Origin of the sequence: Acinetobacter sp. ACIN00229 (genome assembly GCF_016106645.1) — a bacterium.
Taxonomy (GTDB): Bacteria; Pseudomonadota; Gammaproteobacteria; order Pseudomonadales; family Moraxellaceae; genus Acinetobacter; species Acinetobacter oleivorans.
The window spans coordinates 1-57671 of sequence record NZ_JADWOM010000012.1; the positions used below are offsets into that span (position 1 = coordinate 1).

Annotated in this window: 51 protein-coding genes, 2 tRNA genes and 1 riboswitch (1 of these 54 running past the window's edge); of the genes, 24 read left to right on the plus strand and 29 right to left on the minus strand. The window is 40.1% G+C overall.

Annotated elements, in window-relative coordinates; translation table 11 throughout:
- Nucleotides 1–122: 122 nt before the first annotated feature.
- Together hcaR and I7H67_RS12265 are read left to right on the plus strand one after the other, a co-directional pair.
- Nucleotides 123–1028: a DNA-binding transcriptional regulator HcaR gene (gene hcaR, locus I7H67_RS12260; RefSeq protein ID WP_004794873.1), complete on the plus strand. Its 906-nt coding sequence runs from the start codon at nt 123–125 to the stop codon at nt 1026–1028.
- 266 nt (nt 1029–1294) lie between these two features.
- Nucleotides 1295–1972: a DUF1345 domain-containing protein gene (locus I7H67_RS12265; protein ID WP_198307969.1), complete on the plus strand. Its 678-nt coding sequence runs from the start codon at nt 1295–1297 to the stop codon at nt 1970–1972.
- 57 nt (nt 1973–2029) lie between these two features.
- Here I7H67_RS12265 and I7H67_RS12270 read toward each other — a convergent pair whose 3' ends face one another.
- The 4 genes from I7H67_RS12270 to I7H67_RS12285 form a co-directional block, all read right to left on the minus strand.
- On the minus strand, nt 2030–2635 hold the full coding sequence (locus tag I7H67_RS12270) for a glutathione S-transferase family protein (RefSeq protein ID WP_107880675.1): 606 nt from the start codon (nt 2633–2635) through the stop codon (nt 2030–2032).
- A gap of 49 nt (nt 2636–2684) precedes the next feature.
- Nucleotides 2685–3377 (minus strand): helix-turn-helix transcriptional regulator, encoded by a 693-nt coding sequence (locus tag I7H67_RS12275; RefSeq protein ID WP_198307970.1) that lies wholly within the window; start codon nt 3375–3377, stop codon nt 2685–2687.
- A 70-nt stretch (nt 3378–3447) separates the two neighbouring features.
- Nucleotides 3448–4122: an HAD-IA family hydrolase gene (locus tag I7H67_RS12280; protein WP_198307971.1), complete on the minus strand. Its 675-nt coding sequence runs from the start codon at nt 4120–4122 to the stop codon at nt 3448–3450.
- The gene (locus I7H67_RS12285) at nt 4119–5051 is read right to left on the minus strand and encodes an RluA family pseudouridine synthase (protein ID WP_004794885.1); all 933 of its coding nucleotides are present in this window, start codon (nt 5049–5051) and stop codon (nt 4119–4121) included. The genes I7H67_RS12280 and I7H67_RS12285 overlap by 4 nt, the downstream gene beginning before the upstream one ends.
- Nucleotides 5052–5772: 721 nt before the next feature.
- Between I7H67_RS12285 and I7H67_RS12290 the strand changes: the two genes are divergently transcribed.
- The 4 genes from I7H67_RS12290 (at nt 5773) to I7H67_RS12305 (ending at nt 11450) form a co-directional block, all read left to right on the plus strand.
- Complete coding sequence (locus I7H67_RS12290; protein WP_198307972.1) at nt 5773–9123, plus strand: Rne/Rng family ribonuclease; 3351 nt, start codon at nt 5773–5775, stop codon at nt 9121–9123.
- 191 nt (nt 9124–9314) lie between these two features.
- On the plus strand, nt 9315–11156 hold the full coding sequence (locus tag I7H67_RS12295; protein WP_198307973.1) for a long-chain-acyl-CoA synthetase: 1842 nt from the start codon (nt 9315–9317) through the stop codon (nt 11154–11156).
- A 120-nt stretch (nt 11157–11276) separates the two neighbouring features.
- A tRNA-Lys gene (locus I7H67_RS12300) sits at nt 11277–11352 on the plus strand.
- Nucleotides 11353–11374: 22 nt separating this feature from the next.
- Nucleotides 11375–11450, plus strand: a tRNA-Lys gene (locus I7H67_RS12305).
- 63 nt (nt 11451–11513) lie between these two features.
- Here the strand turns inward: I7H67_RS12305 and I7H67_RS12310 are convergent.
- The gene (locus tag I7H67_RS12310) at nt 11514–12410 is read right to left on the minus strand and encodes a LysR family transcriptional regulator (protein ID WP_198307974.1); all 897 of its coding nucleotides are present in this window, start codon (nt 12408–12410) and stop codon (nt 11514–11516) included.
- A gap of 112 nt (nt 12411–12522) precedes the next feature.
- Here I7H67_RS12310 and I7H67_RS12315 point away from each other — a divergent pair, with 112 nt between their 5' ends.
- On the plus strand, nt 12523–13278 hold the full coding sequence (locus I7H67_RS12315; protein WP_198307975.1) for an SDR family oxidoreductase: 756 nt from the start codon (nt 12523–12525) through the stop codon (nt 13276–13278).
- 42 nt (nt 13279–13320) lie between these two features.
- Here I7H67_RS12315 and hemW read toward each other — a convergent pair whose 3' ends face one another.
- Nucleotides 13321–14475, minus strand: a complete 1155-nt coding sequence (gene hemW, locus I7H67_RS12320; RefSeq protein WP_198307976.1) for a radical SAM family heme chaperone HemW — start codon at nt 14473–14475, stop codon at nt 13321–13323.
- A gap of 116 nt (nt 14476–14591) precedes the next feature.
- Here hemW and I7H67_RS12325 point away from each other — a divergent pair, with 116 nt between their 5' ends.
- Both I7H67_RS12325 and abeM read left to right on the plus strand, forming a co-directional pair.
- Nucleotides 14592–15053, plus strand: a complete 462-nt coding sequence (locus I7H67_RS12325; RefSeq protein ID WP_198307977.1) for a DMT family transporter — start codon at nt 14592–14594, stop codon at nt 15051–15053.
- 33 nt (nt 15054–15086) lie between these two features.
- Nucleotides 15087–16433, plus strand: coding sequence for a multidrug efflux MATE transporter AbeM (gene abeM / locus I7H67_RS12330; protein WP_191900543.1), 1347 nt, complete (start codon nt 15087–15089; stop codon nt 16431–16433).
- Nucleotides 16434–16466: 33 nt separating this feature from the next.
- On the opposite strand, the gene I7H67_RS12335 is transcribed toward abeM, so the two are convergent.
- Nucleotides 16467–17717: an acyl-CoA dehydrogenase family protein gene (locus I7H67_RS12335; protein ID WP_005301987.1), complete on the minus strand. Its 1251-nt coding sequence runs from the start codon at nt 17715–17717 to the stop codon at nt 16467–16469.
- Between the two features lie 32 nt (nt 17718–17749).
- The gene (locus I7H67_RS12340; RefSeq protein WP_198307978.1) at nt 17750–18997 is read right to left on the minus strand and encodes an SfnB family sulfur acquisition oxidoreductase; all 1248 of its coding nucleotides are present in this window, start codon (nt 18995–18997) and stop codon (nt 17750–17752) included.
- Between the two features lie 256 nt (nt 18998–19253).
- Between I7H67_RS12340 and I7H67_RS12345 the strand changes: the two genes are divergently transcribed.
- From I7H67_RS12345 to I7H67_RS12355, 3 genes are all read left to right on the plus strand, one after another.
- A complete protein-coding gene (locus tag I7H67_RS12345) occupies nt 19254–20552 on the plus strand; it encodes an ABC1 kinase family protein (RefSeq protein ID WP_198307979.1) in 1299 nt (432 codons plus the stop codon).
- A gap of 101 nt (nt 20553–20653) precedes the next feature.
- The gene (locus tag I7H67_RS12350; protein ID WP_005301976.1) at nt 20654–20908 is read left to right on the plus strand and encodes a type B 50S ribosomal protein L31; all 255 of its coding nucleotides are present in this window, start codon (nt 20654–20656) and stop codon (nt 20906–20908) included.
- 250 nt (nt 20909–21158) lie between these two features.
- Entirely contained in the window at nt 21159–21494 is a 336-nt protein-coding gene (locus I7H67_RS12355) for a HopJ type III effector protein (protein WP_151766762.1), read from the plus strand.
- 418 nt (nt 21495–21912) lie between these two features.
- Here the strand turns inward: I7H67_RS12355 and crcB are convergent, their stop codons facing one another.
- The 4 genes from crcB to I7H67_RS12375 all read right to left on the minus strand — a co-directional run bounded on the left by crcB (nt 21913) and on the right by I7H67_RS12375 (nt 24853).
- The gene (gene crcB / locus I7H67_RS12360) at nt 21913–22293 is read right to left on the minus strand and encodes a fluoride efflux transporter CrcB (protein ID WP_151826412.1); all 381 of its coding nucleotides are present in this window, start codon (nt 22291–22293) and stop codon (nt 21913–21915) included.
- A 126-nt stretch (nt 22294–22419) separates the two neighbouring features.
- Nucleotides 22420–22486: riboswitch (Fluoride riboswitch) on the minus strand.
- Between the two features lie 45 nt (nt 22487–22531).
- Nucleotides 22532–22942 (minus strand): GFA family protein, encoded by a 411-nt coding sequence (locus tag I7H67_RS12365; RefSeq protein ID WP_005301972.1) that lies wholly within the window; start codon nt 22940–22942, stop codon nt 22532–22534.
- Between the two features lie 77 nt (nt 22943–23019).
- The gene (locus I7H67_RS12370) at nt 23020–24225 is read right to left on the minus strand and encodes a TIGR03862 family flavoprotein (protein ID WP_198307980.1); all 1206 of its coding nucleotides are present in this window, start codon (nt 24223–24225) and stop codon (nt 23020–23022) included.
- A complete protein-coding gene (locus tag I7H67_RS12375) occupies nt 24215–24853 on the minus strand; it encodes an SAM-dependent methyltransferase (protein WP_198307981.1) in 639 nt (212 codons plus the stop codon). The genes I7H67_RS12370 and I7H67_RS12375 overlap by 11 nt, the downstream gene beginning before the upstream one ends.
- Before the next feature lie 87 nt (nt 24854–24940).
- Here I7H67_RS12375 and I7H67_RS12380 point away from each other — a divergent pair, with 87 nt between their 5' ends.
- Complete coding sequence (locus tag I7H67_RS12380) at nt 24941–25135, plus strand: DNA gyrase inhibitor YacG (RefSeq protein WP_004794921.1); 195 nt, start codon at nt 24941–24943, stop codon at nt 25133–25135.
- Here I7H67_RS12380 and I7H67_RS12385 read toward each other — a convergent pair.
- From I7H67_RS12385 to I7H67_RS12405, 5 genes are all read right to left on the minus strand, one after another.
- The gene (locus I7H67_RS12385) at nt 25132–25776 is read right to left on the minus strand and encodes an MBL fold metallo-hydrolase (RefSeq protein WP_004794923.1); all 645 of its coding nucleotides are present in this window, start codon (nt 25774–25776) and stop codon (nt 25132–25134) included. The genes I7H67_RS12380 and I7H67_RS12385 overlap by 4 nt on opposite strands.
- A 23-nt stretch (nt 25777–25799) precedes the next feature.
- Nucleotides 25800–26816, minus strand: coding sequence for a ferrochelatase (hemH, locus tag I7H67_RS12390; RefSeq protein ID WP_198307982.1), 1017 nt, complete (start codon nt 26814–26816; stop codon nt 25800–25802).
- Between the two features lie 73 nt (nt 26817–26889).
- Nucleotides 26890–27894 (minus strand): DUF4062 domain-containing protein, encoded by a 1005-nt coding sequence (locus I7H67_RS12395; RefSeq protein WP_198307983.1) that lies wholly within the window; start codon nt 27892–27894, stop codon nt 26890–26892.
- Between the two features lie 116 nt (nt 27895–28010).
- The gene (gene murI / locus I7H67_RS12400; RefSeq protein WP_013199052.1) at nt 28011–28877 is read right to left on the minus strand and encodes a glutamate racemase; all 867 of its coding nucleotides are present in this window, start codon (nt 28875–28877) and stop codon (nt 28011–28013) included.
- A 46-nt stretch (nt 28878–28923) separates the two neighbouring features.
- The gene (locus I7H67_RS12405; RefSeq protein WP_004794931.1) at nt 28924–29535 is read right to left on the minus strand and encodes a DUF1285 domain-containing protein; all 612 of its coding nucleotides are present in this window, start codon (nt 29533–29535) and stop codon (nt 28924–28926) included.
- A 186-nt stretch (nt 29536–29721) separates the two neighbouring features.
- Between I7H67_RS12405 and I7H67_RS12410 the strand changes: the two genes are divergently transcribed.
- Nucleotides 29722–31434 (plus strand): electron transfer flavoprotein-ubiquinone oxidoreductase, encoded by a 1713-nt coding sequence (locus I7H67_RS12410; protein WP_192834270.1) that lies wholly within the window; start codon nt 29722–29724, stop codon nt 31432–31434.
- Between the two features lie 102 nt (nt 31435–31536).
- On the opposite strand, the gene I7H67_RS12415 is transcribed toward I7H67_RS12410, so the two are convergent.
- Together I7H67_RS12415 and tusA are read right to left on the minus strand one after the other, a co-directional pair.
- Nucleotides 31537–31926 carry a hypothetical protein gene (locus I7H67_RS12415; RefSeq protein WP_198307984.1) on the minus strand — a complete coding sequence of 130 codons (390 nt, stop codon included), beginning with the start codon at nt 31924–31926 and terminating at the stop codon, nt 31537–31539.
- Nucleotides 31927–32045: 119 nt separating this feature from the next.
- Nucleotides 32046–32303 carry a sulfurtransferase TusA gene (gene tusA, locus I7H67_RS12420; RefSeq protein ID WP_002053527.1) on the minus strand — a complete coding sequence of 86 codons (258 nt, stop codon included), beginning with the start codon at nt 32301–32303 and terminating at the stop codon, nt 32046–32048.
- 185 nt (nt 32304–32488) lie between these two features.
- Here tusA and I7H67_RS12425 point away from each other — a divergent pair, with 185 nt between their 5' ends.
- Together I7H67_RS12425 and lnt are read left to right on the plus strand one after the other, a co-directional pair.
- Complete coding sequence (locus tag I7H67_RS12425) at nt 32489–33328, plus strand: HlyC/CorC family transporter (protein WP_004794939.1); 840 nt, start codon at nt 32489–32491, stop codon at nt 33326–33328.
- Nucleotides 33325–34884: an apolipoprotein N-acyltransferase gene (gene lnt / locus I7H67_RS12430; protein WP_198307985.1), complete on the plus strand. Its 1560-nt coding sequence runs from the start codon at nt 33325–33327 to the stop codon at nt 34882–34884. The genes I7H67_RS12425 and lnt overlap by 4 nt, the downstream gene beginning before the upstream one ends.
- Nucleotide 34885: 1 nt before the next feature.
- Here the strand turns inward: lnt and I7H67_RS12435 are convergent, their stop codons facing one another.
- Entirely contained in the window at nt 34886–35224 is a 339-nt protein-coding gene (locus I7H67_RS12435; RefSeq protein WP_005301940.1) for a tRNA-binding protein, read from the minus strand.
- Nucleotides 35225–35466: 242 nt separating this feature from the next.
- On the opposite strand from I7H67_RS12435, the gene I7H67_RS12440 reads away from it, so the two are divergent.
- Entirely contained in the window at nt 35467–35727 is a 261-nt protein-coding gene (locus I7H67_RS12440; protein ID WP_151988891.1) for a DUF2798 domain-containing protein, read from the plus strand.
- A gap of 64 nt (nt 35728–35791) precedes the next feature.
- Here I7H67_RS12440 and I7H67_RS12445 read toward each other — a convergent pair whose 3' ends face one another.
- The 3 genes from I7H67_RS12445 to gspF all read right to left on the minus strand — a co-directional run bounded on the left by I7H67_RS12445 (nt 35792) and on the right by gspF (nt 38081).
- On the minus strand, nt 35792–36136 hold the full coding sequence (locus I7H67_RS12445) for a hypothetical protein (RefSeq protein ID WP_107880653.1): 345 nt from the start codon (nt 36134–36136) through the stop codon (nt 35792–35794).
- A 269-nt stretch (nt 36137–36405) separates the two neighbouring features.
- Nucleotides 36406–36855, minus strand: coding sequence for a type II secretion system major pseudopilin GspG (gene gspG / locus I7H67_RS12450; RefSeq protein WP_171067764.1), 450 nt, complete (start codon nt 36853–36855; stop codon nt 36406–36408).
- A gap of 20 nt (nt 36856–36875) precedes the next feature.
- The gene (gene gspF, locus I7H67_RS12455) at nt 36876–38081 is read right to left on the minus strand and encodes a type II secretion system inner membrane protein GspF (protein ID WP_198307986.1); all 1206 of its coding nucleotides are present in this window, start codon (nt 38079–38081) and stop codon (nt 36876–36878) included.
- Between the two features lie 148 nt (nt 38082–38229).
- Here gspF and I7H67_RS12460 point away from each other — a divergent pair, with 148 nt between their 5' ends.
- From I7H67_RS12460 to I7H67_RS12485, 6 genes are all read left to right on the plus strand, one after another.
- Entirely contained in the window at nt 38230–40458 is a 2229-nt protein-coding gene (locus I7H67_RS12460) for a primosomal protein N' (protein ID WP_198307987.1), read from the plus strand.
- A gap of 76 nt (nt 40459–40534) precedes the next feature.
- Entirely contained in the window at nt 40535–42379 is a 1845-nt protein-coding gene (locus tag I7H67_RS12465) for a monovalent cation:proton antiporter-2 (CPA2) family protein (protein WP_013199060.1), read from the plus strand.
- A gap of 163 nt (nt 42380–42542) precedes the next feature.
- Nucleotides 42543–43418 carry an Hsp33 family molecular chaperone HslO gene (gene hslO, locus I7H67_RS12470; protein ID WP_005301920.1) on the plus strand — a complete coding sequence of 292 codons (876 nt, stop codon included), beginning with the start codon at nt 42543–42545 and terminating at the stop codon, nt 43416–43418.
- Between the two features lie 135 nt (nt 43419–43553).
- On the plus strand, nt 43554–44165 hold the full coding sequence (locus I7H67_RS12475; protein ID WP_198307988.1) for a LysE family translocator: 612 nt from the start codon (nt 43554–43556) through the stop codon (nt 44163–44165).
- A 146-nt stretch (nt 44166–44311) separates the two neighbouring features.
- Complete coding sequence (locus I7H67_RS12480) at nt 44312–45268, plus strand: DnaJ C-terminal domain-containing protein (RefSeq protein ID WP_198307989.1); 957 nt, start codon at nt 44312–44314, stop codon at nt 45266–45268.
- An 11-nt stretch (nt 45269–45279) separates the two neighbouring features.
- Complete coding sequence (locus I7H67_RS12485; RefSeq protein ID WP_005301912.1) at nt 45280–45609, plus strand: chaperone modulator CbpM; 330 nt, start codon at nt 45280–45282, stop codon at nt 45607–45609.
- Between the two features lie 246 nt (nt 45610–45855).
- On the opposite strand, the gene I7H67_RS12490 is transcribed toward I7H67_RS12485, so the two are convergent.
- The 3 genes from I7H67_RS12490 to rpsO form a co-directional block, all read right to left on the minus strand.
- On the minus strand, nt 45856–47067 hold the full coding sequence (locus tag I7H67_RS12490; protein ID WP_198307990.1) for a magnesium transporter CorA family protein: 1212 nt from the start codon (nt 47065–47067) through the stop codon (nt 45856–45858).
- Nucleotides 47068–47152: 85 nt separating this feature from the next.
- A complete protein-coding gene (gene pnp, locus I7H67_RS12495; RefSeq protein ID WP_171056879.1) occupies nt 47153–49240 on the minus strand; it encodes a polyribonucleotide nucleotidyltransferase in 2088 nt (695 codons plus the stop codon).
- 258 nt (nt 49241–49498) lie between these two features.
- Nucleotides 49499–49768: a 30S ribosomal protein S15 gene (gene rpsO / locus I7H67_RS12500; protein WP_002114951.1), complete on the minus strand. Its 270-nt coding sequence runs from the start codon at nt 49766–49768 to the stop codon at nt 49499–49501.
- Nucleotides 49769–49978: 210 nt separating this feature from the next.
- Between rpsO and I7H67_RS12505 the strand changes: the two genes are divergently transcribed.
- A complete protein-coding gene (locus I7H67_RS12505) occupies nt 49979–51277 on the plus strand; it encodes a serine hydrolase domain-containing protein (RefSeq protein WP_198307991.1) in 1299 nt (432 codons plus the stop codon).
- Nucleotides 51278–51977: 700 nt separating this feature from the next.
- Here I7H67_RS12505 and recD read toward each other — a convergent pair.
- From recD to I7H67_RS12520, 3 genes are all read right to left on the minus strand, one after another.
- Entirely contained in the window at nt 51978–53729 is a 1752-nt protein-coding gene (gene recD / locus I7H67_RS12510; RefSeq protein WP_198307992.1) for an exodeoxyribonuclease V subunit alpha, read from the minus strand.
- Between the two features lie 108 nt (nt 53730–53837).
- Complete coding sequence (locus tag I7H67_RS12515; RefSeq protein WP_198307993.1) at nt 53838–57536, minus strand: UvrD-helicase domain-containing protein; 3699 nt, start codon at nt 57534–57536, stop codon at nt 53838–53840.
- A 3-nt stretch (nt 57537–57539) separates the two neighbouring features.
- Nucleotides 57540–57671, minus strand: the 3' end of a protein-coding gene (locus I7H67_RS12520; protein ID WP_198307994.1) for an exodeoxyribonuclease V subunit gamma. 3504 nt of this gene lie beyond the right edge of the window; the window shows 132 of its 3636 coding nt (coding positions 3505–3636); its start codon lies beyond the right edge, outside the window; it ends in the stop codon at nt 57540–57542.

Sequence of the window (57671 nt, forward strand, 5' to 3'; positions counted from 1 at the left end):
AAATGTTTAATGAAAATGAAAATTCCATTTATTTTATAAATACCTAAATCACCTTCACGCTATATCCCTTTATGCTTTATACTTCACATAAATCATAGTAAGACATTTTTTGGATTAGTCTTATGGAACTACGCCATCTCCGATATTTCATTACCGTTGCTGAAGAATTAAATTTTAGTAAAGCCGCCCTTAAACTTTTTACCGCACAACCCTCCCTTAGCCAACAGATTAAAGATTTAGAAGAAGATGTTGGTGTACGACTTTTAAATCGCACTAAACGTAAAGTTGAATTAACCGAAGAAGGTGAAGTCTTTTTAGAACATGCTCGTCTCACCCTTGCTCAAGCTGAAAAAGCAGTTGCTCTGGCACGACAGGTTTCTAAGGCTAAACAGCAGCTGCTCCGTATCGGTTTTGTTCCCATTGCAGAAATGAAAATTTTTCCTTACGTTCTTCCTAATCTGCGATTACAACACCCCGATCTCATCATTGAACTATCTAATCTAAACAATACTGAACAACTTAAATCCTTAAAAAAAGGTGAGTTAGACATTACCTTTACTCGAGAAAATACAGATAGTGATGAGATCCAAAGCCAATTTGTTTTGACTGAACCCTTGATTTTTTTACTTCCTAAAAATCATCCACTTACTCAATATGAACGGATTCCCGTCCATGCTTTACAGGGCGTTGACTTTATTATTCCTGCTGCTGAGCAGTCACAAACATTACATAACACGATTTTAGACTTTGCCAAAACTCACAATATTGACCTCAATATTGTTCAAAAAGCAGACAGCATGTTGTTTAATATTAACTCTCTTGGCTCTGGATTAGGTTGTACAATTTTACCTGCTTACGTTGCACCTTTAGGCATCAAAAATACAGTAGTCCGCCCTCTTGATGTCGAGTTACCGACATTGGATTTATTCGTAAATTACCGTAGAAACTCACAGTCTTTAGGCGTCCAAAAATTTATTGATCAACTCACTAAAGTATTTCATCTAGATAAGAACTTAACTCACACCTAATCAGAAAAGCTATATTTTATTTTAAGCCTATGATTAATAAGGACACCTTTATAAAAGGTATAAGTAAATAGTATTTTTTATTTATTTTATACTTTTTATAAACAGTTTAGCCCGCGCTTTTGTTCTATTTTACCTACTCGGTAAAAGTAAATATATCTTAAATAAAATTTAAAAACTTGGAATAAAATCCATATAAAACTAGATATTATTTTCACCATTTAATAAAAAATAATATATTTACCATTTGATAAAAGGAGATTAGGAAAATGGTTGCAGTATTTCAACATCTTGGACGTAGTGTACTAAACCGCCCTCATTTCTTTATTGCTTTAATTATAGGATTTATCACAGCAAGTATTCTGACATGGTTCACCTCATGGAAATGGTCAACTATTTTATTAGTCAGCTGGAATACTTCGATTAGTATATATTTACTACATGTTTGGCAGCTCATGAAAAGTGCTGATCATTCACAAATGCAGCAGCAAGCCAAAAAACAAGATGAAAGCAAATGGGTCATTATGCTGATTGTTCTATTGGCTTTAACCATGTGTCTAGTTGCTATTTTAATACAGCTCTCACAGCTTCCTTCTGATCATTCTGCAAAGTTAGGCCATGTGGCTTTAGCTTTACTCACTATTGTTTCTGCATGGCTTTTTATGCATACCGTTTTTGCTCTACATTATGCCCATGATTTTTATATGGCTTTATCTAGAAATGAAGAAAATGGTGGTCTAGATTTTCCGGGAACAAAACAGCCCACTTATCCTGATTTTTTATATTTTAGTTATATTATTGGTACTTCTGCCCAAACTGCCGATGTTTCGATTACCACCAAACACATGCGTCTTTTAAACTTATTTCACGCGGTGTTGTCTTTTGGATTTAATACCACCATTTTAGCGATCTGTATTAACGTTGCTGCTGGCTTTCTTACTAACTAAAACTTGTATTTAGGAAATAAAAAGTCACCCAAATGGGTGACTCTGAACAGCAGAGGTTTACAACAATGAGCCCATCGTGCTTTGTTTTAAGCCTTCACGTTGTTTGATGGTTTCAACATAACGCGTAATGGCAGGATGAGATTCAATCGCTCCCATTTTCAATTGCCATAACAGCATTGCTCCAACGCTTACATCTGCGGCGGTAAATTGTTCGCCACACACATACGGATTGGCTTCACTAAGCCCTTGTACTAAAGCTTGGTAGGCATCGTTGTAATCACCATAACCCACAAACATTTTTTGCTCAGGAGATACATCTATTCCGAGAGCTTTATCAACACCAGCAGCTTCCCATGGGCCTGCCATCAAAAATAACCAGCGATAGTACAAACCACGTTTAGGATCATCTAATGCAGGAGCTAAACCTTTATCGAAAAATTTATCAGCAAGATAAGCACAGATTGCACCTAGCTCATAAATCACGACATCACCATCTACCAATACTGGCACTTTTCCAAAAGGATTAATTTTTAGATATTCCGGTGTTTTCATTTCAGTCTTGTATTCGACTTCAATACGTTCACACTCAACACCTAATTCGACTAAAAGCCAGTCGACCACAACACCACGTGATTCTTTGTTAGTATAAAGTTTAAGGCTCATTTTTATGGCTCCTTGTTTATCGTGGAACCTAGTCTACAAAACCTCTTTGTCAGTTTTTGTCAGTAGTCTTCGACTCTTGTGCCCACCACTGCTCAAATAGTTTTTGCTTAAATGATGGATATAATTCTTGGCTTAAACTCAGCTGTTGAATACGATCGAGTCTAAAATGTCTAAAATCCTGCCTGAGTTCACACCATGCAGCCAATAAAATTTTGTCATTAAAATATCCCAAGGCAAAAGGCCACAAGGTTCGGACACTACTTCGTTGCTGCTCATCATGATAATGCAGCGAAATTTTAACTTGCTGCCGAATGGCTAAACGCACCTGTTCGACTCGATTTTCATCTACAGGCAGCCACGTATTAAATGCTCTTAAAGTCGTGTGCTGTAATAAATATTGCCGATGCTCAGGCAAAACAGAATTCAATTTAGCTAATACAGATGTAGATGCCGATTGTAACGATTGATCTGGCACACTCTTCAACCAATACAATGCCAAAAAAATAGCTTCGACTTCATTTTCATTGAGTGTCATTGGTGGTAGTACAATATCTTCTTTAAGCTGAAAACCGATACCCGCCGATGCCTCAATTGCTACACCCTGCTCACGTAAGCTATCGATATCGCGATAGACACTTCGGATACTAATTCCCATACGTTCAGCGAGAACTTGTGCAGTGATTGGATAACGGGCTTCACGAAGTTGTTGTAAAAGATTTAATAGACGAATAGAACGACTCATTTTTCTCTTCTTATTGTTATTAGACATACAATAATAGGGAATAAATTCCCCCTTATTGTATTATTCTAAATTATGCAACATCTACCGTAGATAACTTTGCATATTCTCTTAAAAAGTTGTGCAGCTCAGGTACATCTTTGGCAATCGTTAAAGGCTGGAACTGTTGTAGAACTTCGATCGAATGCACACCATAGCCCACACCAATTCGTGGCATGTTTAACCTCTGAGCCATCTCAAGATCATAGCTACTATCACCAATCATTACTGCACGCTCAACACTGACTCCAGTGACTGTTAAGATTTCTTGCAACATGAGAGGATCTGGTTTTGAACGTGTTTCGTTGGCTGCCCGAGTCACATCAAACAGATGAGTACTTTGTGTTTTTGCGATTACACGGTCTAATCCTCGACGGTTTTTTCCCGTCGCAACTGCAAGTTTTAAACCTTGGGCTTTTAAATCATGGAGTAGTTCAGAAATACCCTCAAACCATGCATCACTAGTCGAGTTCGTAATATAGTGATCACCATATGCCTTTAAGATCGAGTCATGCAATTCTGGCGCTTCTGGAAATAAGGTCTGCATCACCTCAGGCAAGCCTAAACCGATAATACTTTTTGCTGCTTCATCTGTTAAAGGCAATTCATGTTGTTCTGCGGCATGTTGCAAGCTAGCAACAATCTGTCCAACAGAGTTATATAAAGTCCCATCCCAGTCGAAAATAACTAATTCGGTTTTTAGACTCATTTTGCCACTCTCAAAGCCTTTAATAACTGGGTCATGTCTTCTGGTAAAGGAGCTTCAATCGGTGGATAACCTGGAATATCTAAACGCATCGCATGTAAACATAGACGACGTGCTTCAGGACCAGTGTACTCAGTCGTGTGTCCATATTTATCGTCACCAATCAAAGGGTGTCCAATGCTTAAACCGTGCACACGAATCTGATGAGTACGGCCAGATAAAGGTGATGCATGAACCAGAGTCGCATTTTTAAAGCGCTCTGCTACAACCCATTCGGTTTTACTTGGTTTACCATCTTTAGTCACACGTACACGACGCTCGCCATTTGCCAGCTCATATCTCAATAAAGGCGCATCAATCAGCTGTTTATCTAAGCTCACTTGACCTTTAACAATCGCTGCATAGGTTTTACGAATTTTGTGCTCACGCAACATATCTTGTAGTTGTTTTAATGTGCTACGTTTTTTACTAATCATGACCAGACCAGAAGTATCACGGTCAATACGATGAATAAGTTCTAAATATTTTTTGCCTGTCGCTGCACGTAGTGCCTCAATCAAACCATATGCCATACCACTACCACCATGGACAGCAATACCTGATGGTTTATTTACAACTAACAAACCTTCATCTTCATAGACCACACGGCTTAATAGGCCTTGTGCCACACTGTCACTGACAGGAGCGGCTGTTTCATCTTTTTGTTCGTAGCGAATTGGAGCAACACGAATCTGATCACCAATCTCAAGTTTAGTCTCAGCTTTAACACGTTTTTTATTTACTCGAACCTGACTTTCACGAATCAAACGATAAATACGACTTTTAGGTACACCTTTTAAACGCGAGAACAGGAAATTATCAATTCGCTGTCCTGCTTGATGTTCATCCACCTCAAACCAAGTGACACTTTGCCATTGCTGTGTAGAATTCATACTAATATTTAAACCTGAAATTTTGCTAAATTTGATTAATAAATGACCGTTTAGCTTAGTTTTTTCACAAGAAATCTAAGCTTAGCCCATAGGCAGATGCTGCAAGGTTTGATATAGTCAGCGCACGGATACCGCCGTAAGTGAACATCTAATAGGGAATTTCCCTGATTGAAACCTCAATCAAAATGATGCTTTCACCATCAGCTCGGATAGGTCCTAAAGAATTATGCCGACGCCGAAGGCTTATTATATCGGCAAAATGACAAACTGTTGCGTTTAATTCAGTTTGTTCAAAAAAATATGTTACCAACTCTAGTTGGTTATGGAACGTAAACTGATACACATCAGACAAATCGCTCCTTAAAGTTGCCTTCAGGCTAAAGCGTTGATGCATTGGAACTGCCGAAAGCACCGATACGATGAACATTCCGTATCAAACTTCCAAAAAGAAGTCACTTCGCGCTCAATGACAGTGAAAGTCATTAACCAATGTACCGCTCACCCGCCAGTGAAGCACTAAGGAAGTCCGATTTAAAGGTTGAAGCAGTATTGCCTACATCACAGACGAGAATCGAAGTTAAGGCTAAATGTAGCCGGTAACAGATGACTCAGACCACAAATATTTTGAGATCTGGGAAATGATCCGTCATGTTCGATGTTCGTTCAGAACCTTTAAGTTTGTGCGATATGTTTGTGTGGGTCACTATTAGGTGTCACACCCATGAAACGTATGTTGATTAATGCAACTCACGCAGAAGAAGTCCGCGTTGCACTTATCACTGGTAATCGTCTTTACGATTTTGATTTAGAAAATCGTACCCGAGAACAGAAAAAATCCAATATCTATAAAGGCCATGTAACCCGCGTAGAACCTTCTTTAGAAGCTGTGTTTGTTGAATATGGCGCAGGCCGTCAAGGCTTCTTGTCTATGCGCGAAATTGCGAATAGTTATTTCCAAGCAGACCCGCGACAAACTTCAAACATTCGTGAACTCATCACTGAGGGTACTGAATTACTTGTTCAGGTTGAAAAAGAAGAACGTGGTAACAAAGGCGCTGCCCTTTCTACATTCATCTCACTTGCAGGACGTTATTTGGTTCTTATGCCAAACAACCCGAAAGGCGGTGGTATTAGCCGTCAAATTTCAGGTTCTGTACGTGAAGAATTAAAAGAAATTTTAGCTTCTTTAAATTTACCTCGCGGCATGAGTGTTATTGTGCGTACCGCAGGTATTGGCCGTACTCAAGAAGAATTACAGTTAGATTTACAGCATTTGCTTGACCTCTGGGCACAAATCCAAGGCACTGCAAGTTCTGGTCCGTCTCCAATGCTTGTTCATCAAGAAGCTGGCGTAGTTACTCGTGCCATCCGCGACTACTTACGTGATGACGTTGCAGAAATTTTAATTGATAGCGAACAAGCTTATAACGAAGCGTATAACTTTGTTAAAGCAGTTATGCCACGTCAATTAGACAAACTTAAAACTTATACTTTAAACGAGCCGTTGTTTGCTCATTTTGGTATTGAAAGCCAAATTCAAACTGCTTACGAGCGTGAAGTAAAACTTCCTTCTGGTGGTTCAATCGTAATTGACCAGACTGAAGCTTTAGTTTCAATCGATATTAACTCTGCGAAATCGACTCGTGGACATGACGTTGAAGAAACTGCACTTAATACAAACCTAGAAGCAGCAGAAGAAATTGCTCGCCAACTTCGTCTTCGTGACATTGGCGGTTTAGTTGTTATCGACTTCATCGATATGACTAAAGAACGCAACCAACGCATGGTTGAAGCAAAACTTCGTGAAGCAACACAAAGCGACCGTGCACGTATCCAGTTTGGCCAACTCTCTCGTTTTGGCTTAATGGAAATGAGCCGTCAACGCTTACGCCCATCACTTGAAGAGGCAACTGGATATGTTTGCCCACGCTGTCATGGCACGGGTATGGTGCGTGACTTACGTTCACTTTCGCTTTCAATTATGCGTAAAGTAGAAGAAATTGCACTTCGTGAACGTCATGGTGAAGTACAAGTAGAAGTTCCTGTTGAAATTGCAGCATTCTTACTCAACGAAAAACGCCATAGCCTTGTTTATTTAGAACAGACTTCTGGTGTTCGTGTGACTGTTTTACCTCACCCGCACTTAGAAACACCTCACTATGAAATTCAGTACAATCCAGATGGATTTGCACCATCTAGCTATGAGCGTACTGAAGCAACTCGCTCAAGTGAGAAAGAGTTAGGTTATGAATCTTCTGAATGGCATTTAGAAGAAGCTGATCATGGCCATGCTCATGCAGCTCCTGCTGCAAATAACGCAGCTGGTCAAAAGAAAGCAAATCAAGCAGCTCAACCTTCTGCTGCTCAGCCAAGCACTCAAAAAGCAGCAAGCCCGCTTGCATGGTTAGAGAACCTTTTTGTTCAAAAACAAGCTAAAACTATTGATCAATCTCGTTCAGCACAAAATGCTGCTGCGACAATTGAACAAATGGTCAATACTGGCGCTGTAAGCCGTGGCCAGTTTGGACAAGTTGCAGTACCGCCAGTTGCTGAAACTGCTGCGGCTCCATCTAATAATGCTTACATTTCACAGTCTCCTGCTAAACAGGAAGTTCGTGAAAATGTTGAAAAAGACGATAAAGTACAACAACGTCCAAACAACAAAAAACGTAAGCACAAAGAGCAACGTGAACAACATCACCATGCTCAAGAGCCACAACAACAGCAACAACCACAACAGGTTCACGAAGAAGTTGTACAGTTATCACGTCAAGAACAACGTGAGTTAAAACGTCAACAAAAACGTCAGCACCCAGATCAGTCACATCAACAACATCAAAATGATGGACAACAAACTGAAAATGCCGTGCCGCGTCGTGACCGTAATAATCAACAACGTCCGAACCGTCCAAATCGCCACCGAGATCCAAGTGTATTGAATGAAAATCAAAATGCACCGGCGGCACCAGTAGTTGTTGATGAGAAACAAATTAAGGTTGATTTGATTGATGCTCCAAAGCATGAAGTCATGAATACAGCCTTAGTAATCAATGTTGATCAGGCACAAAGCGAAATTATTGCTTTGACTCCAGAGCAACCTGTTGAACGCACTGAAACAGCACCTGTTGTTGAAGTCGCTCAAGAGCCAGCTCCAGCACCTGTTGCAGTTGTAGAAGAAGCAGTCCCTGCCAAAGTAGAAGAAACGACGACTCCTCCTGCAGATAGCAAAGCTCAACCGCAAATTCAACGTGCGAGCAATGACCCTCGTATGCGTCGTCGTGAACAACGCAACGCGAAACGTGCTAAAGCTGCGGTACCATCAATTGCCCCATCGCAAATTCCAACGTTGGCGCAATATACGATTGGTAGCTTGATTCGTCATGTTTATGGTGAAGACTGCACAGTATTGATTGAACAGTTTGGTTTAGTTCCAACATTCAATCGTGCATTGCAGAAGTTTGCTGAACAGTACGCTAGTACGCTAGCAACAGAAGTCGTGTCTGATGCTGAAGACAAAAAGCCTGTTACTCGTGATGCAGAGCTTCCAAGCAACAAGCCATCACAAGAAGCAGAGCCTGCGCCTGTACTTGCATTGACGCCACAAAAAGAGCAAACACCACGTGTTGCTAATGATCCACGTGAGCGTCGTCGTTTAGCAAAACTTGCTGCGGAACAAGCTTTTGAGCAAGTTAAACAACAACACGCTGCACCAGAAGAAGCTGCACCTGTAGCTCCAGCTGTTGAAGAAACGGTTGTTGCTCCTGCTGCTGAAACACAAGCACCTGTTGAGTCAAAACAACAACCGCTTGAGCTTGATCAGGTGACTGAAGTAGCACAAAGTGAAACAAGCACAGAAGAAACACCAGCGACAACAGTAGTTGAAGCTCCGGTTGTTAAACAGCCTAAAGCATCTGCAAGAGCAAAAGCTGCCGTAGAACAGGCTGTAGCACCAACAGAAGCTACTGCAGAAGTTGAATCAGACGATTCTAAGGCAGATCAGGACAAACCAAGTCGTCCTCCTCGTCGCCCTCGTGGTCGTCCACCAAAGAAAGCAAATCCTGTAGCTGAGTAAATCATTTGCTCAATTGCAGCTAATTTAAACAAACCTAGTCATTTCGATGACTAGGTTTTTTTTGTTATTTTTAACCAATTAGGTTGATTGCACTAGAAGAAAAGTTTTAAAAGCATGGTGAACCATGAAAAACACTGTACTTTTGCCAACGCAACCTTTTTTGGATTGATCGAAAAATAAATAGGATTGATATGAGCCAGACAACACAGACCGATATCATTACGCTTGGTGATGTTGCAACAAGACTTCCTAGCTTCATCCCCAAAGTACCCCATATCCTGAATGGTCTTAAACAGGCTTACTTAAGAACAGCAAATACACCAACGGGATTAGGTGTAGCTTTTGAAAAAGCTGTTAAGCGAAATCCGCAAGGCATTGCTTTATTATTTGAAGATCAAAGTTATTCATATGAAGCTTTAAACGAATGGGCTAACCAGATTTCTCACTATTATCTATCTCTTGGCGCACAAAAAGGCGACGTGATTGCCGTAATGGTTGAGAACCGTTCTGAACTTATTGCTACGATTGTAGGTTTAGCTAAAATTGGGGTAACAATTGCGCTTGTTAATACCTCTCAAGTAGGTAAGGTCCTCGCTCATAGTATCAATCTTGTAAAACCAATTGCCGTAATTGTAGGTGAAGAAGTTCGAGCGGTCATTGATGAAATTCGTCAGGACCTCAATGTTCCTAAAGACCGTTTTCATTGGTTTGCAGATCAGGCTACACGTCAAGATGCAGGAACTGCACCTCAAGGTTATGCCAATCTTGCAATAGAAATTGATCAATTTCCAAAATTTAACCCATCGACTACGCAGTCTGTTCATGGAAATGATGGCCTGTTTTATATTTATACTTCGGGCACTACAGGTTTACCAAAGGCTGTTATTTTCAAACACAGTCGCTGGACACTTGCCTATGGTACTTATGGGCACATTTTAAATCTTGGCCCAGATGATGTGATGTATGTAACTTTACCGCTTTACCATGCAACAGGTGTCGTAGTGTGCTGGTGTGGTGTGATCGCGGGAAGTTCTACCCTTGCAATTCGACGTAAATATTCAACCAGTGCCTTCTGGAAAGATGTTCAGAAATTTAATGCCTCTGCAATTGGCTATGTAGGAGAGCTTTGCCGTTACTTAATGGATGCCCCTCCTACAGAAATTGACCGTGCCCACCGCGTAACCAAAATGATCGGTAATGGCATGCGCCCAAACATCTGGGATAAGTTCAAACAACGTTTTGGTGTGCAAGAAGTTCTTGAGCTTTATGCATCAAGTGAAGGCAATGTCGGGTTTAGTAATATTTTTAACTTTGACAACACAGTAGGTTTCTCTCCTACGCCATATGCCATTATTGAGTTTGATAAAGAGAAAAATGAACCTGTCCGCGATAAAAAGGGCTGGTGTAAAAAAGTTAAAGCCGGTGAAATTGGTTTGCTAGTGGGTAAAATTACCAGTCGCTCGCCTTTTGACGGTTATACAGACCCAGAAAAGAATAAATCTGTGATTATGAAAGATGTCTTTAAAAAAGGTGACTCATATTTCAACACAGGTGACCTTGTTCGTAATATTGGTTTCCGTCATGCTCAGTTTGTTGACCGCTTAGGCGATACCTTCCGCTGGAAAGGCGAAAATGTATCTACTACTGAAGTTGAGAACATGGTTTGTGAATATGACAAGATCGCTGAAGCGGTGGTCTATGGGGTAGAAATTCCAAATACCAATGGTCGTGCTGGTATGGCAGCAATCACACTTGCTGATGGCGCTGAGTTAAATGAGTCTGATTTAACCGAAATGGTGACTATATTTAAAAAATGCCTGCCTGCTTATGCAGTACCCGTATTTTTACGAGTGCAAGCCAAAGTTGAAACAACAGGTACTTTTAAATATCAAAAGAATAAATTGAAGGAAGATTCGTTTAATCCAAGCAAAACTTCTGAACGTTTACTCGCTTTATTACCTGGTACAAACAGTTATTGTGATGTCACAACTGAAATTTTTGACAACATTCAGGCATATAAATATCGTTTTTAGTTCATTTTTTAGCTAAACAAGAGGAAATCGTGCTTTTTATAGGCAATCATGCAAATGTTTTTGATTTACCTCTTGTGTTAGTTGAATAACTTGCTAAAATACGCGACATCAAAACGATACGGGTCGTTAGCTCAGTTGGTAGAGCAGCGGACTTTTAATCCGTTGGTCCCGCGTTCGAGTCGCGGACGACCCACCACTTATCTGTTTTGAACCTATTTGGGTCGTTAGCTCAGTTGGTAGAGCAGCGGACTTTTAATCCGTTGGTCCCGCGTTCGAGTCGCGGACGACCCACCAAATTCTAAAAAGCCTCTCACTGCGAGAGGCTTTTTTTATTGTTATCTTATTTTATTTTCATGACTAAAAGATGACGATGCATTTCTTATATAAAATCTCTTTCGCCCAGTTCATAAAGATTTCTAAACGTTTAGGAATATAACTTCGGTTCGGATACAAAATATTGAGTGGCAAAGATTGAGCAGTATGTGCACTTAATACTTCAACCAGAGTTCCTTGCTCTATTTTATCCTGAACATCGTAGTATGGAAGTTGAATAATCCCTAGGCCAGCACAAGCTGCAGCAACATAGGCTTCTGTATTATTTACACTTAAAGCACTATCGATCATCACTGTTCCATCTTGATATAAAAATATGCCTTGTTTTTCTCCTACGGCTCCTGCGTAATTAATGAGTTTGTGCTGAGATAGATCTTCTAGTTGTTCAGGAATACCGTATTGTTCTAAATAATGGGGACTTGCACAGTTCACCATAATCAAGTTACCCACGAACTTCGCGATCAAACTACTATTCTCTAGCTGCCCCACCCGAACAACACAATCAATTCCCTTCTCGATCAAATCAGTCATGTCATCAGAACTATTGAGCTGTAAATGAATGTCTGGATAGCGGCTATAAAAATCGGGAAGTTCAGGAATAATCACTTGGTGTACGATTCGGCTGGGCATTGAAATTTTTAGCGTGCCACGGTAATGCTGCTTTTGCGTTTGTATGAGTTGTTCAAGCTGTTCATAGTCAAATAATAGGTTTTGACATTCAGGCAAGATTCTTTGTCCATCTTGAGTAAGGCTTACCTTGCGTGTAGTTCTATGAAATAAACGTACCCCATAGTGAGTTTCTAATTGTTGAATTGCACTCGTCACTGTAGAGCGAGGTAAATCAAGCTGATTTGCTACCTCACTAAAGCTTTGTCGTTTAGCGACTTCTGAAAAAATAAAAAATTGCTGCAACCGATCCATTTAATTGTTCGTATTTTCTGAATAGTTAAACCAAACTAGCATAATTGATCAAAAATTACCGCCAATCTAGACTAAAAACACATTAAAACAAGTCATCATAGGAACAATCATCATGACAACTCATACTCTGAAAGATAAAGTTGCACTGATTACGGGCGGTGCAAAAAACTTAGGTGGACTTATTAGTCGTAAATTTGCAGAGCAAGGTGCAAAAATTGCAATTCACTACAATAGCGCTGAAACTCAAGCAGATGCGGAAAAGACACTCGCGGATGTAACAGCATTCGGTGTAGACGCTGTTTTAATTCAAGCAGACTTAACTGATATTGATAATATTGAAAAGCTCTTCTTAGACACTAAGCAGCATTTTGGCGGAATTGATATTGCCATTAATACAGTTGGAAAGGTTTTAAAGAAATCCTTTTTAGACACCACAGAACAAGAGTTTGATAGCATGAGCGATATCAACTCAAAAATTGCCTATTTCTTTATTCAATCTGCGGGTCGTCATTTAAATGACGGCGGAAAGATCTGTTCAATCGTTACATCTCTTCTTGCAGCTTACACTGGGCTGTATTCAACTTATGAAGGCTTAAAAGCTCCTGTTGAACATTACACTCGCGCTGCGTCAAAAGAATTTGGTAATCGCCAGATTTCCGTGACTGCGGTTGCCCCTGGACCTATGGATACGCCATTTTTCTATGGGCAGGAATCTGCCGAGGCAGTGGCTTACCATAAATCGGCTTCAGCTTTAGGTGGATTAACCAAAATTGAAGATATCGAGCCTCTAGTTCGCTTTTTGGTGACCGATGGTTGGTGGATTACCGGCCAAACAATTTTTGCAAATGGTGGCTATACCACTCGCTAAAATCAAAAAAGCCGCATCTCATAGTGCGGCTTTTTAGTTTTATTATAAAAACTCTTCTAGTACCGAATTCAAGAAAATATGTCCCTGCTCTGTACAAGCCAAACGAGAACTATCCTCTACCAGTAGCTTTCTAGCTCGCAGCGAAGTGAGCACCTCATTTAAATGATCTAAGCTTAAGCCTGTACGCTGTTCATATAACTCAGCTTTTACACCATCATTTAGACGTAAAGCATTCATCATAAATTCAAAAGGTAGCTCTTCTGCCTCAATCTTTTTCATTTGCAGATGTTCGGCTGGAACCTTAGCTAAATAGTCTTTTGGCAAACGAGTTTTTTGGAAACGATACACACCATCTGGTCGTGTCACTTTACCATGTGCACCTGCACCAATCGCAAGATAATCACCAAACTCCCAATAATTTAAATTATGTGCTGAAGGCAGCTCTTTACGCCATGCCGAAACTTCATAATTTATAAAACCATTTGCCTTAAGATATGCCTCACCCTGCTCTTGAATGTCTTCAAGCATTTCATCTTGCGGTAAAACGGGTTGGGTACGGAAGAAAACGGTATTGGGTTCAATGGTAAGTTGATACCAACTAATATGAGTTGCGCCACTTTCTACAGCAAGCTTGAGATCATAGAGCGCCTGCCCTAGCGTTTGCTCAGGCAAACCATGCATTAAGTCTACATTCACTCGCTTAAAGCCAGCTTGCTTTGCTTGTTGAATCGCTTCAATTGCATTGTTTGCAGAATGAATACGTCCAAGTTTTTGCAAATGATCAGTATGAAAGCTCTGAACACCTATCGATAAGCGATTAATGCCAGCCTCTAAATACCCTGCAAACGGATCATGCTCTACCGTTCCCGGATTTGCCTCTAAGGTAATTTCACAGCCATCTTCAAAATTAAGCAATGATTTAAGTTCTGCAAATAACCATACATACCCCTGTGCCGAAATCAGTGAAGGGGTTCCACCACCAATAAACACACTATGGATCGAACGTCCCTGCGCCATCTCTAGTTGAGTTTCAAAGTCGGCGATCAATGCTTTTAAATAGGTTTGCTCAAGTTCTGACGAAAGTGCTCCGTCTGGTACTGCATGCGAGTTAAAGTCACAATATGGACATTTACGCACGCACCAAGGCATATGGATATATAAAGATAAAGGAACAGAAGCAGAGTTTAATACGGCCAAGGAGCAGGTCCAATTTACACAATATTTCTATTTTAACATGACTGCATCAATGGGCTTATGAAAACATACCTTAATTGCTTTAGACTAAATTTAAACATTCTTAAATACTGATAAAAATGATGAAATTCTCTAGTCAACTTTTCCTGATCTTACCCTTAGCTATGGGAATCGGTGTTGCCATGGCTTTTCAGACAGCAATTAATGCTCAACTGCGCGAGCAACTACACTCACCCTTACAAGCAGCTTTATTATCATTTTTCATAGGTACTATTGTTTTAGCGATTATGGTTTTCTTTCAAAGTGCCGAGAAACCCACTTTAAGTGAAATATCAAATATTCCTTGGCTTCTTTGGACTGGAGGATTTCTTGGGGTTTATGCAATCAGCATGAGCATTTATACTGCACCTAAGCTTGGTTTTTTAACCTTTACAGGGCTAGTCGTTTTTGGGCAAATCGTTATTTCTATGTTACTTGATCATTTTGGTTGGTTGGGCACAGAAAAGACCCCTGTTACATGGCAACGGTTTCTTGGTGGAGTCATCATCTTTGTCGGTGTGGTACTCACTTTGCAGCGTTAGCTTCATTTTTTATATTTAAAAAGAGTACCTTTTGTGTCGAATGTCACATCTTTTCGGGCTGAATTAAAACAACTCTTCCACTTAATGCTACCAATTTTAATTACCCAGTTTGCTCAAGCAGGATTCGGGTTAATTGACACTATTATGGCTGGGCATTTATCTGCAACCGATTTAGCAGCAATTGCTGTAGGGGTCGGTTTATGGGTTCCAATCATGCTCCTGTTCAGCGGCATTATGATTGCAACAACACCTTTGGTCGCTGAAGCAAAAGGCGCAAGAAATACAGAGCAGATCCCTGTCGTTGTTCGTCAGTCATTGTGGGTTGCTGTGATTTTAGGTGTACTGGCAATGCTCATTTTGCAGCTTATGCCGTTTTTCTTGCATGTGTTCGGCGTACCAGAGAGCTTACGACCTAAAGCAAGCTTGTTCTTACATGCAATTGGTTTAGGTATGCCCGCTGTCACCATGTACGCAGCGCTACGTGGCTATTCAGAAGCATTAGGCCATCCACGTCCTGTCACAGCTATTAGCCTATTAGCTTTAGTTGTATTGGTTCCTCTTAACATGATTTTTATGCATGGATTAGGGCCAATACCTGCATTAGGTAGCGCTGGCTGTGGCTTTGCAACATCCATTTTACAGTGGCTTATGTTGATCACTTTAGCAGGCTATATTTATAAAGCTTCGGCTTATCAAAACACGTCTATTTTTGGCCGATTTGATAAAATTAATATGGCTTTAGTTAAAAGAATTTTACAGCTTGGTCTACCAATCGGTTTAGCTGTGTTCTTTGAGATTAGTATTTTTAGTACAGGTGCATTGGTCCTTAGCCCACTGGGTGAAGTGTTTATTGCTGCACACCAAGTCGCAATTTCCGTTACCTCTGTGCTGTTTATGATTCCGCTTTCACTAGCCATTGCCTTAACCATCCGTGTCGGTACTTATTATGGTGAAAAGAACTGGGCTTCAATGTACCAAGTACAAAAAATTGGTCTCAGCACAGCAATATTTTTTGCCATATTAACCATGACTTTTATTGCTCTAGGCCGTGAACAAATTATCTCGATTTATACTCAAGACTTAAACGTAGCTCCTGTTGCGATGTATTTACTTTGGTTTGCAATGGCATATCAGTTGATGGATGCATTACAAGTAAGTGCCGCAGGCTGTTTAAGAGGTATGCAAGATACTCAAGCACCAATGTGGATTACACTTATGGCGTATTGGGTGATTGCTTTCCCTATTGGGCTTTATTTAGCGCGTTATACCCATTGGGGCGTGGCTGGTGTGTGGCTAGGTTTGATTATTGGTTTGAGCATTGCTTGTGTTTTATTACTTTCAAGGCTTTATTTAAATACCAAACGTTTAAGCCAGACCTAATAAAAAAGCCGATGAAACATCGGCTTTTTTATTTTATGCAGACTTTGCCCGAGGGCTTGCTCCAATTTGCCAGACAAAGGGTAAATCGGTACGGTTTACTTCCCAATCGCCAATCACTTTTTCTTTATAGATGAGTGGATTATGAGAAGAGACTGTTCGTGCGTTGCGCCAGAAACGGTCGAGTTGTTTAACCTGACTACTTGCCGATGCACCTAAAGCATTAAATAACTGACTCGTTAAATCCAGTACCAAATTAGAAATCACCACCTGCCCTTGCGCTGACTCAAGCTCAGCATCTACATTAAACTGATGTTCTTTCACCTCTAGCTCACTAAAGTGACTTTCATAAGCCTTTTGTAATGCTTCTGCTGTTTTAATCGTAATTGCTAGACTTCCATAGGCTTGAGCAGAAGCTTTACCCACCACCTGTAAAACTTGTGGGTCGTGACGAACAAGGTCACCATTACCATGACTAAAAATACGCTTTCGCTCACGTATTTCTTGGCTAAAAGTTTCGACCGCGGCATGTGCAATCCCTGTTAGGGTTGCAAGGTGGACAACCTGATAAAAAGCGGTCTGATATTTAAAACGCTGGTCAAATGGAATAAGGTGCGAGGCTGGCAAATGCACCTGATGCACTTTTAAAGTACCACTACCCGTTGTCTTTTGACCAAAGCCATCCCAATCATCAATCACACTTACCCCAGTTTCATGGCGATAAATAGCAGCAATCACATGGCGGTCATTCACTTCATCGTAAGCAAATAAATCGATCCAGTCAGCAAAAATACTTCCTGTTGAATAGTACTTTTCACCATTCACCACCAAGTTACCCGAAGCATCTTTAGTGACTCGCGTAACGACGTCACCAATCTGTACATTTCCAACTTCGGTCCATGCGTTTCCAACTAAATCACCTTGTACAAAACGCTGAAACCAGACTTCCTGCGAATGCTCTTTATGGGCAACTAAACGGTCTTCAACAAAAGCAAAGTGTCCACGCAACGCTTGTACAATATTCGAATCTGCTTGCGCCAATTCTGCTAGAAGCTGGAAAAGTTGTGGCAATGATACCCCATCTCCACCATATTTAACGGGTACCCGTACTGCACCTAATTTGAGTTCTTTTAACCACTGAATCGGTTCAAAAGGCAAAATTCGTTCTTTTTCCCGTTGAATTGCACCTTGGGCAATTTTTTCAAAAACTGGACGAAATCTACTTGCTACCTTTTCATAATCGGCGCCTACCGATAGCTCTTCTAATTCAATTTGAGTAATTGTCATCTTTATTCTCCTAATCTTATTTTTTTCTTCACTTAGCTCCATGCATGACGTGGTGGATGGATGCCATTGAGGTAGTAATTACCGACAATGTGATATTTCCAACGCACGGGATCATGCAAGGTGTGAGTACGCGCATTACGCCAATGGCGGTCCAGATTAAGTTCTGACAAAGTAGAACGTGTTCCAGACAACTCAAAAAGCTTATTCGCTGCTAAAATCGCAACTTCTGTAGTGAGTACTTTTGCTTCAGCAACCAGTAATGTTGCTTGATTTACATGTTCTTCTGTCGTGTCGGCAATCGCTTGATCAATCGCATCTCCTGCTAAATCTAATACCGCTTCTGCCGCACGCAGTTTTATTTTTAAATCACCAATGTTTGCAATCGTATAGGGATCATCACTCGCTTTTTCTAAACCTGAATCGACCCATGCGCGGCTATGATTTTTGACATAGTGGATTGTTTCTTCAATTGCGCCACGTGCAATACCAGCGTCGACAGCAGCTTGAATAAATTGTGAAATTGCACCTGCCGGTGTAGGACGTTCGAAAGCCTGATAAATCGGAATTAGATATTCTTCACGTACTGGAACTTGATTAAGTTCAACGGTCCCACTGGCCGTGGTTCGTTGCCCAAAACCAGACCAGTCATTAATAATATTCACCCCAGAAGTTTCCCGAGGAACTAGCGCCGCATAAGGCTGCCCTTGTTCATTTACAGCAACAATTGGAACCCAATGTGCAAGCAATGCGCCTGTTGCAAAAAATTTCTTCCCATTAATTTCATAACCGTGCTCAGTCTTTTTTAATGTGGTAGTGAGATCAGCAACCGTTTTGCTATGTTTTTCCGAAAATGCATTGCCAAAACGAATCCCTCTCAACACTAAGTTAAAGAAGAACTGTTTTTGTTCTGGGCCTGCATCAAGACGTAAATGTTCAATAAAAGCCAAGTGATTTTGGGGAAGCTGTGCAAGAGATGGATCAACACTCGCAATTGTTTTGATGACCTCAGCCAAAGTTCGATATTTGACTTGTGCACCACCAAATTGTTTGGGAACCGTAATGGCCCATAAGCCGCTTTGTGAGAACTGTTGAATTTCATTTAAGGGTAAACGGCGCTCCTTGTCTCGATCGGATGCTTCATGTGCGAACTCTTGCGCAAGTTGTTTGGCAACCTCAATTGCTTCTTCATCAGAACGAATAATATGCGCATCTTTTGACTGCTCAAACACAGATAAAGGAACCGCCTGAGACTGCCCATGGGCTGAACTTAAACTTGTCATAACTTTTGTTATCTCTATTTTTATTTAACCTGCCATTCACATTAGCACCAAAAAAACAGACACTTTATAGATATTAAAGCTTTGTTTATGAAATGGATTTTCACAAGCTTTTCATATTTTTTACTATAAAAATAACATTTTGTTTTTCGAAAAATTTCTTACATGAGATAAACAATTTCATATAGGCTTTTTAAGCTTTGTCACCTATGATCAAAACTAGGCAATATTATGTTGTAGTCAATGAGGTATCGAAGATATGGCAAAGAATGCAAGTTCACCCGGCAAACGATTTATGAAACTTGCAGGAATGACCGCGAGCATTGCAACGAAAACCGTTTCTAACTCGATTCGAAACTTGACCGCAGATGAAGAGCAAAAGCTGGCTTCAAAAACCAAGTTATTTCAGGATATTGGTTTACAAATTGCCGATACCTTAGGTGAAATGAAAGGTGCCGTCATGAAAGTCGGCCAAATTGCATCTCAATATAAAGATATTTTCCCACCCGAAGTCGCCAAAGCAATTTCAAAGTTACAACGCCAAGCCCCAGCCATGCCTTTTGCTGCCATTCAGCAACAAGTTGAACGTGAGCTTGGAAAACCGCTCAATGTTGCCTTTAAATCTTTTGACCAAGAACCTTTTGCAGCTGCTTCAATTGGCCAAGTTCACAAAGCTACCCTACCTAGTGGCGAACAAGTTGTAGTGAAAGTGCAATATCCGGGTGTTGATGAGGCCTGTGAAAGTGACTTAAAACAAGTGCGTTTAGCCCTTCGTTTAATGGGCGTACTTAAAATTGATAAAAAGCTACAAGATCAGCTTTTTGCAGAAATTCAGGATAGTCTTTCAGCAGAACTTAACTATGAAATCGAGGCTCAAAACCTTGAAGTTTTTAAAACCTTTCATAGCCAGTTAGATGACAAAATTATCATCCCTACTGTTTATAAAGATTACTCTTCAAGACGTATTTTAACCTTGAGCCTCGAACAAGGTGACAGCATTGAAACTGCCAGCGCTTGGCCTATTGAAATTCGAAATACGATTGGACGTCGTTTGATTCGTGCTTTAGGTCAGGAAATGTTCTTTTTAAAACGTTTTCACTGCGACCCTCACCCGGGTAACTTTGCCTTCCGCCAAGACGGCAGTGTCATTATTTATGACTATGGCAGTGTTAAAACACTTTCAAATGAAATTGTGTATAGCTTTAAGCGTTTAGTAAATGCAGCTCGTCATGAAAATATCGATTTGATTGAAACTGAGTTACTTGAGCTACATTCACTAGCCGAAAAAGGCAAATTCCCGAGCGATCTTTATAAACTCTGGATTGAAGTGTTATTACGTCCGCTTACCACCACTTATGATTTTGCCGAGAACTCATCACATCATGATGGCATGTTGCTTGTGAAAAAATCTTTGAAGTACTGGGATGTCTTTAAGCCTTCACCAGACACTTTGATGGTCAACAGGACCATTTCAGGACACTACTGGAACCTAATTCACTTAAAAGTTCATGACAATTTGAATGGACTATTTGAAGAGCTTGTCCCGCCTTCTAACTAACTTAATTTACTGATTAATGTAGCCTTCTAGGGGTTACATTGACTTTTTAATTGTTATGTTATAACATTTCTTTAATCAAAAATAATTTAGGACAATCTCTCATGCGTAAAGATATTCATCCTGCTTATCAACAAGTGTTATTTCATGACACCAATGCAGACGTGTACTTTTTAATTGGTAGTACTCTTCAGTCTAAACAAACCAAAGAATATCAAGGAAAAGTCTATCCTTATGTAACCCTTGATATTTCAAGTGCATCTCACCCTTTCTACACAGGTGAAGTACGTCAAGCAAGTAACGAAGGCCGCGTTGCAACCTTTAATAAACGCTTCGCTCGCTTTAATCGTAAGAGTTAATCTTACGTTAAGATTTGACCAATACACTTAAATCATTGGAAGCCTAAGACTATCTCCTCCACTTAGGCTTCTTTTTTTATGTGTATTTTTTCAATCTTTTTATGTTGTGTATAAAAGAGAACCTATCCACAACTTGTATAAAAACTCTTCTTATTTTTCCCACAACTCATCATTTTTTGCATTCGCCGAGCTTTCAAAGTTGCTATTCGATGCTATGCTTGAACCCTCATTTAATAGGAAGTTTAAGATAATGGCACAAGAGTTACTTGCACAATTACAAGCAGGCACAGCAAAATTTTCAGACGTTTTAGCTCATATTGAAGCACGTTACCAACATACTCCAACGGCTTTTCAAAATGGCGCACAGCATAATGCTGCGACTGAAAATCAAGGCAGTGCAAAAGTTTTCTCTTTTGCCAAGTTACAAGGTTTAGACCAAGCTCAAACTTTAAGTTTATTTGTAGAGCACTACGCATCTGTATTGGCTACACCTGAGGGAACTGATCATCAGAATATTCGTCAGTTTATGCAAAATGGTTGGGATGGTGTGAAGTTTGAAGGTCAGGCTTTGGCAGAAAAAGCTTAATCATTTTTTAGCACAGCCTCAAATCATGAGATTTTCAAAAGCCTGTTAATAGGCAATGCCTCACTTTTGAGGGCAAAAGTGACAAAACCCTTTGTTCCGCTGATGCTACATCCATGTAGCACAGCGAAACGACAGCATCCCTGCCGTCTGTCACGATAGTAAATGACTAATTATTAATTAAATTATTTGATTAACCTCTTGTATTCGATACTCGGTAAGTCATCAACAGCCTGACTCAAATCAGCCATATAATGTTTTTGCAACATATTTGATAATTGTAAACAGATAACAGGTTCTGTTGATGAAAATGGTTTTGCCTACTTTTGCCAAAACAAAAGTAGGTCGAGCCGACGGCTAATCCAGATATAAAACTTTATTGAAAAGACTCAGCGGTAAACATTTCAACCAAAACAAACACTCAATGTCCTGCTACCCAATAATAAGTCGCCAACCCCAAATACGTAAAAATTAACGATCCAATTAAATGAATGGAAATTCCCAACATCGCCATTCCCAACTTACCACTTTGCAATAAAGTCACAATCTCAATCGAGAACGTTGAAAACGTAGTTAAAGCACCACAAAAACCCGTAATCACAAAGAGCTTATAATTCGGGCTTAAATCACTTTGAGAAAAGTAGGCAATCGCAAAACCAATAATAAAACCACCGACCAAATTAACAGTGACAGTACCGAGTGGAATTTGCGGGTAAATCGGGTTAAGTTTTAAACCTAAAAACCAACGTAACCACGCCCCTAGAACTGAGCCTAAAGCAATTGAAAGTAGAGAATAATACATAAGACCACCCCTTTAGATAGACGCTAAAAGAGCAAAAAATAATGAAGGAAAATATGACATAGCGTACTCCAAAAATAAGCAGAGTACGCAATAACCTACGTACCCAGCGATATATAAATACATGAGGGTAACGTAGGCATCATTAGCCAATACGGCGGTTTTTCAGGGGAGGAATGCCATCTCCCCGTTTTAAGTATATTAGATCATCTTGAATTTGATTTAAACATACCTTGTAAAATCATGGACGTTCATCGTATTGCGGTAAATCGTCACGAATGCATTCCCACTCTGCCTTAGAGGCAGCAAAAATATGCATTGTCGGTTTTTGCTCTAATGGTGTATCCAGTGTCCCAATTCTTACACGATACAGTTCAGGCTGAGCATCACGCGAACTAATCAAAGGTGAACCACATTCGCTACAGAACCAGCGGTACACACCTTCCACAGCGAATTTTTTAACTAAGTTTTCACCTTGGGTGATTTTAAAATCTGTACTTTTAACAGGAGCATTCGTGGCAAATGCTGTTCCATTGGATTTTCGGCAACGTTGACAATGGCATTGAATGATATCCCCGATATCGCCTTTAATTTCATAGCGAATACCTTGGCACAAACAACTTCCTTGATAAACTGGTGATGCTTGAGACATGTTCTCGTAAATCCTATTATTATTGATCGCTCAAAAATAACACTTTTCACATATCAAAAATAGCACCAAATTCGCTGTTATTTTTCTAAGAATAAATGCACGCCTTCACCAGCCGCTCGCCCTGTAGCAAAGCATGCTGTAAGTAAATATCCACCTGTAGGAGCATCCCAATCCAGCATTTCACCACAACAAAACACACCTGAGATTTGTTTAAGGCTCAAGTTCTCAGTTAATGCTTTTTGCTTAATACCACCAGCACAACTAATCGCCTCTTCAATAGGCCTAAAGCCATCTAACTTGATTTGAAGTGCTTTAATTTGCTGAGCCATAGTCTCTGGTTGGCTCCATAAAGCTTTATCAACGACTTCTCTAATTAAGTTAATTTTGGCCGTATCTAAACCTGCTTTACGCCAAATATTAGTGAGCGATTGTTTTTTACCAGCCTGCAATTTTTTAATTAACTGGAACAACTCTACATCGGGCAATAAATCTAAAAATAGATTTAAGCTTTTTCCTTGTTTTTGCTGTTCTCGTAAAGCACGTCCAAGTTTATAAATAACACCACTTTCTAAACCATAGTGAGTAATCACAATATCGCCATGAGTAACTTGGCTAGGTTCAACCCACGCATTGATACGCTTTAAAGGTTCACCAAAACAGCTTTCCATAAAAGCTGACCAAGTGTGCAATACCCCTGCATTACTTGGCTGGAAAGGTTCAATATCAGATTGATCCACCCATTGCTGCCATGCACCATCACTACCTAATTGTGACCACGACACCGCACCGCAGGCCAATACAACTGCATCATATTGCTGGGTAAAAGTTTCAGTGCTTTGATTATTTTGGTTTTCTAAAGTCGCCGTTGTACCTTGTAAATTAATACAACGATGACGATAAAAGAATTTAACTTGTTGCTCTGCCAAGCGTTTTAGCCAAGCACGCAGTAAAGGAGCAGCTTTCATTTCGACAGGGAAAATGCGACCTGAGGTGCCCACATAAGATTCAATTCTCAGACTTTTCATCCAGCTTTGAATCCAGACTGCATCCCATTTTTCAACCCACGGTTTGAGCCATTCTGCATGGTCATAACGGTCAATGAACTGGGCTAAAGGTTCGGCGTGCGAGATGTTTAACCCAGTTTTACCTGCCATCAGAAACTTACGTGCCGCTGAAGGCTTTTGTTCATAGACATCAATATCATAAGCGTATTGGCTAAGCACCTCAGCAGCCATAAGACCTGCTGGGCCTGCTCCAATAATGGCAACCCGCTTATTCACCATGTGTTTGCCCTTGCAATGGCGCGAACTCATCAAATCGAGTTTTATAATCTTCAGGCTTAGTCATTATGAGTTGCTGGCAAAGCTCACCACGCTCTAAATACTTAATTTCAAAATGGGTACGTGCAGAGGTTTGAGCAATTTTTTCTTTTTGGTAAGGCAGCTTCCATACATTTAATAACTGCTGCTCTGCCTCTTCAATATATTCAGGAATATTACTTGCCAGAGTAATGGTTCCACCTGTTTGCAGACGCGATATTAAGAACTCAAAAAATGGCATGTTTAACCAACGCTGTGCCGGATTATGTGGTTCTGGATTTGGGTAGAGAATAAAGAAATGTTCAACTTGAGCCGGGTGCAAAGCATGTACTACCCAAGGTAAAGCATCTGCATGTACAGGCACCAAGTTATCTCTTGGTTCCAAACCATGCTGCTTTTGCATTGCCAAGAATTTTTCTCGGGTTCGTTCAATTGCATACAACGTGTGCTGTGGCTGTTGCCCACTAAAAAGCAAAGCATGTTTGCCCTTGCCCGCTCCAATTTCTACACAAATCGGGGTATTTTCAATTGGAGTAAAATCGCGAGGCGCTTGCATACGTTGTGCTTGAAATTGACGAATCGGCATAATCACATCAAACTAAATAAAAATCGGCATAAGTCTAACAAGTCACCTGACTTTTGCCTAATCTATTTCTCTTCACTTTGAGGATATCGCTTTATGCCACGTACATTTCCCTGCCCACGTTGTGGTGAACCAAGTGTTTGGGAAGGCAATGAATTTCGTCCGTTTTGTTCAGAGCGTTGTAAATTAATTGATTTAGGCGCTTGGGCAAATGATGAATATAGACTGCCTACCCAAGATGCTCCTCAGCAAAACAAGGGTAGTCAAAATGAAGATGATTATGAAGATTAACCTGCTTTACCCGCGACAAACGGGTTAAATTGCTTTTCATAGCCAATGGTACTCATTGGACCATGTCCAGAAATAAACTGAGTATCATCTGGCAAACTAAAACACTCACGTTTAATCGATTCAATCAACTGCTCATGGTTGCCACGTGGGAAATCTGTTCGCCCAATCGAACCTTTAAACAGAACATCGCCTGTCCAAAGTAAGCCATGGTTTTTATTATAGAAAACCACATGCCCTGGTGTATGCCCTGGTGCAAAGCGTACTTCAAATTCATCTTCACCCAGTTTTAGTACTTCACCACCTTCAAGCCATTGATCAACTTTGACAGGTTGTGGAATCGGAAAGCCATAACGTGCTGATACTTCCTGAATCATGTCTAGCCAGAACTGATCTTCTTTGTGTGGGCCAATAACTGGAACGCTCCATTCTTTGGCAAGCTCACCTACTGCTCCCGCATGATCTAAATGCCCATGAGTTAGCCACAAAGCCTTCACTTTTAAACCTAAGGCTTCTACTTCTTTTTTCAAAACAGCAGCATCGCCACCTGCATCAATCAAAACTGCTTCTTTCGTTTCACTGTCCCAAACAAGGGAACAATTTTGAGCAAATGCAGTAACGGGAACAATTTTGACTTGCAGCATAAGAACCTCTGGCTAAAACGCAATTAACGGTGGGCTAAGGTATGGGTAAGGGCATCAAGATTAGCCTGAACTAAACCTGCAAGCAAATCAATATGAGCCTGATCGCTATTCAAAGCTGGAATATAAGCATAGCTACCACCACCTGCTTCTTGAAACAACTCTGCGTTTTGAATAGCTAATTCTTCAAGTGTTTCTAAACAATCGGCAGAAAAAGCTGGGCTTAATACCTGAACGGACTTAACGCCTTGCTTCGCCCAATCTTGTAAAAGCTGGTCTGTATAAGGCTTCACCCATTCTTGTTTTCCAAAACGTGATTGGAAACTAATTGCCCATTCATCCTCTTTTAAATGTAAGGCTTCAGCAACTAACTTTGCTGTAATACGACAACGATCTGCATAAGGGTCGCCTTTATCTGCATAAGGCTGCGGAATACCGTGAAATGACATCAACAGTTTTTCAGGTTTACCATGCTGCTCTTGGTAGGCTAAAACGCTTTCTGCCAATGCTTGAATAAACATAGGATGCTGATAATAGTCTTTAATGATGGTTAGACCCGGCAAGTTCCGCTGAGCTGGAATCCACTTGGCAAATGCATCATATAACGGCGCTGTAGACGTTGCAGAATATTGAGGAAATAAAGGCATTAAAATGACATGTTCTTGTGGGTTAGCCGCCAATTTTTCTAAAACTTTATCAATACCCGGATTACCGTAAGTCATTGCGGGTAAAACCGTTAAATCAAACTGTTTATTTTCTTGTTCTAAATAAGCCTGCACACGTTTGGTTTGTTCAAACACAATTTCGCGCATCGGCGAATCTGCTGACCATACTGAAGCATAGGCATGCGCTACTCTTTTCGGGCGAAAAGGTAAAACAAACAGATTTAAAATAATCCACCAAATGAATTTCGGTATTTCAATCACGCGTGAATCAGATAAAAACTGTTTTAAAAAACGGCGCACCGCAGGCACAGTCGCCTCATCTGGTGTGCCTAAATTCGCTAAAATGACAGTAACTTTCGGTTTTTGTTCAAACGACATGTGTAAATGCCTTTCAGTTCATCTTATGACACTAATGTAACAGTTTTCAGTGTCATATATAAATTGAATCGCTCTAAGCTTTTAATCGAACGCCTCGATTGTTCCATTTATAACTAAGCAATATCTTTTGAGCTTTAGTGGTTAGTTTCCAAAGGTCATATGATTGCTCAGTTTGTGTTGGGACAATCCAACCTTGTGATTGCATTTGATTTTTAATTCGAAACAGTGCCTTATGATTAATCTGTGCGCAAGCCACCGCATGTGCACGAGGTAATTCCTGACGAGCATCTTCTAAGCCAGCCTGATTTAAATATTCATTCAGACAAATTCCAAAATTCTCTTCTGGCACAGCTGTTTCAAAGCGCTTTGCCAGCACGCTCAACAACTGAGACCATGTCATTTGTCTCTGTCGTTTAAGCTCTTTAAAGTTGCCATCCTGAAATGCTTGAATCTGATATTCAAATGCAAAAATATCTTGCGGTGCAACTTCCTTTAACTGTATTGATGGCTCGGTTACTCGCTGCTCTAAATGCAAAATTTTACTTCTTAATAGTCTAATTTCATCTTCTAACTGCTGAGCTTGATGAGCAGGAACCCAACCTTGTCCCATATGTTGCTCAACCATTAAAGGAATATTTAAACGAACAGCCAACTCCAATTCACGTGGAGTTTTAAAGTAAAAAATATGCTTTGCTTCGTGTAATAACTTTTTTCTAAATGCGAGAAATTTATCTTTAAGTTGTGGATGTGTTTCTTGTAAATCTACTTCACGGCTTTCAGGCTGTTCATGCATGAACACAATAATAGGTTTAGCCTGACTTAACGCGTATTCATATTCTAAAGACAGATAGCTCACACCAGAAATCGATTGTTCTCCATACTGACTTCCTAGAAGTAAGATTAGATAATCACATTCATCAATTTGTCGACGTGCAAGTGTGGTTGTTAAAGGTGTTCGATGTTCTAGTCCCCAAGCAAAGAAACCCATCCCCACCAAGGTTTGAGACAAAACCATTCGCTCTGGCTGCATATCGCGGCCAGACGTTGAAATAAAAATCTGATAGCGTGTATCGAGCATAATAATACCCTTTCGCCTCATGATCTGTATGTGACTTAAAATCAGCCAAGATCATGAACCGCCCCAAATAAAATAATAAATATAAAAAACACTATTTTCTAAATGATGCTAAAAGATCAGTTCAGATTATGAAGTGTCCAAGTTAACTCTTGTGGAATCATATGTTGTAAAACAGGTTGCAGTGCGTCAGCATTATTTCCGCTGACGTAACATTCAATACGTGCAACATTCTGACCTATTTGGTCACATAATAACGCATTTTTTATTAAAATACGGGCTGTTTGTCGGGCAACTGCGAATCCCGAATCAACCAGTGTGAATTGGTTATCAAAAAGATGATGAATTGCTTCATTTAAGAAAGGATAATGCGTACAACCGAGCACTAAATAGTCTGCACCTTGCTCCGCGGCAGGCTGTAAAACCTCTTTTAATGCCGTTAAACACGCCTCTCCCATTTGCTGTCCCGCTTCTACACAAGGAACAAGTTCAAGGCTGGTTAAGGTCATCACTTTAACACCCGCCGGAACAGCAAACTTCTCAACAACATCTTTAATAAGTTGCCCACGAAAAGTAGCCGGTGTGGCCAACACAGCAACCACTTTAGAACGTGTCTGTAATACGGCAGGTTTTAATGCTGGAACTAACCCTACGATTGGAAAGTGTTCACCATAATGTTCACGTAAATGGTCAAGACTAAATGCTGAAGCTGTATTACAGGCAACCACCGCAATTTTACAACCTTGGCGGTATAACCAATCGACTGCGCGAGCTGTGAGCTCTCTAATTTCTTCATCAGAACGTGGGCCATAAGGAACGTAGGCTGTGTCGGCATAATACACAATGCGTTCATTCGGCAAATATCTAGCTATTTCCGCTGCAACTGACATTCCCCCAATTCCCGAATCAAAAATACCAATTGGGGCATCTGCTGATGCTTTAGGCATAGGTTCTAGATCGGTAAATAGAGGTTGTATGGCGGTCATAGCTGTACTGAAGTGTCAGAAAATTTCACTTCCTAAAGCTTAAACCTCAAGTGCCTAATTGCAAGAGCAAATTACCACTTTTTAACTCTAAAACGGTTTCACCATTCTCTTTTTCGATGAGTGTTCCATAGTTCACTAAGTGATAAAAAGACTGACGTTGAATAAGCGCATTAATTCCAAAACGCACATGCACATAAGGACGTAACTCCCCTGCATATTCACGCATAAAAATTGGATGTTCGGCATCAACCAAAATCACATCTTGATTGGTCGTGGTCAGTTGTAAAAATTGATCACCTGAAATTTCAACTTGATCGACCTGATTGACTAATAAAGGTTCATCTTCAACCTCAATTTCAATTTGTTCTACGGGGGTTTTCAGGTAGAATTTCCCTTCTTCTTTCCATAGGACTTTGGTAAATAGATCTAATAGGGCTTGGCGCTTAATTAATTGACCTTCGTGCCACCATTCTCCATTGGCTTTAACCGTCAAATCCATTTTGCCGCAATGCTTTGGATGCCACTGCTCTAAAGGTGGAATTGACCTTTTGTGACTTTGCTGTACACCTTTTAAGTATTGTGCAATGTTCATTAAGTTTTTATCATCAGATAACGGTATTTTTCCCATATCCGATGGGGAATTATTTTGATTTACCATAGTTTATGCCTTGCTGACGAAAAAATATGACGACTCAGCCAATTGGCTAGATCATGGTTTAAAACTATACTAGCCAAAACGATAAAAGGCACAATAGCATATTTGCGCCTATGGATTAAAACACTCACGGCAGCACCGAATTTCTGAATATGACGGTTGCCACCTTTAAGTATTGAGGAGTCCTACATGGAACACATCGAACGTGAATCGATGGAGTTTGACGTTGTCATCGTAGGTGCAGGACCTGCCGGTCTGTCTGCTGCGATTAAGATCCGTCAATTAGCGATTGAAAAAAACTTACCCGATCTTTCTGTTTGTGTAGTTGAAAAAGGCTCTGAAGTAGGTGCGCATATCTTGTCTGGTGCTGTGCTTGAGCCACGTGCCATCAATGAACTTTTCCCGAACTGGAAAGAAGAAGGCGCGCCTCTTAACGTACCTGTAACTGAAGACAAGACATTCTTCTTACTTTCAGAAACCACTTCTAAAGAAGCACCTCACTGGATGGTTCCTAAAACCATGCACAATGATGGTAACTATGTTATCTCGTTAGGTAACGTTGTTCGCTGGTTAGGTCAAAAAGCTGAAGAACTAGAAGTTTCTATCTTCCCTGGTTTTGCTGCATCTGAAGTGCTTTACCATGAAGACGGTACTGTAAAAGGTATTCAAACTGGTGATATGGGTATTGGTAAAGATGGCGAACCAACGCATAACTTTACTCCAGGATATGAACTTCACGCTAAATACACTCTCTTTGCTGAAGGTTGCCGTGGTCACTTAGGTAAACGCCTCATTGCGAAATACAATCTTGATAAAGATGCTGATCCACAGCACTACGGTATCGGGATTAAAGAACTTTGGGAAATTGACCCAGCAAAACATAAGCCGGGCTTAGTGATGCACGGTGCTGGCTGGCCATTGGCTGAAACTGGTTCTTCTGGTGGTTGGTGGTTATACCACGCTGAAAACAACCAAGTAACTTTGGGTATGATTGTGGACTTATCTTATGAAAATCCACACATGTATCCATTCATGGAAATGCAGCGCTGGAAAACTCACCCACTGATTAAACAGTATTTAGAAGGTGGTAAGCGTATTTCTTACGGTGCACGTGCTGTAGTGAAAGGCGGTTTTAACTCATTGCCTAAATTGACTTTCCCGGGCGGTTGCTTGATTGGTGATGACGCAGGTTTCTTGAACTTTGCAAAAATCAAAGGCTCACACACTGCCATGAAATCAGGCATGTTATGTGGTGAAGCTGTATTTGAAGCGATTGCTGCTGGTGTAGAAAAAGGTGGTGACCTTGCGATTGCGCGCGTTACTGAAGGTGAAGATTTATTCACTAAAGAATTAACTTCATACACTGACAAATTCAACAACAGCTGGTTAAAAGAAGAGCTTTATAACTCTCGTAACTTTGGTCCAGCAATGCATAAATTTGGTCAATGGATAGGTGGTGCATTTAACTTTATCGACCAAAATGTCTTTAAAGTGCCATTCACTTTACATGACTTGAAGCAAGACTTCGCTGCATTGAAAACTGTTGATGCAACTAGCTTTAAGCCAAACTATCCAAAACCTGATGGCAAGCTTACATTTGACCGTTTATCTTCTGTATTTATCTCAAACACTGTACATGAAGAAAACCAGCCAGCTCACTTGAAGCTTACAGATCCTTCAATTCCAGTGAATGTAAACTTACCGAAATGGGATGAGCCTGCGCAGCGCTACTGCCCTGCTGGTGTTTATGAAATCATGGAAGATAATGATGGTTCTAAACGCTTCCAGATTAACGCAGCAAACTGTGTTCACTGTAAGACCTGTGATATTAAAGACCCATCTCAAAACATCACATGGGTAACGCCAGAAGGCGGCGGTGGTCCGAATTATCCTAATATGTAATTCCTTGCGACACGGCAAAGCATTGCTTTGCTAGCCGTGTCTCATACCCTAATATGTAATAAAAAAGCCCCGATTATTCGGGGCTTTTTTATTGGAATCTGCTTATTGAAAAGGCGGTATTTTTGCTACGTTTAAATTGAGGTTCTTTTTATAAAAAATAAATGAGCCTAATAAAAACAGGCCAAGAAAACCAAAGTTTCGCGCTAAATCGAAGTACCAAACTGATTTCCCAAACAATAAATCAACAACTAACATAAGCCCCATAAAACCTGTATGTAAAATCAGACTCATCTTTATTTTTGGTTCGGGAGCAAAATATGTATTTCTATAACCCAACAGAATTGAGCCAAAAATAATAAGAGTAACTAAAATAATGGTGGCAAGAGTTTCAGATAACCAAGAAGTTTCTAGATTTAATAAAATGGCAATACAGAAAAACCAAAGAAAAATAAATAAGCTTCGTTTTACAAAATATTCATTTTTATACGTCATTTATATACTTAATTTTATAAATTATATAACGATTCTTATTTGTAAAAAATTATCATTTCAAATTAAATTTGAATTATTAATGGCTCCTAATCGTCGTTATTAGAAGCCTTATTATTCTATTACCCTTTTTTCACTAAGTAATGAAATTCTTTATGACCATTTTCATCTAAGCGTTCTTCTTGCAAAAGCAACTCATGGCCTAAATGCATACAAAATTTAGGAATATCCCACGAGGTCGAATTATCTGTTGCGAAGACTTCAACCACATCGCCAGACTTAGATTTGCGGATGGCTTGATGCAACATCATGACAGGTTCCGGACAACGTAAACCACGCGTATTGAGTTGTACAGTAGGTGAAATGGGTTGCTCTGACATAACAAACTCGAACAAATAGAATTTTCACATTTTAGCATAAACAAATTACTGCGCTGTTAACTGTAACTGGCTTTTACATAACAATATACGTTTTGTCTTTTAGCTTGTTTTATAGATGCATAAGCATGTTTTCTTCGGTATGATTCAAAGTATTCATTTGATAGATTGAGTCTTTAGGAAAGATCATGCAAGAGGAACCAAGTCCGTCGTGGGGAATGCGCGGCTTACGAAAATGGTTAGGCACAGCACCAGAAACCCGTGATGAATTATTAAAATTAGTCCAAAATTCACGTCGCTTTTTAGAACCAGATACTGTTGCCATGCTTGAAGGTGTTCTTGACCTTCCAGCTACAAAAATTCGTGAAGTCATGACACCACGAACAGCAATGATCAGTTTGCAAGAAGATGATCAGTTACTTGATATTCTTGATGTATTGGTCGAGTCTGCTCACTCACGCTTTCCAGTCTTCTCTTCTGATCAGCCTGATAATGTTGTCGGGATTTTGCTCGCAAAAGATTTACTGCCGTTTCTAACCGAACCGAATACCAAAGTCGATATTCGAGTTCTTATGCGTCAGCCTTTGTTTGTTCCAGAAAGTGCGCGTTCCGATCAGGTTCTACGCATGTTGAAACATACTCAGACTCACATTGCTATTGTGATTGATGAATATGGTTCAACGGCTGGTCTTGTTACGCTCGAAGATATTCTTGAAGAAATCGTTGGCGAAATTGAAGATGAACATGACACTGCTGATGAAGATGCACAGTACATTGTTCCGGACAATGACCATACGGTAGCAAATGCATGGATGGTGCAAGCACTTACACCAATCGAACATTTCAATACTGTTTTAGATGCTGATTTTTCTGACGATGAAGTAGAAACTGTCGGCGGTTTATTACTTCAAGAGATTGGTCTAGTAAGTGATTTACAAGGACAAACTGTTGAACTTGGAAATTGGTTATTTACAATCGTTGAAGCAGATGCCCGCACTATTCATCTGATTCGAGCTGTACGTCAATGAGAGCATACTTTGAAAAGCTGTTAGATTCTTCGCAACAACAAAAACAGCTTCCTTTAATTTTTCCTTTACTCATTGCTTTATTTTCAGGTGCCGTGTTCAGTTTTTCACTGGCACCTTATTATTGGTGGTGGCTGGCAATTTTATCTCCAGCCCTACTCTATGCATCACTACATAAACGCTCAGCTAAACAAGCATTTGCTATTGGCTGGAGCTATGGCTTCGGCTTATGGTTTGTAGGCGCTTTTTGGCTCTACACGTCCATCCATGTATATGGCGATACCAATGCTTTTCTAAGCGTAGGTATGATTGCTATTATGGCCCTGCTTATGGGCTTATTCACCGCACTTCAGACTTGGGTTTACCGACGTTTCTTCCCTGAAACGCCACTGACTTTTGCACCGCTCTGGATTGTTTTCGAGTGGGCAAAAACTTGGGTATTTACAGGTTTCCCATGGCTGTTTGTCGGTTACGCTTTTACTGAACGTTTACTCGATGGTTACGCACCTCTATTCGGTATTTATGCAATTTCCTTCGTTGTTATTGTATTAGCGTGTGCTTTAGTTGAAGTTCTGCGCAAGCGTATTTTCTGGGTTATCCCGTCTGCCCTATTGGTTTTAGGTGCATGGGGAGCATCATATATACAGTTTGTAAAACCTAAAGCTGCTAAACCACTTAGCGTTTCGCTCATTCAAGGCAACATTCCACAAGATTTAAAATGGCTGACTGAATATCAAGTTAGAACATTAGAAATTTATGCTGGTCTGACTCAATCTGAATGGGGCCGTGACTTAATTGTATGGCCTGAATCTTCAATTCCACTCTTCCAAACTGACATTGAACCGTTTTTGGATGCAATGGATGCACAAGCGAAAAAGAACCACACTGCATGGGTAACCGGAATTCCTTACTGGGATGTTACCAAATCTCATGAAGTCGGTAGCCCGCTGTATTACAACAGTATTATGGCTTCTGGTAGCGACTCAAGCGGTCTCTATAAAAAGCAGCGTCTTGTGCCGTTTGGTGAATATATTCCACTATCAGGTTTACTCTCATGGGTATTACCAGCCATGCAAAATGATATTAGCATGAGCGGTTTTTCACGTGGTGAGAGTAACCAGAAACCACTCATGATTAAAGGACATGCGCTTGCTGCTGCGATTTGTTATGAAGTGGCTTATCCAAACCTTACCCGACGCAATGCAGAAGACAGCGACTTTTTAGTGACTGTATCTAATGACGCTTGGTTTACGGGTACTGCGGGGCCATGGCAACATTTACAGATGGTGCAGATGCGTGCTAAAGAAAATGGTCGCTGGTTTATTCGTGCAACCAACACTGGTGTAACAGCATTTATCGATCAAAATGGTCATATCACTGAACAAGCACCGCTCGATAAAGAGTTTGTCTTGAGAGGTGATTTACCTGCCATGCAAGGTCAAACTCTTTATAACCGTTTAGGTGATTATCCAGTGTTAGGATTTGCAGTATTACTGCTGATTTTAGGTTGGATTTATCGTCCACGTAAAGTTGACGTTTCTTTTAAATCACGTCGCTAAATTATAATAGCTTTGTACCCAGAGGAACTTCAAACTCTGGGATACAAAGTGCAACATCCCCATCCGCGTTATGAAACCCTGTCACCAAACATTCTGACTGAATAGGCCCTATTTGTTTTTTAGGGAAATTCACTACAGCAACAACTAATTTACCAATTAAATCTTGTGGTTGATAAAGTTTAGTAATCTGAGCACTCGATTTACGTATACCCAATTCTTCACCAAAATCTACATGTAAAATATAGGCAGGTTTACGCGCTTTTTCAAAAACCTCAGCTTGAATAATTTTACCAACACGAAGCTCTACTTTTAAAAAATCATTCCACTCGATTTGTTCCATTTGCTTTTTCTCATGTTCTTAAATATCTGATTTGAAGCATATAATATGTACAAATAAAGAAACACCCTCTTTTTATTTCCAGTTTTCAAAATTCATGCTAAATTAAATCTGCTCATCAAAAGCCGTAAACGTTTACGTCAATCAACGTGCCAACATACCTCCAACAATGCTTGGAGCTATTTGTTCAAAATATTTTTATATTTTTGAATGGCACTGGCGTTTGTTGGTTTACGGAGTCAAAAATGCAAAACTCAAAATCTTTGTCTAGTTTTAAAAAAATTCCAAATCGCTATACATCTATCGTTTTACCTTTTCTTCTATCCATCATTATGACTTTTGTAGTGTCTATGGTCAGTACTTTACGAAGTTTAGGGCTAGAAGAATTTTCCATTTATGTCTGGATGTCTGCATGGACAATTTCTTGGTTAATCGCTTTTCCAACGTTACTTTTGGTCTTACCTGTAGTTCGTAAAATCACGGCAATATTAGTACAACCTGCTTAACTAAAAAAATAAAACGTAGATGTTGAGTCTACGTTTTATTTAAAAATCTGCTTTTAAAATATCATTAAAAAGCGATAGATAGTTCCAAAGATAAATAAGCAACTAGGCTTGATAAAAAGACCATGGGTACATAACGATAAGCTTTAAACAGTAATTGCTCATATTTAGTAGATATTTGTTTAGCTTGCCAGACACTCGCTTTTAATGCGGTAAAGAAGCTCACCATCAACCATGCACTCACAATACTTAATGCAAAGAAGCCAATCATAATTTGGCTACTTCCCTCTGTACTCAGCCATAGCTTTAATGAAAATTCAGCAAGCGGCAATAAACCCAAAATCAATAGGACAGACTTCAGCATTACCCAATGAAACTGAGTCAGTTCATCTAATATGAGAAATGCTTTCATTTAATCTCTCCTTTTTAATGGAATAAAGTGCTTTTTATTTATTATGCAAAGCTTTCATTTAAATATATAGCTTATTTTTCTCTACATTTTAACTTTCTTGTAACTATTAAATATGGGAATAATTCTTATTATAAATCTCAAATATCATTATTAATTTTAATTTATATTTTTCAATTATTTATTATATTTTCATGATTGAGAGAGATTATCAATTCGAATTTATCGGTTTATCTTTTTAACTGAATTGATAATCTCTATTATATTTTCAATTAAGGCTGATAATAAATATCCGCATCATTACCCTCACCACCATCTTTGCCATCTGCTCCAAATGAATACAAATCAAAAGCGCGACCATCTGCCCCAGGAATGACATATTGAATATCGTTTTTCCAACTGTCTTTAGGATAACCACCTTTTACATAGCCACCCGGCATCCAGTTTTTCGCTGTTGCAGGTTGATTAACTAAAGCATCTAGCCCGCCTTCTTGCATGGTTGGGAAATGTCCGTTATCAAGTTTGTACTGATCTAAAGCACCAGCCACACCTTTTAATGTAATTTGGGTGGTATCAATTTTAGCTTTTTCACTACGCCCCATGACATTTGGTACGATTAACGCTGCTAACACGCCTAAAATTACAATCACGACCATGACTTCAATGAGGGTAAATCCTGAGTTTTTATTTCGTTTGCGTTGCATAGGTTGTACTTTCATCATTATCTCTAATATCAAAGTTATTAAATCATATTGTTCATATTTACGATTGGCAGCATAACCGCGATTACAATAACCAGTACAATGCTTGCCATTAGAACCAGCATAAGTGGTTCAAGTAATGCCAGTAAGGTTGAAATGAATGTTGTAACCTCACGATCTTGCATGGTCGATGCACGTTCTAACATGCGGTCCAGTTCGCCTGATGCCTCACCACTTCGAATCATTTGTACCATCATTGGCGGGAAATAACCACTACGCTCAAGTTGTGTACCCAAGTTACCACCTTCGGTAACACGCTCAGCTGCATGGGCAATTGAATCACGCATGACCCAATTACTGGTCACTGCTGCACCAATCTTTAAGGCATCGACCAAAGGTACGCCTGAACGAGTCAAAATAGATAAAGTACTGGCAAATCGTGCAGAATTAATACCACGTGACAGTTTACCGAATAATGGCAATTTGAGTGTTAATCGATCAAAAGCATAATGCCCAGCAGTCGTTTTTAAGAATCGTACAAATGCAACAATTCCTACAACTGCAAAAATAATAATAAACACCCAAGCATGACGGATAAAATCACTGGCTTTCATTAAAGCAACTGTAATCCACGGCAAGGCATCTTTGCTTTGGTCAAACGTTTTTACAATCTCTGGTACAACATAAGTCATTAAGCCCATCACAATACCAAAAGACATCAGCATTAAAATGATTGGGTAAATCATGGCGCCCTGAACTTTCTTTTGCATGGCAAAACGGTTTTCGGTGTAATCCGAGAGCTGATCTAAAATCAGATCTAAATGCCCAGAACGCTCACCAGCGGCGACCGTTGCAATATAGAGGTCTGGAAACCGTCCAGATTGTTGCATACCTTGTGCGAGTGAATGCCCTTCTAAAACGCGAGAACGGACAGATAATAAAAGGTTTTGCACATGCGGTTTTTCACTTTGCCTGCTTACCGCACGTAAAGCTTCTTCTAGAGGAATTGCTGCTGCAACCAAAACAGAAAGTTGTCTGGTCATGAGTGCCAAATCATAAGCACTGAACTTTTTTTGGAATAACCCCTGACTTTGATGTTTATCTTTTTGTTCAACAGGGTCAACACTAATTGGTGTCCATGCTTTATCGCGTAATTGTTGGCGAATCTGGCGTGCTGAATCTCCTTCAAGCACTCCTTTTTGCTGCTTCCCTGAAGCATCAATGGCAGTAAATTGATATGCAGGCATGGTAATGTTCTAATTTTCCAAAAATAATAGTCGCTGCTGTTGCATCTATGCTACGCAATCATTCATATTCGTTCTATAGCCTGTGTAGAATACCCAAGTCCTCTTCACGACGCTATGCCGTTTTTTAAAATTGACGAAATGAGCCTCTATGACCATAACGCCAAAGCCTGATTCAGTTGTTTATCGTGTGCGTGTAGCCGTACCTGTGCATCTGTACGACAATTTTGACTATACACTCACCCAAGCACAATATGAACGGGCTCACATAGGCTCACGCGTCGCTATTTCATTTGGACGCCAAAACCTAATTGGTATCATTACTGAAAAAGTGAACCCAAATGAATCATTTACAGGTACCTTTCAGCTTAAAGCCATTTCTGAACTTTTAGATGAAGAACCAATTTTAGATGAACAAGTTTTAAGTTTATTGACATGGTCCGCACAATATTACCAATTTCCAATTGGTGAGGTTATGCAAACCGCCCTACCCGCGTTATTGCGTCAGGGCAAACCGATGGATGTTTTGTTTCATCTTTGGAAAATCACACCCTGTGACAATGTTGAAGCCCTGCTAAAGCGTTCTGTTAAGCAACAAGATGCTTATCAGATTTTAAAATTACACCCCGCTGGAACTACAGAAAATATTCTCAATTTAAGTGGTGTAGAAACTGCAACGCTTAAAGCACTTCAAAAGAAAGGATTGGTTGACTGCACGCTCGAACCACACGACTTTAGCCCGACACCAGCTCAATTGGCACAAATGCCGCTCACGCTCAATGAAGATCAAAAGAAAGCAACCCAGCACGTCGTAAACGCGCAACATCAATACCAAGCCTTTTTACTAGATGGCTTAACTGGAAGTGGTAAAACTGAAGTTTATCTGCACATCATGCACGAAGTGCTAAAGCGAGGTAAACAAGTACTGGTGTTAGTACCTGAAATTGGCTTAACCCCTCAAACGATTTCTCGCTTTAAGTCTCGTTTTAACTGTGATATTGCTTTATTGCATTCAGGCTTAAATGATTCCAAACGCTTACAAGCATGGCAACAAGCACAGACCGGAAAAGCGTCTATTATTTTAGGAACGCGCTCTGCCATCTATACGCCACTGCCACGTTTGGGCCTCATCATTTTAGATGAAGAACACGACCTGTCTTATAAGCAACAAGAAGGCTTCCGATATCATGCGCGTGATGTCGCACTGTACCGCGGTCACTTGCAAAGCTGCCCTGTTATTTTAGGTTCAGCCACACCAAGTATTGATAGTTATTATTTAGTCGAAACTGGCAAATTAACTACACTGCAACTCAACAAACGTGCTGGACATGCACTTTTGCCTAAAATGCATTTGATTGACCTTAAAATTGTCAAAAAGCAGCATGGAATTAGCCAACCCCTTATTGAACAAATCAAACATACATTAGCTAGAAAAGAACAGGTTTTAATCTTTTTAAACCGTCGTGGCTATGCACCTGTACTGGTTTGTGAAAGCTGTGGATGGCAAGCAAATTGCCCGCATTGTGATGCGCATTTTACTTTGCACACTCAGCCTTATTCTTATTTACACTGCCATCACTGCGGAACCATTCATCGCTTACCCGATCATTGCCCTGAATGTCAGCAAAAAAGCTTAAAAACTTTAGGTGCAGGAACCGCTAAGGTTGAAGAGCACTTACAAGAACTATTTCCAGATCATGATGTCATTCGGGTCGATCGTGACAGTACCAGTCGTGTCGGAAGCTGGCAAAAAATTTATGATCGCATTCATCAAAACAAACCAACAATTTTGCTCGGTACTCAAATGTTGGCAAAAGGCCATCATTTTCCACATGTCACATTAGTTGCCATTTTAGATATTGATGCAGGTTTACTCAGTGTAGACATCCGTGCGCCAGAACGTACGGCGCAGCTGATTGTACAAGTCGCTGGTCGTGCAGGTCGTGGAGAACATAAAGGTCATGTTTATTTACAAACCTTAAGACCTGATCATCCGTTACTTACCACACTCATCGAAAAAGATTATCGCGCGGTTGCCAAACAAACGCTGGCTGAACGTAAAGTTGCTTTGCTGCCGCCTTATCGCTATGCAGTTCTAATACGAGCAGAATCCAAAGATCGTGACTATACCTTACAATTTTTAAATGAAGCTGCCGAGCAACTTCGTCAAGTCGCTGGTGAGATTGTTGATATTTGGGGACCTATTCCAGCGCCGATGGAACGTAAAGCGGGACGCTACCGTGCCCACATGGTAATTTTATCTGCCGACCGTGCTCGCCTACATTTTTACTTAAGACAATGGTGGTCTCAATTGGTTCATGCCCCAAGACAGCATCAACTCAGGCTATCAATTGATGTCGATCCGCAAGAATTTAATTAGATGATTTGAATATCATGGTGTGAAGAAGCCTTTTTGGCTTTACACTTAAAAGAGACTAATACATTCGAGGCAATGAATGTCATTCCTACTGCAAGCAACAATCTTTCTTGGAGCTTCTCTGATTTTAGTCCCTCTTGGCAAACGCCTAGGGATAGCAACAGTTTTAGGTTATTTATTTACAGGAATACTTCTAGGTCCTAGTGTTTTAAATATTGCACATGACCCTGAAGCAATTATGGAACTTGCCGAATTCGGTGTCATTTTATTGATGTTCCTGATTGGTTTAGAACTAAGACCACAGCGGTTGTGGGAAATGCGTGACTCTATTTTTGTAATGGGAAGTCTGCAAGTCCTCATTAGCGGTGGCGTACTTATGCTGATCATACTATTACTCTTTAAGCAGCAGCTTTCTGTTAGCTTTGTCATTGGTTTTGCCCTTGCGCTGTCTTCCACCGCTTTTGTATTACAGCTTCTGACTGAAAAGCAGCAACTCAACACGACTTATGGTCAGCAATCTTTTTCGATTTTGCTCTTTCAAGATATAGCGGCGATTCCCTTACTTGCCATCATTCCATTATTGGCAGGAACAGAATCAACCCATCACGGGATCGCTTATTTTGCAGCTATTATTGCAACCTTTACGGGCTTGTTTTTGTTTAGTCGCTATGTGATGCGTCCATTCTTCCGTTTTGTTGCCAAAAGTGGAGCGACTGAACTTATTACAGCAGTAGGATTATTTATTATTCTTGCTGTTGTCTTGCTTATGGATACTCTAGGAATTAGCACCACATTAGGCGCATTCCTCACAGGTGTATTATTAGCAGATTCAGAATTTCGTCACGAAGTTGAAGCGAGTATTGCACCGTTCAAAGGTTTACTACTTGGCTTATTCTTTATGACCGTGGGTATGACCACCCAGTTGTCCCTACTCATTGAAATGCCTTTACTTATTATTGGTGGAGCAGTCGGCTTATTGCTCATCAAAACACTGATATTGACTGCCATTGCCCGCTATAAAAAATACAGTTGGAACAATAGCTTACTTTTGGGTACTTGCTTGGCACAAGGCGGAGAATTTGCTTTTGTAATTTTGAGTCTTGCAAAAAGTGAGAAAATTTTAACTCAAGCTCTATTAGAGCCAGTGACCCTTATTGTCACATTGTCGATGGTACTTACCCCAGTGATTTACTGGATTATGGCAACCAAGGTCATTCCTCTGTTTAATAAAGAACGTCCACCTGAGTACGATGAAATTCCTCAGCAGGATAACCCGATTATCATTGCTGGTTTTGGTCGATTTGGACAAATTATCGCGCGTATTGCCCGCCTGCAACATTTGGGCTTTACCGCAATCGACAATAATCTTCATCAAGTAGACTTTGTTCGACGCTATGGCGGCAAGCTTTATTATGGCGATGTGACCCAGCCAGATTTATTGCGTTCCGCGGGTATTGAAAAAGCCAAAGTATTTATTTTAGCGATTGATGATGTTGAAGATTCAATGAACGTTGCACGGCATCTCAGATTAAATTATCCAAACTTAAAGTTATTAGCTCGTGCTCGTGACCGTCACCATGTACATCTTTTAAGAGATTTAGGCGTTGAACACATTTGGCGTGAAACATATTTATCTTCATTAGGAATGGCTTATCGCGCCTTGAGAGAACTCGGTATCTCAGATGAACAAGCCTATAACAATATCGAAATCTTTCGGGATTACGATGAGAAATTGCTCATACAGCAGCAAAGTATTTATACTGATGAACAGAAGATCTTTGAAACGCATCGTAATGCCTTAGCCGAACTTGAACATTTGTTTGAAAGTGATGCACAGCAACAGGCTACGTCAAAACATGATGTTAATTTAAAGCGTCATTTACAGCCAAATCGCATCGACATTACAAGAGATCATCTAGAATAACTTGAGATTTCAGAAAATGGCTATATTAAGGACTTATTCACATTGCCTAAATAATTGGACAATGGGCACAAAGCTGCCCCTGTCCGGCTTGCGGCTTCGCTGCATTTCCTAAGCTTGATTAAAACGAAATAGTTATACTCTGCTTAGGGCCCTGGAGAATATTATGTCTGATTTACGCCAACGCTTTTATATTGAGAACTTTCCGGTTCGTGGGGAAGTAGTTCATCTAGAAGAGGCACTACAAACTATCTTAGCTCAACGTGACTATATGCCTGCGGTTAAAATTCTGCTAGGTGAAATGTTGAGTGCGACTGCATTACTTGCAAGTACACTAAAAATCAAAGGCCGTATCAGCTTGCAAATCCAGGCTAGCGGCACCTTTAAGTGGGCAATGGCTGAATGTAATCATTTGGGTGAAGTACGTGCTCTAGCTGATTACGAAACGGACCCACGCTTCATCGAAGCAACAGACAGTAGTACAGTTCTTGGCGCTTTAGTTAATCCAGTTTTATTTATTAATATTGAACCTGAATTTGGCGAGCGTTATCAAGGGATTGTCCCTCTTGATCAAAAAACTTTAGCTGGTTGTTTAATGCAGTATTACGATTTGTCTGCACAAATTCCAACTCGCATTGTGTTAGCAAGTACAACCAAACGCTCTGGTGGTCTACTGATTCAGCTTTTACCACGTCATGATGAAGAAGAGCAAAACTTGGTCGATGAAGATTTATGGCCACGTTTGACAATGTTGACCGAAACATTAAAAGCCGAAGAGCTGACCAATTTAGATGCAAACGAAATTTTATATCGTTTATATAACGAAGAAGAAGTTCGTTTACCAGAAATTGAAGCATTAAAATTTGGTTGTACATGTTCAAAAGAACGCTGTGCAAATGCGCTGATTCAAATTGGTGTAGACGCTGTTCATGAAACCTTAGAAGAACAGAACCCTATTCGTATGGATTGTCAGTTCTGTAATACTCAATACACCTTTACTGCTGAAGAAGCTTTAGCATTATTTGGTGAACATTTGAGTTAATTATTAAAATTTATAAAAAGGCGGATATACCGCCTTTTTATTTGTCTGTACTTTTGATGATAGTTTTCAATATTTTATTTTAAATAGGATAATATAAGGCTACTTTATAGCCTATAAATAGATGCTTAAAACGCCATGAATTATTTTGATTATTTTCTCTTTATTTTTAGCGTAATTATTATGATTGCGACCCCTGGCCCCGTAATGATTTTAGTTGCAAGCGCTGGACTTAAAGGAGGCTATAAAAAAGCGCTTGAAACCATTTTTGGTACAAATCTAGCATCTCTTGTCTTAATTTTTATTTCAGTACTCGTTTTAAAGGGAGTACTGAGTGTTAACGATAGTTATCTCAATATCATTCGTATTCTAGGCTGCCTATATATTGGTTATTTGGGTTTTAGTATTCTTAAAGAAGTGATTCAAGCACCTCATCCAGAAGCAATACAAACAGTTTCAGCACAAAATGGTGGTTTTAAAAAAGGCTTTCTCGTGGGTATTTCAAACCCTAAAGATATTATTTTTTTCTCGGCTTTCTTTCCGCAATTCGTCTCTATTACCCCTCACTTAAATTTAAGTCTAACCATACTCACCCTGACATGGATTGTTTTAGACTTCCTCACCTTATCTTTGGTTTATATATTCTTCCGTCGCCTCTCTAACAGTCATTTATATCCAAAAATATTAGGGCTATGCGGTTTATTACTTTTACTTATTGCCCTGTATGGCTTATATCAAAGTTTCATCTAAATCATGAAAGGTATGGGCCTCATTTGCCTATACCTTTTTCTATCAATTTCATTTTGGAATAGAACAACTCTTATACAATCTAGCTTATTGAAAACTCTAAAAATCGTTTCATAATGAAATAAACAACTCCATCGTGATAAAACATTATGGCAAAAAATTATTATGAAGAATTAGGGGTTACACGCAAAGCCTCTGCTGATGAAATTAAAAAAGCTTATCGGAAACTAGCCCGTAAATATCATCCTGACATCAGCAAAGAAAAAGATGCGGAAGAAAAGATGCAGGCCATTAATGTTGCCTATGACACGTTAAGCAATGCAGAAAAAAAAGCTGAATATGACCAGATGTTAGATCACCCTCAAGGTTTTAATAACTTTGGTCAGGGTGCTGCACAAGGTGGTTTTGATGGAGCACAGTTTTATCGCCAAGGCTTTACAGGTGGTGAACAAGCAGACTTTAGCGGTTTTGAAGATTTATTTGGACGCTTTGGTGCAGGATTTGGTGGTGGTCAGCAACAGTACCAGAGACAACAGCGTAGTTATCGCGGTGAAGACCAACATGCCAGCATAGAGGTTGATCTTGATATTGCCTATCATGGATCAACGCAACAGATTACCCTGCAAATCCCGACCATGAATGCTTATGGCGAGCCTGAAGTTCAACGCAAAACCTTACAGGTGAAAATACCAAAAGGTATGAAAGAAGGTCAGCAAATCCGCTTAAGTGGACAAGGACAAAGTGGCATCAATGGCGGTGCCAACGGCGATCTTTATATTGAAATTCAGTATAAAGATACAGACCGCGTTCATGTTGAAGGTAGCGATGTATATTTGACTGTAGATGTAGCGCCGTGGGAAGCTGCATTAGGTCAAGGTATTGAGGTAAAAACACCAGCTGGACCTTTAAACGTCAATTTACCTCACAACGCAAAACAAGGACAACAGCTACGTTTAAAAGACAAAGGGATACCAAATAAAACGCCAGGCCATCTCTATTTAATTTTAAATATTGTATTCCCACCCGCACATTCTGAAAAAGAAAAACAAGCTTATCAGCAACTGGCTGAAGCCTTCTCTTCATTCGAACCTCGTTCATCTCATTAGGGAGCAAGATCATGACAACCATTCATTATCGCGAAATTGTATATGACGGCCATACCTTTAGTGCGGAGGTCGTTGATGAACAATCTACATTTGATCTACAACAATTTGCTCAAGCTTGTGGTCAAAGCCCTGACTGGATTATTCAGTTAATTGAATATGACATTTTATCAGTCGACAATACACCAGAAGCACACCAATTTATCGGTGAAGATGTGGCACGTGCACGTAAAGCTTATCGTCTGCAACGTGACTTTGACGCAAGTTTGGCAGCAGTTGCGGTGATGTTAGATTTGATTGATGAAGTACAACAACTTAGAAAACAGTTGAAGCATTTTCATTGAGGAATAGCATTAATACAGCATAAAACCCTAGTTGAAATCTGATAGTCGGGAAAGCCATCTGCAACCTGCGTGGTATCAATCAGATAGTGCTTTTGTAATACTGTTATTTAAAAATAAGTATTGAACAGGTTTTGAAGATGGCAATGGTTTTGCCTACTTTTGCCGAAACAAAAGTAGGTCGAACCGAAGGTTAATGACTATATTAAATAACAACTCAGCAAGACCCCGACGTGCAAAAATAAAAATTTATTTCAACCGAGTAATCTTTTCTAATTCCTTCACAGTCTGTTTAATCGGCTCATATTCCAAAAACCAAAACAAATTCATCCGATCTTGACGATGCTGTTGAGCCAATAAATCAATTACACTTTTTTCACCACGCCCAACCAAGTGCTGTCGATAAAAATAGTACAACAGAAAAATCGTACTAATCAGCATGGCACCCAACATAATCCAAAAACCAACAGGTGATTTAAGACCAGGAATAAACTCAAAGTTCATTCCATAAATGCCCGTTAAAAGGGTAAGTGGTGCAAAGACTGCCGTGATAATCGCAAGAATCCGCATGTTTTCATTAGTTTGGTTTGCAATAGCAGAAAAATGTAAATCAATGGCCGACTGAATTGCGCTACGTAACCGCAAAGTATGTTTCTGAATACGTTCCACATGACTCATTAAATCATTTAAACGAACCAGTAAAATATCTTGAGAATTATGGATGTGACTCCCAACAACATGATGGTAATTTTCTACAATTTCATCCCGAAACTCTTGAAGGGTTTCAATTTGTTCTTCACATAAATTTTCGACCTGTTGAAAGGCCATATTCTCATGGAACAACTGGTGCCATTGTTTAAAACGACGATTACCCTGCAATAGTTGTTGTTGCCAATGCTCTACTCTTCTCGTCAATGGTGAGCGGATATCAAGGTAACCATCAACCATACTATTTAACAAACGTAATGATAAATCGACGGGTGAATTCGGTAATTTACGGGTTTTGTTTTGTTCTGCTAAAGTTTTACATAAAATATTTTCGAGACGTTGAATATAGTTTTCAATCGACTTATTCCCCTGCTCGCGCACACTAATCAGCACATCAGGTGTCAAAATAAAACTAATCGGCGTCGTTGCTAAACCAAAAACACTATCTTGTGATTCTGCATGCTTAATTTCATCGTCAGGCGTAACCAATTTCTTAAAAATTAACAGGTCATATTCTTCAAGCGTGTCAAATGCACAGGGATGTTCAATGTTGGCAATATCCCGCATATGAAACTCATTAATAACCACACCTGAAAGCTTATGAATCTCTTGTTGCCATTCTTCGTTATGGTTAACCACATCCGTTCTGACACTATCAATCCAGAAAAACTCCAGAACATGTTCACTATGCTGTTCGCGACTTAAAAAGACATAGCCGTCGCTTTGATGGCGATAAAAATAATAAACCTGCATACCACAACGATCTGTTTTTGTATTACTTGCATCATGCCATAAAAAAAGTCCGCATCAAGCGGACTTTTTCGTGTCATTCAAACAATTATGCTTGTTCAATGTCTTTCATAGTCAATTTAATACGACCACGATTATCAACATCAGCAACTTGTACTTTCACTTCTTGACCTTCTTTAAGAACGTCAGTCACGTTCGCAATACGTTCGTTTGAAATTTGCGAAATGTGAAGAAGACCATCAGTACCCGGCATGATGTTTACAAACGCACCGAATTCTACAATACGGATTACTTTACCGTCATAGATCTTACCTGGTTCAACTTCAGCAGTAAGTGCTTGAATTTTTGCAATCGCAGCACGAGCAGCAGCTTTAGTTTCTCCAAATACGCGAACTGTACCGTTATCTTCAATATCAATTGCAGCTTTAGTTTCTTCAGTAATGGCACGAATCGTTGCGCCACCTTTACCAATAACATCACGGATCTTGTCTGGATTGATGTTAATCACTTCAAATGTCGGTGCATGTGCGCTGATTTCAGCACGAGCACGTGAAATGACTTTATTCATTTCATTCAGGATGTGCATACGACCAGCAAATGCTTGGTTTAATGCAACTTCCATAATTTCTTCAGTGATACCTTCAATCTTAATGTCCATTTGAAGCGCAGTAATACCGTTTGCAGAACCTGCTACTTTAAAGTCCATATCACCTAAGTGATCTTCATCACCCAAGATGTCAGAAAGTACTGCAAAACGCTCGCCTTCTTTCACTAAGCCCATTGCGATACCAGCAACTGGTGCTTTAAGTGGAACACCCGCATCCATAAGTGATAATGAAGCACCACATACAGAAGCCATTGAAGATGAACCGTTAGATTCAGTAATGTCAGATACGATACGGATTACGTACGGGAAGCGGTCAGCAGCAGGAAGAACAGCTTGAACACCACGACGTGCTAAACGACCATGACCGATTTCACGACGCTTAGGGCCAGACTCACGGCCAGTTTCACCTACAGAGTATGCAGGGAAGTTGTAGTGCAACATGAAGTTGTCAGTTTTAGTACCTGACAATGTATCAACCATTAATGCATCACGAGTATTACCCAAAGTTGTTGTTACCAACGCTTGAGTTTCACCACGTGTAAATAATGCAGAACCGTGAGCGCGGTCTAATACACCAACTTGAACGTCGATACCACGAACAGTTTTAGTATCACGGCCATCAATACGTGGTTTACCTGACAAGATGTTGTCACGTACTGTACGATATTTAAGGTCTTCAAATAATTCATTTACTTCGTCAGCAATACCAGTTTCGTCATTTTCAGGAACGAACTGAGCTACAGCTTCTGCATAAAGTGCATCAAGTGCTGCATAACGGTCTTGTTTAACCGCAATTGTATATGCTTCAGAAATTTTAGCTTCGAAAGCTGCTTTTAATTGCTCAAGAAGTGCTTCGTTTTTGCTTGGAGCAACCCAAGTTGATTCAACTGCACCAGCAGCAGCAGCAAATTCTTTAATTGCTTGAATCGCGATTTGCATTTCGTCGTGACCGAAAAGCACAGCACCAAGCATTTGGTCTTCTGAAAGCTCTTTAGCTTCAGATTCAACCATTAATACAGCAGATTCTGTACCAGCAACAACAAGGTCAAGATCGCTTTCTTTCAGCTGTTCAAAGTTCGGGTTAAGAACATATTCACCGTTGATTAAACCAACACGTGCGCCACCGATTGGACCACGGAAAGGAGTACCAGCAATAGATAATGCTGCTGATGTACCAAGCATTGCTGCAATATCAGCATCCATAGTTTTGTCAGAAGAAACAACTGTTGCTGTTACTTGGATTTCGTTGAAGTAACCTTCTGGGAACAATGGACGAATTGGACGGTCAATAAGACGTGAAATTAAAGTTTCAGCTTCAGAAGCACGGCCTTCACGCTTACCGTAACCACCAGGGATACGACCAGCTGCATATTGTTTTTCTTGATAGTTAACTGTTAACGGGAAAAAGTCTTGACCCGCTTTTGCTTTAGGTTGAGCAACAACTGCAACTAAAACAGTTACGCCACCCATTGTAATTAAAACGGTGTTTGCTTGACGTGCAACGCGACCCGTTTCTAAAACGACTTGATGTTGACCGAATTGGAATTCTTTACGAACGATATTAAACATTGACATGTATTGTATTTTCCTAATTTTATTCTAGTGAGACCCCTAAGGTTTGGCATTCAGACTACAACTGTTGGTAGATAAATGACAAAGCTTAGAAGCCATCACACTAGGCCAAAAATTTTAAATAATATTAAACGCAAAGAAGGAGCGCACAAGCGCCCCTTCTAAACATCACTTAATCTAAAATTAAGTGAAACTCTCTTTTCAGCGATAAAGCATTGCGACATGCGAAATAGCGAAAACAAAGTGAAAATCGAATTAACGACGTAAACCTAAAGCACCGATCAAAGCAGTGTAACGACCGTGGTCTTTACCATTTAAGTAGTCGAGCAATTTACGACGTTGGTTAACCATACGGATCAAACCACGACGGCTGTGATGGTCGTGTTTGTGAGCTTTAAAGTGACCTTGTAAATCATTGATTTGAGCAGTCAATAAAGCTACTTGTACTTCTGGTGAACCAGTGTCATTTTCAGCGCGAGCAAATTTAGCAATGATCTCTGCGCGGTCTGCATTAGTTAAAGCCATTCGATTTCTCCGAGATGCTTAAAAAAGTAAACGATATGAATCAGTTGAGGCAACTGACTGCCGTGCATCACTACAGCAAGTTGCCTATTTTAAGGTATCTATAGGTGGATTGCAAAATAGTTTTCAGTAACTTGTCATTTTAGACACTGACACGAGCATGCTAACCCTGCACACTAGCTTTGAATAAAAAGAAAGAAGCGCGAGGGACGTGTGAAAATTTTTTCAACCAACACTTGTCCAGTACCGGACAATATTGAGCAAGTTATTCGTCATCAAGATGAAGTTGCTGCTGAACAGGGTGGAATGACTGAGCGCCAGGTTCAAAAAATCTGGAACAGTATAGAAGCACTATATAAAACCGGAAATTATCCACTCATTACCTTCTGCTTACGTAGACAAGGTAAAGTTTTGCTGAACAGAAGCATTGGATATGCTCAAGGGAACTCTCCGGCAGGATTACAACAGGATGCCCTGATTGCGACTCCAGATACGCCCGTTTGTCTGTTTTCAGCATCGAAGATGATCACGGCCATGCTGATTCATCTACTAGATGAAAAAGGCGAAATCAATTTGCTTGATCCTGTGAGCTACTATATTCCGGAATACGGCGTAAATGGTAAGCGCCGTGCAACCCTCTTTCATTTATTAGCACATCGTGGCGGCATTCCCTATATTGATGGCGATGTCACGCCCGAGCTCCTATTTGATAAAGATGAAATTTTAAAACGTTTATATGCTGCCAAGCCTGTGTCTCCTGCTGGTAACCATCTTGCCTATCATGCGGTTACGGCGGGTTATATTTTAGGTGAAGTCATTGAACGGGTAACTGGGCAAGATTTACGTGAGTTTGTGCATCAAACTATCGAAAAACCAATGGGAATGCCGTATTTCAATTATGGCTTAAAACCAGAATACCGCTCAGAGGTAGCATTAAACTGCGCAACGGGTCTACACCCTCGGCTTGGTACCGATCACTATCTTAACCATGTATTAGGTGGAGGGTTGCAACTTGCAGTTGATGTGACTAACGATAGTCGTTTTATGGATACAATTTGCCCAGCCGGCAACATTTATACGAGTGCTGAACAAGCTGGACGTTTCTTTGAAATGCTTTTAAGTGGCGGAAGCTACGGCGGTCAGCAAATATTTAGTGAGAAAACGATTTTCAGGGCAACACTGCCGACCACAGGCGTTAACATTGACCGTACTTTATTAATTCCAATGCGCTATGCCTTAGGTCCAATGTTAGGTAGTAATCCTGTAGGCCTTTTTGGTCCAATGACGGGGCAAGCTTTTGGTCATTTAGGATTCTCCAACATTTTATGTTGGGCCGACCCTGAAAGAGATATTAGTGTTTCTCTATTAACAACGGGCAAATCGGTCGTGGGAACTCACCTACCTGCTTTAGCCAATGTGCTTTATCAGATTTCAACACAATGCCCACGCATTCCTAGAGATCAGCGCCGATCTTTGTTTGGCAGCGACGCTCATGAAACGAACTTAGTGTAAATCAAATAAAAAACCCAAGCATTTCTGCTTGGGTTTTTTGCGCTGTAGTTTTTGTTTATCGTGTTATTTCTATTTTTATTATCGTTGGTGAGATGCTAGTCACATCCTTCTTGTTGTTTTAACTGACTTCCGTTGTTTTGTTTCTATTTCCTTATGTGATGTATTGTGACATATCCAATTATGAAGAAAAGTAGTATTTTTCTTATCATCATGTAAGCAAAAACGTACAGGTCTGTCTAATATTTAATAAATAACGGTTTTTGCCCCATTATCGTACAGTTCTGTATAACATTTAACTTAACAATTCACAGGAAAAATGGCTGTTTAAAAATCATATTACAGATAAATATATTGATATTATTGATATAAATTTTTAAAAGAAATTACACTCAATATTAGCTTAAATCCGAACTTTTCTGATAATTTTTAGAAGTAAATAAAATTGAGAATATAAAAAAGCCCTGTAGTCTCTCCCAAAACTACAAGGCTTAGCGGCTGTAAGTTTCCTCTTTATACACCTACGTCATTGTAAGTTCGCAGTCTCTCGACTTAAGCTATTATTATTGTGCGATTTTGCCCGACATTCCTTGCCAAGCTCGTTGTGCGTTTATAATCTCAAAAACGTGGGGTGTACTCTAGCAGCAAATATCTCGAATCTATGTAAGCTTTTTCTTACAAGGGTAAAAATATTAAGTTTGGCTTAACGAACTAACCGATTAACTTTCTGAACTAAACCACTTTTTCGTGTCGTACGAACTGTAAAGGACTGTAGTAAAGCTTCGGGATGAACCAAAAGACTTACTACTTTTTTAGCGCGTGTAATCGCAGTGTAAATAAGCTCTTGGCTTAATAAATTCTTTGCGGCTTGATCTAAAACGACAGCAGTGTGTGTAAATTCAGACCCTTGTGATTTATGAATCGTTAAAGCGAATGCACTTTGAATACTTTTAGGTAATCGATTTGCCGCGACCCATTTATTCAAACTTGGAAAATATACTTCAAACTGCTGAGGCTGAGTTCTATGTTCAAAACACAGACCAATGTCACCATTTGAAATACCGAGCTGATAGTCGTTATAAGTCATCATGACCGGACGACCGACATACCATCCCCCAGCTATCACTATTGAAAGTTGTTGCTGTATCCAACGCTGTGCATATTGATTTAACTGCTGTAAGCCAAATGGACCATGACGAACAGCCGTTAAAATACGATAGTCATCAAATGCTTTTACTACGTTTTGGACCTGTTCAATAGAGCGTTCTTCTTTTAAATAATTTTTTAGGCTTTTTACATATCCTTGGAAACCGAGCATGAGCTTCTGATAATAAATTTCGACTTCTGCGTGATTCCCTTCTGGCAAATACTCAAGCTGAACCACATCTGGCATGTCACTTTGTAAAACTATAGGCTTTAATTCAGAAACCTCAACAATATCAATTTCAAACTGTTGCAAAACCTGCTCATGATTAATCTGACTGGTTTGCATTTGAATAAAACGTGCCACCTGCCCAATCAATGCCCCTTCAGCAAAACGGCGACTGGTTTGTAATTGTACCCTGTTGTCGGCGAGTGCCTGTATTTGTTGCAAATCAGCAAGAACCGCTCCGACGTCGACGGAAGCCAGCTGATTTGCATCTCCTAATAAAATAATTCGACAAGACTCTGGCATTGCTTCAAATAGAAGAGTAGCTAGATTTAAATCCAGCATGGAAGCCTCATCCACGACAATCACGTCATAAGGAAGCGGTTGTTTTTGATTAAACCGTGGTGTTTGACTATGCCCCATTCCCAATAATCGGTGAATTGTTTGCGTTCCCTGATTCCTTAGTTCTTCACTCACTAATCCAGACTCAAGCAATTTAGGGTCATTAAACGAGTTCTGTAAGGCCTCTTGCATGCGCTGTGCGGCTTTACCTGTTGGAGCAGCCATCGCTACACGAATATGTGGAATTGCTTGGCTAAGCACTGCAATAATACGTGCAAGCGTATAGGTCTTACCCGTACCTGGCCCACCCGTAATAATACTCAGGCTCTGCCGAGCGACCATTTGTAAAGCTGCCTGTTGATGAGAGTCTGTGAGTAGGTTTAAGTAGTCATCACAAGATACAGGTTGAATTAATTGTTGCTTTAATCGACAAATTTGTTCTGCAAGTCGTTGCTCTAGGTGCCAATATCGGTATAATGCCAACCCCTGCTCATCATAGACGCATGGGGCAACATTTGAGGTTGCTTGATCGGCAGATATAGCAAGCTGACCAAGTGCTGCAATTTGCTCAGAACTGACATCGATACAACTATCGCCTTGTAAGCTCGCTTCAATAAGCTGCTGCAAGTAAGAAGTGGCTTCTGACACTTGCGATTGCTCAGTAAATGGAGCCTGATTTAGGAAGCTACTCCACGTTGTTAACCAGCTTAAATCGGCCTGTTCAGAGCTATTTAGATTGTCCACACACTTATCCACCTAGTTTTCCACACGCTTGTCCACATGGTTATAGACAGGCTTATCCACATGCCAAATATTTGTTAATATTAAAATTACATACTTTATCAGCATTTTTCATGCAATTTTATCCTCAGCAAAATACCCTAAAATGGCATCAAGACGCAGAATAAACTCAATGCTAGGCTGCCAGTAATAATAGCCCTGCTCAGCTTCACCATTCATGCCACGTAAATAAAGATAAGTTGCCCCACCTAAGTGTTGCTCAATTTGGTAATCCTGCATTTTGACTTGCAAATAGCGATGTAATGCAACGAGATATAAACCTGCTTGTAGCCAATAACTTGCTAAAGACATGCTTTGGGCAATGCTATCGCTACGATAATCTGCAAGATCATCACCTAAGTAATTACTTTTATAATCGGCAATGTGGTAACGCTGCCCATCAAAATAAACTAAATCGATAGAACCATTAAGGTAACGTGCTGAACGTGCTTCAAGTAATTCAGGCATATTCAAACCATACTCAGCGAAAAGCTGCTGAATACGTGTCATCGCTAGAACCCGATCTGATAATGCCAAATAAAAAGGAAACTCTGACAAATACTGCTCTTGTTGAAGCTGATTTAGTCGGAAACCTTGATAAAGCGGTGTTCGCAAAATATCTTTCAGCCACTCTGCAACTGACTGGTAAAGCAGATTCTCGGCATCTTCTTGCTCTGGGAAGCTCTCGTTATATTTATTAAGTAAATCTTGCCAAAGACTACTATAGTCATTTTTAAAACGACGACGTATTTCACTTACCCAGTCATCTGAACATTGAAACTCGATGTGTTCAAATATTTCATGTAAGAAATTACCGGCAAGCGTTCCTCGCGGGAAGTTACTCTTTATCCAGTCAATCGGCTGAGCACTAATTGCTTCAGCAGTGTTAATTAAATCCAGCTCATCTTCTGCTAAGACAGCCTCATTGCTCTGACTGGCCAATAAATCTGTGCCAGCCTTATGTTTTAAATGCTGTGCCAAGTAACTGAAACTGGTTTTACCTCTCGAATAAAAACGTTGTTCAGGAAACCGTTGTGCTTGTATTTCAATAATACTTGTTTGTTTGGCTAAATGAATTGCCTGTGGAATCTGCTCCAAAACCATTTCATCCGTACAGCAACGGTGTTGAAAAGGCTCAGTCCTATTTTTCCAAAACGCGAGGCCTGATACTGATTTACCATCCACATCTTGTAAAAGCGCGTAGACGCGGTGGCTTGCTCGCGTTAAAGCGACATACCAAAGACGATTCTGTTCAGCAAGCGCTCGTTCTTCGTGTTGCTTAAGTTCAACTTCATTTAAATAAGTTTTATCAGCAATCGCAACTACACGTTGAGTCAAAGTCTGACTTGAGTCTGGTTGAATTACATCTTGAGTCGAAAAATTCAGAGTTTTGTTATTTTCTCGAAAGGGCTTGTCTGCACCCAATAAAAATACAATCTTAAATTCCAGTCCTTTTGACTGATGAATTGTCATGAGCTGAACACCAGCTTCACTCGACAATTTACGCTCTAATTCCCAATCACGATCGAGAGGAGAACTCAACTGTTTGAGATACCAGTGATAGAGATTTTGCGCGCCTGAGTATTTCTCACTGTGCTGACTCAAAATTTCAGTTAAATGACGCAAGTTCACCACAACCCGTTCATTATCTTTACTTTGGGCAGCGACCAAATTTTGCCATATATCAAACTGGATTAAGCATTGTTGCCATGCCACTAAAAAGCCTTGAGCGGACCACAACTCTCTAATAGTGTCAAAACCAGTCATAAACTGGCTTAACCCTTCGGCTGTCTGTTCAAGCTGCAAGAGTTGTTTTAAATCCATAGCAAATAGACGGCTAATTAAAGCTCGCTTCACTTTTGCCTCATCATAAGGATGAAGTATGGCAGTCAACAAAGCACCAACATCTTGAGCAATCGTGCAATCGAAAACACTTCGTTTTGATGGCCTATTAACCCGAATTCCTAAACGTTCTAGCTCAAATTGGACTTTATCCAGCCCATCATGGTTACGGGACAATACCGCAATATCATCTTCGTTTAAGGTTTGGGTCTGAGCATCTTTTTGAAAATATAGCTCTCCAGCATGTGACTGATTGAGTAGATCTCGAATCTTCCAAGCAACTTGCTGTGCCTCAGTTTCTTTATCTTTGAGCATGAGCCAACGTAAAGGATGAGGATTATGATTATTCTGCTCAATCAGTAAAGGATGAGGTCGAGTGCCTGCTCGAATTGGGTCATATTGAACCTCTTCGCCAAAATCAATTTGTCGTTGAAATAAGGCATCGACGACTTCAACTAGATCGGCTACCGAACGGTGGTTATGAATTAACTTATATTCGCGCCCATGTTTGGCTTGAATATCTTTATAGGCATTTAGGAAGGTGAGCATATCCCCACCACGGAAACCGTAAATTGCCTGTTTTCGGTCACCCACCATAATCATGCAGCCTTTCTGGTAACGCTGCGGATGGCGCCAAATACTGGCGAGCATGTCGTCTTGATCTTGGTTAGTGTCCTGAAACTCATCGACCAGAATTAAGGGATAGCGCGCCTGAACAAATACTGCAAAACGTTGTCCCTGCTCGCCCTTTAAAGCATCAGAAAGTGTACGGATTTGCTGAGAAAAGGTCGTTTCGCCTTTATTTTGTAAAACCTGCGGTAGTCTTTTTTTAACTTCGACACACAAATAGGCCTTCAAATAAATATGAAGCTGGTCGAACTGCTCAGCATAGTTTTTCAGTACACCAAAGAGTTGCTGCATCTGCTGAACTGTAGTGTGCTGATAAAACCCATCTGAAATTTCAGCAGGACATTTCTTAAAAACTTTCTGATCGGCAATTTGACCTAAAAATTTAAAAACAAGTTCACGCTGTGCAGATAGCGACCCATCAAAAACTAAAATACTGTCGCTTTGCGTTAAAACTTGCAGAAGCTGCGGTAAACATTCACTAAATAGTTTATTAAAAGCGCCGTTTCGAAATACCGTACCGCTCACATGCTTATAGTGTTCGCCATCGAGCTGGTAATAGTGCTCTAAAAGGCTTAAGTCAATTTCTGTCGCTAGCTGTTTGAGCTGTGCAAGTTGTTCAAATTGAATAGTTGGTTTTGTAGGAAGTTTAAAATGTGCAGAACTAAAATTAAGCGAGTCTTCGACGAGTTTGACAAAACTATCGACACTCTTAAGTTCACCTGCCAGATACAAGGCATCAATCACAGTTTGAGGCTGAGACTGTATCCATTCACGTAGTACATCATGAATCAGTTGTCGGCTATAAGTTTTGGCATCATCGGTAATTTGAGCACGTTCAATTTTGCCACTCTCAAAGGCAAACTCTCGTAATAGTTTTTGGCTAAAGCTATCGAGTGTTCCGACAAATAACTCATCTAACTGATCGATGACCAATTTTAAACGTTCACACGCGTAGGCAATACGCGTCGCAAAGCTTTTTAAAATATGTTGAAGTAATAAGTCAGGCTCTTGCTCAGCCTGCGTAATTAATTCGTGTTCTGTAAAACTACGCTTGGTCTCTAAGTAACGATACGTTTCTACCAAACGGGCACGAATACGACTTTTTAACTCAGCAGCGGCAGCACGGGTAAACGTGGTCGCAATCACTTGTTTAGGCAAGTATTTTTCAAGAAAGATACGGACCATCAAGCTCGATAAGGTATAAGTTTTTCCTGTACCTGCCGAAGCTTCAATTAAATGTAAACCACTAAATTCAATATCAATAATAGGTTGATAAGACACCTGTACTCTTGAGTTCATGTCTTACTCCGAATGTTGAAATTGAAAAACCGGATGATACAGATCATACGCAAACTCATCACAAGCATGTTGAAGCAAAGCTTGCGCATCTTGTTCTTGTAAAATAAAGCTCCAGTCTCGATGCAACTTGCAAGC

Excerpts from the sequence above, each read along its gene's own strand:
- I7H67_RS12350 (WP_005301976.1), top strand. The coding sequence starts at position 20,654 with ATGCGTAAAGATATTCATCCTGCTTATCAACAAGTGTTATTTCATGAC.
- tusA (WP_002053527.1), bottom strand. The coding sequence starts at position 32,303 with ATGTCAGAGCAACCCATTTCACCTACTGTACAACTCAATACGCGTGGT.
- I7H67_RS12415 (WP_198307984.1), bottom strand. The coding sequence starts at position 31,926 with ATGACGTATAAAAATGAATATTTTGTAAAACGAAGCTTATTTATTTTT.
- I7H67_RS12465 (WP_013199060.1), top strand. The coding sequence starts at position 40,535 with ATGTCATTCCTACTGCAAGCAACAATCTTTCTTGGAGCTTCTCTGATT.
- I7H67_RS12275 (WP_198307970.1), bottom strand. The coding sequence starts at position 3,377 with ATGAGTCGTTCTATTCGTCTATTAAATCTTTTACAACAACTTCGTGAA.
- I7H67_RS12365 (WP_005301972.1), bottom strand. The coding sequence starts at position 22,942 with ATGTCTCAAGCATCACCAGTTTATCAAGGAAGTTGTTTGTGCCAAGGT.
- rpsO (WP_002114951.1), bottom strand. The coding sequence starts at position 49,768 with ATGGCTTTAACTAATGCAGACCGCGCAGAGATCATTGCTAAATTTGCT.
- I7H67_RS12315 (WP_198307975.1), top strand. The coding sequence starts at position 12,523 with ATGACAACTCATACTCTGAAAGATAAAGTTGCACTGATTACGGGCGGT.
- crcB (WP_151826412.1), bottom strand. The coding sequence starts at position 22,293 with ATGTATTATTCTCTACTTTCAATTGCTTTAGGCTCAGTTCTAGGGGCG.
- I7H67_RS12385 (WP_004794923.1), bottom strand. The coding sequence starts at position 25,776 with ATGCTGCAAGTCAAAATTGTTCCCGTTACTGCATTTGCTCAAAATTGT.
- I7H67_RS12515 (WP_198307993.1), bottom strand. The coding sequence starts at position 57,536 with ATGAACTCAAGAGTACAGGTGTCTTATCAACCTATTATTGATATTGAA.
- gspF (WP_198307986.1), bottom strand. The coding sequence starts at position 38,081 with ATGCCTGCATATCAATTTACTGCCATTGATGCTTCAGGGAAGCAGCAA.
- gspG (WP_171067764.1), bottom strand. The coding sequence starts at position 36,855 with ATGATGAAAGTACAACCTATGCAACGCAAACGAAATAAAAACTCAGGA.
- I7H67_RS12425 (WP_004794939.1), top strand. The coding sequence starts at position 32,489 with ATGCAAGAGGAACCAAGTCCGTCGTGGGGAATGCGCGGCTTACGAAAA.
- lnt (WP_198307985.1), top strand. The coding sequence starts at position 33,325 with ATGAGAGCATACTTTGAAAAGCTGTTAGATTCTTCGCAACAACAAAAA.
- I7H67_RS12265 (WP_198307969.1), top strand. The coding sequence starts at position 1,295 with ATGGTTGCAGTATTTCAACATCTTGGACGTAGTGTACTAAACCGCCCT.
- I7H67_RS12435 (WP_005301940.1), bottom strand. The coding sequence starts at position 35,224 with ATGGAACAAATCGAGTGGAATGATTTTTTAAAAGTAGAGCTTCGTGTT.
- hcaR (WP_004794873.1), top strand. The coding sequence starts at position 123 with ATGGAACTACGCCATCTCCGATATTTCATTACCGTTGCTGAAGAATTA.
- I7H67_RS12325 (WP_198307977.1), top strand. The coding sequence starts at position 14,592 with ATGATGAAATTCTCTAGTCAACTTTTCCTGATCTTACCCTTAGCTATG.
- I7H67_RS12290 (WP_198307972.1), top strand. The coding sequence starts at position 5,773 with ATGAAACGTATGTTGATTAATGCAACTCACGCAGAAGAAGTCCGCGTT.
- I7H67_RS12295 (WP_198307973.1), top strand. The coding sequence starts at position 9,315 with ATGAGCCAGACAACACAGACCGATATCATTACGCTTGGTGATGTTGCA.
- I7H67_RS12440 (WP_151988891.1), top strand. The coding sequence starts at position 35,467 with ATGCAAAACTCAAAATCTTTGTCTAGTTTTAAAAAAATTCCAAATCGC.
- I7H67_RS12285 (WP_004794885.1), bottom strand. The coding sequence starts at position 5,051 with ATGAATTCTACACAGCAATGGCAAAGTGTCACTTGGTTTGAGGTGGAT.
- I7H67_RS12485 (WP_005301912.1), top strand. The coding sequence starts at position 45,280 with ATGACAACCATTCATTATCGCGAAATTGTATATGACGGCCATACCTTT.
- I7H67_RS12310 (WP_198307974.1), bottom strand. The coding sequence starts at position 12,410 with ATGGATCGGTTGCAGCAATTTTTTATTTTTTCAGAAGTCGCTAAACGA.
- hemH (WP_198307982.1), bottom strand. The coding sequence starts at position 26,816 with ATGTCGTTTGAACAAAAACCGAAAGTTACTGTCATTTTAGCGAATTTA.
- I7H67_RS12370 (WP_198307980.1), bottom strand. The coding sequence starts at position 24,225 with ATGGTGAATAAGCGGGTTGCCATTATTGGAGCAGGCCCAGCAGGTCTT.
- I7H67_RS12490 (WP_198307990.1), bottom strand. The coding sequence starts at position 47,067 with ATGCAGGTTTATTATTTTTATCGCCATCAAAGCGACGGCTATGTCTTT.
- I7H67_RS12335 (WP_005301987.1), bottom strand. The coding sequence starts at position 17,717 with ATGACAATTACTCAAATTGAATTAGAAGAGCTATCGGTAGGCGCCGAT.
- murI (WP_013199052.1), bottom strand. The coding sequence starts at position 28,877 with ATGACCGCCATACAACCTCTATTTACCGATCTAGAACCTATGCCTAAA.
- pnp (WP_171056879.1), bottom strand. The coding sequence starts at position 49,240 with ATGTTTAATATCGTTCGTAAAGAATTCCAATTCGGTCAACATCAAGTC.
- I7H67_RS12355 (WP_151766762.1), top strand. The coding sequence starts at position 21,159 with ATGGCACAAGAGTTACTTGCACAATTACAAGCAGGCACAGCAAAATTT.
- I7H67_RS12380 (WP_004794921.1), top strand. The coding sequence starts at position 24,941 with ATGCCACGTACATTTCCCTGCCCACGTTGTGGTGAACCAAGTGTTTGG.
- I7H67_RS12395 (WP_198307983.1), bottom strand. The coding sequence starts at position 27,894 with ATGCTCGATACACGCTATCAGATTTTTATTTCAACGTCTGGCCGCGAT.
- I7H67_RS12270 (WP_107880675.1), bottom strand. The coding sequence starts at position 2,635 with ATGAGCCTTAAACTTTATACTAACAAAGAATCACGTGGTGTTGTGGTC.
- I7H67_RS12405 (WP_004794931.1), bottom strand. The coding sequence starts at position 29,535 with ATGGTAAATCAAAATAATTCCCCATCGGATATGGGAAAAATACCGTTA.
- I7H67_RS12345 (WP_198307979.1), top strand. The coding sequence starts at position 19,254 with ATGGCAAAGAATGCAAGTTCACCCGGCAAACGATTTATGAAACTTGCA.
- I7H67_RS12410 (WP_192834270.1), top strand. The coding sequence starts at position 29,722 with ATGGAACACATCGAACGTGAATCGATGGAGTTTGACGTTGTCATCGTA.
- I7H67_RS12475 (WP_198307988.1), top strand. The coding sequence starts at position 43,554 with ATGAATTATTTTGATTATTTTCTCTTTATTTTTAGCGTAATTATTATG.
- I7H67_RS12445 (WP_107880653.1), bottom strand. The coding sequence starts at position 36,136 with ATGAAAGCATTTCTCATATTAGATGAACTGACTCAGTTTCATTGGGTA.
- I7H67_RS12280 (WP_198307971.1), bottom strand. The coding sequence starts at position 4,122 with ATGAGTCTAAAAACCGAATTAGTTATTTTCGACTGGGATGGGACTTTA.
- I7H67_RS12460 (WP_198307987.1), top strand. The coding sequence starts at position 38,230 with ATGACCATAACGCCAAAGCCTGATTCAGTTGTTTATCGTGTGCGTGTA.
- I7H67_RS12480 (WP_198307989.1), top strand. The coding sequence starts at position 44,312 with ATGGCAAAAAATTATTATGAAGAATTAGGGGTTACACGCAAAGCCTCT.
- I7H67_RS12340 (WP_198307978.1), bottom strand. The coding sequence starts at position 18,997 with ATGACAAGTTTAAGTTCAGCCCATGGGCAGTCTCAGGCGGTTCCTTTA.
- hslO (WP_005301920.1), top strand. The coding sequence starts at position 42,543 with ATGTCTGATTTACGCCAACGCTTTTATATTGAGAACTTTCCGGTTCGT.